At 41.4% G+C, this 40,620-nt stretch carries 34 protein-coding genes (1 of these 34 only partly in view); 23 read left to right on the plus strand and 11 right to left on the minus strand.

The window, feature by feature from the left end; genetic code table 11:
* Positions 1 to 354, plus strand: partial view of a M17 family metallopeptidase gene (locus PAARA_RS16965; RefSeq protein WP_062570183.1) — the 3' portion only. It extends 1,170 nt beyond the left edge of the window; 354 of the gene's 1,524 nt are visible here — the last part of the coding sequence; the start codon falls outside the window, past its left edge; it ends in the stop codon at positions 352 to 354.
* Positions 355 to 400: 46 nt separating this feature from the next.
* Here the strand turns inward: PAARA_RS16965 and PAARA_RS16970 are convergent, their stop codons facing one another.
* Positions 401 to 2,038: a methyl-accepting chemotaxis protein gene (locus tag PAARA_RS16970; protein WP_062570184.1), complete on the minus strand. Its 1,638-nt coding sequence runs from the start codon at positions 2,036 to 2,038 to the stop codon at positions 401 to 403.
* Between the two features lie 149 nt (positions 2,039 to 2,187).
* Complete coding sequence (locus PAARA_RS16975) at positions 2,188 to 4,413, minus strand: S9 family peptidase (RefSeq protein WP_062570185.1); 2,226 nt, start codon at positions 4,411 to 4,413, stop codon at positions 2,188 to 2,190.
* A 111-nt stretch (positions 4,414 to 4,524) separates the two neighbouring features.
* Here PAARA_RS16975 and PAARA_RS16980 point away from each other — a divergent pair, with 111 nt between their 5' ends.
* Positions 4,525 to 4,929 (plus strand): HIT domain-containing protein, encoded by a 405-nt coding sequence (locus PAARA_RS16980; RefSeq protein ID WP_062570186.1) that lies wholly within the window; start codon positions 4,525 to 4,527, stop codon positions 4,927 to 4,929.
* Between the two features lie 55 nt (positions 4,930 to 4,984).
* The gene (locus PAARA_RS16985) at positions 4,985 to 5,734 is read left to right on the plus strand and encodes a substrate-binding periplasmic protein (RefSeq protein ID WP_157066227.1); all 750 of its coding nucleotides are present in this window, start codon (positions 4,985 to 4,987) and stop codon (positions 5,732 to 5,734) included.
* A 62-nt stretch (positions 5,735 to 5,796) separates the two neighbouring features.
* Here PAARA_RS16985 and PAARA_RS16990 read toward each other — a convergent pair whose 3' ends face one another.
* A complete protein-coding gene (locus PAARA_RS16990; protein ID WP_062570188.1) occupies positions 5,797 to 7,500 on the minus strand; it encodes a dipeptidyl-peptidase 3 family protein in 1,704 nt (567 codons plus the stop codon).
* Between the two features lie 268 nt (positions 7,501 to 7,768).
* On the opposite strand from PAARA_RS16990, the gene PAARA_RS16995 reads away from it, so the two are divergent.
* Entirely contained in the window at positions 7,769 to 8,611 is an 843-nt protein-coding gene (locus PAARA_RS16995; RefSeq protein WP_062570189.1) for an HDOD domain-containing protein, read from the plus strand.
* Positions 8,612 to 8,697: 86 nt separating this feature from the next.
* Here the strand turns inward: PAARA_RS16995 and rdgC are convergent, their stop codons facing one another.
* Positions 8,698 to 9,606: a recombination-associated protein RdgC gene (rdgC, locus tag PAARA_RS17000; RefSeq protein ID WP_062570190.1), complete on the minus strand. Its 909-nt coding sequence runs from the start codon at positions 9,604 to 9,606 to the stop codon at positions 8,698 to 8,700.
* Positions 9,607 to 9,696: 90 nt separating this feature from the next.
* Complete coding sequence (locus PAARA_RS17005) at positions 9,697 to 11,460, minus strand: sensor histidine kinase (RefSeq protein ID WP_062570191.1); 1,764 nt, start codon at positions 11,458 to 11,460, stop codon at positions 9,697 to 9,699.
* A 237-nt stretch (positions 11,461 to 11,697) separates the two neighbouring features.
* Between PAARA_RS17005 and PAARA_RS17010 the strand changes: the two genes are divergently transcribed.
* From PAARA_RS17010 to thrC, 4 genes are all read left to right on the plus strand, one after another.
* A complete protein-coding gene (locus PAARA_RS17010; RefSeq protein WP_062570192.1) occupies positions 11,698 to 12,072 on the plus strand; it encodes a response regulator in 375 nt (124 codons plus the stop codon).
* A 228-nt stretch (positions 12,073 to 12,300) separates the two neighbouring features.
* The gene (gene thrA, locus PAARA_RS17015; RefSeq protein WP_062570193.1) at positions 12,301 to 14,718 is read left to right on the plus strand and encodes a bifunctional aspartate kinase/homoserine dehydrogenase I; all 2,418 of its coding nucleotides are present in this window, start codon (positions 12,301 to 12,303) and stop codon (positions 14,716 to 14,718) included.
* Between the two features lie 9 nt (positions 14,719 to 14,727).
* Complete coding sequence (thrB, locus tag PAARA_RS17020) at positions 14,728 to 15,654, plus strand: homoserine kinase (protein ID WP_062570194.1); 927 nt, start codon at positions 14,728 to 14,730, stop codon at positions 15,652 to 15,654.
* Positions 15,655 to 15,672: 18 nt separating this feature from the next.
* Positions 15,673 to 16,956: a threonine synthase gene (gene thrC, locus PAARA_RS17025; RefSeq protein WP_062570195.1), complete on the plus strand. Its 1,284-nt coding sequence runs from the start codon at positions 15,673 to 15,675 to the stop codon at positions 16,954 to 16,956.
* Between the two features lie 48 nt (positions 16,957 to 17,004).
* On the opposite strand, the gene PAARA_RS17030 is transcribed toward thrC, so the two are convergent.
* Positions 17,005 to 17,373, minus strand: coding sequence for a hypothetical protein (locus tag PAARA_RS17030; RefSeq protein WP_062570196.1), 369 nt, complete (start codon positions 17,371 to 17,373; stop codon positions 17,005 to 17,007).
* 293 nt (positions 17,374 to 17,666) lie between these two features.
* On the opposite strand from PAARA_RS17030, the gene glyA reads away from it, so the two are divergent.
* The 10 genes from glyA to PAARA_RS17080 all read left to right on the plus strand — a co-directional run bounded on the left by glyA (position 17,667) and on the right by PAARA_RS17080 (position 28,041).
* Positions 17,667 to 18,923, plus strand: coding sequence for a serine hydroxymethyltransferase (glyA, locus tag PAARA_RS17035; protein ID WP_062570197.1), 1,257 nt, complete (start codon positions 17,667 to 17,669; stop codon positions 18,921 to 18,923).
* 108 nt (positions 18,924 to 19,031) lie between these two features.
* Positions 19,032 to 19,481: a transcriptional regulator NrdR gene (gene nrdR, locus PAARA_RS17040; RefSeq protein WP_054552576.1), complete on the plus strand. Its 450-nt coding sequence runs from the start codon at positions 19,032 to 19,034 to the stop codon at positions 19,479 to 19,481.
* 2 nt (positions 19,482 to 19,483) lie between these two features.
* The gene (gene ribD, locus PAARA_RS17045; RefSeq protein ID WP_062570198.1) at positions 19,484 to 20,623 is read left to right on the plus strand and encodes a bifunctional diaminohydroxyphosphoribosylaminopyrimidine deaminase/5-amino-6-(5-phosphoribosylamino)uracil reductase RibD; all 1,140 of its coding nucleotides are present in this window, start codon (positions 19,484 to 19,486) and stop codon (positions 20,621 to 20,623) included.
* Positions 20,624 to 20,627: 4 nt separating this feature from the next.
* Positions 20,628 to 21,281, plus strand: coding sequence for a riboflavin synthase (locus tag PAARA_RS17050; RefSeq protein WP_062570199.1), 654 nt, complete (start codon positions 20,628 to 20,630; stop codon positions 21,279 to 21,281).
* Between the two features lie 41 nt (positions 21,282 to 21,322).
* Positions 21,323 to 22,438 carry a bifunctional 3,4-dihydroxy-2-butanone-4-phosphate synthase/GTP cyclohydrolase II gene (gene ribBA / locus PAARA_RS17055; RefSeq protein WP_062570200.1) on the plus strand — a complete coding sequence of 372 codons (1,116 nt, stop codon included), beginning with the start codon at positions 21,323 to 21,325 and terminating at the stop codon, positions 22,436 to 22,438.
* A 91-nt stretch (positions 22,439 to 22,529) separates the two neighbouring features.
* The gene (ribH, locus tag PAARA_RS17060; RefSeq protein WP_036966328.1) at positions 22,530 to 22,994 is read left to right on the plus strand and encodes a 6,7-dimethyl-8-ribityllumazine synthase; all 465 of its coding nucleotides are present in this window, start codon (positions 22,530 to 22,532) and stop codon (positions 22,992 to 22,994) included.
* Positions 22,995 to 23,009: 15 nt separating this feature from the next.
* Positions 23,010 to 23,420 carry a transcription antitermination factor NusB gene (nusB, locus tag PAARA_RS17065; RefSeq protein ID WP_054552571.1) on the plus strand — a complete coding sequence of 137 codons (411 nt, stop codon included), beginning with the start codon at positions 23,010 to 23,012 and terminating at the stop codon, positions 23,418 to 23,420.
* A 44-nt stretch (positions 23,421 to 23,464) separates the two neighbouring features.
* Positions 23,465 to 24,439 carry a thiamine-phosphate kinase gene (gene thiL / locus PAARA_RS17070; protein ID WP_062570201.1) on the plus strand — a complete coding sequence of 325 codons (975 nt, stop codon included), beginning with the start codon at positions 23,465 to 23,467 and terminating at the stop codon, positions 24,437 to 24,439.
* Positions 24,436 to 24,921: a phosphatidylglycerophosphatase A family protein gene (locus PAARA_RS17075; protein ID WP_062570202.1), complete on the plus strand. Its 486-nt coding sequence runs from the start codon at positions 24,436 to 24,438 to the stop codon at positions 24,919 to 24,921. The genes thiL and PAARA_RS17075 overlap by 4 nt, the downstream gene beginning before the upstream one ends.
* Before the next feature lie 33 nt (positions 24,922 to 24,954).
* Positions 24,955 to 28,041 carry a ligand-binding sensor domain-containing diguanylate cyclase gene (locus PAARA_RS17080; RefSeq protein WP_062570203.1) on the plus strand — a complete coding sequence of 1,029 codons (3,087 nt, stop codon included), beginning with the start codon at positions 24,955 to 24,957 and terminating at the stop codon, positions 28,039 to 28,041.
* A gap of 79 nt (positions 28,042 to 28,120) precedes the next feature.
* Here PAARA_RS17080 and PAARA_RS17085 read toward each other — a convergent pair whose 3' ends face one another.
* The 4 genes from PAARA_RS17085 to xseB all read right to left on the minus strand — a co-directional run bounded on the left by PAARA_RS17085 (position 28,121) and on the right by xseB (position 33,546).
* Complete coding sequence (locus tag PAARA_RS17085) at positions 28,121 to 30,244, minus strand: NHL repeat-containing protein (RefSeq protein ID WP_245219984.1); 2,124 nt, start codon at positions 30,242 to 30,244, stop codon at positions 28,121 to 28,123.
* Between the two features lie 216 nt (positions 30,245 to 30,460).
* Positions 30,461 to 32,323, minus strand: a complete 1,863-nt coding sequence (gene dxs / locus PAARA_RS17090; RefSeq protein WP_062570204.1) for a 1-deoxy-D-xylulose-5-phosphate synthase — start codon at positions 32,321 to 32,323, stop codon at positions 30,461 to 30,463.
* Between the two features lie 87 nt (positions 32,324 to 32,410).
* A complete protein-coding gene (ispA, locus tag PAARA_RS17095; protein ID WP_062570205.1) occupies positions 32,411 to 33,298 on the minus strand; it encodes a (2E,6E)-farnesyl diphosphate synthase in 888 nt (295 codons plus the stop codon).
* 5 nt (positions 33,299 to 33,303) lie between these two features.
* A complete protein-coding gene (xseB, locus tag PAARA_RS17100; protein WP_062570206.1) occupies positions 33,304 to 33,546 on the minus strand; it encodes an exodeoxyribonuclease VII small subunit in 243 nt (80 codons plus the stop codon).
* Positions 33,547 to 33,818: 272 nt separating this feature from the next.
* Here xseB and pomA point away from each other — a divergent pair, with 272 nt between their 5' ends.
* The 4 genes from pomA to PAARA_RS17120 all read left to right on the plus strand — a co-directional run bounded on the left by pomA (position 33,819) and on the right by PAARA_RS17120 (position 38,098).
* Positions 33,819 to 34,586, plus strand: a complete 768-nt coding sequence (pomA, locus tag PAARA_RS17105) for a flagellar motor protein PomA (RefSeq protein ID WP_062570207.1) — start codon at positions 33,819 to 33,821, stop codon at positions 34,584 to 34,586.
* Positions 34,587 to 34,588: 2 nt separating this feature from the next.
* The gene (locus PAARA_RS17110; protein ID WP_062570208.1) at positions 34,589 to 35,512 is read left to right on the plus strand and encodes a flagellar motor protein MotB; all 924 of its coding nucleotides are present in this window, start codon (positions 34,589 to 34,591) and stop codon (positions 35,510 to 35,512) included.
* Positions 35,513 to 35,644: 132 nt separating this feature from the next.
* Entirely contained in the window at positions 35,645 to 36,136 is a 492-nt protein-coding gene (locus PAARA_RS17115; protein WP_062570209.1) for a hypothetical protein, read from the plus strand.
* Positions 36,137 to 36,187: 51 nt separating this feature from the next.
* Positions 36,188 to 38,098, plus strand: coding sequence for a DNA topoisomerase III (locus tag PAARA_RS17120; RefSeq protein WP_062570210.1), 1,911 nt, complete (start codon positions 36,188 to 36,190; stop codon positions 38,096 to 38,098).
* A 1-nt stretch (position 38,099) separates the two neighbouring features.
* Here the strand turns inward: PAARA_RS17120 and PAARA_RS17125 are convergent, their stop codons facing one another.
* Positions 38,100 to 39,413: a M20 metallopeptidase family protein gene (locus PAARA_RS17125; protein ID WP_062570211.1), complete on the minus strand. Its 1,314-nt coding sequence runs from the start codon at positions 39,411 to 39,413 to the stop codon at positions 38,100 to 38,102.
* Between the two features lie 83 nt (positions 39,414 to 39,496).
* On the opposite strand from PAARA_RS17125, the gene PAARA_RS17130 reads away from it, so the two are divergent.
* A complete protein-coding gene (locus PAARA_RS17130; RefSeq protein ID WP_062570212.1) occupies positions 39,497 to 40,354 on the plus strand; it encodes a tetratricopeptide repeat protein in 858 nt (285 codons plus the stop codon).
* Positions 40,355 to 40,620 lie beyond the last annotated feature (266 nt).

Consider the following 40,620-nt stretch of genomic DNA (forward strand, 5'->3'; position numbering starts at 1 on the left):
CGTCAGGCTAATATTTCACGTAAACTTGCTGATTTAGGCGACTTATGGGCCGATGCTGCAGAGGTTTCTCGTAGCCGCCGTGAAGATTATGACTTTATTAAGCCGCGCACGTTAGCTGATGATGTATTATCAAGTAATAATGCAGCTTCTGCAGTGACTGCACGTGGTCACCAATTTCCAATGGCGTTCTTGGCGATTGTTGGTGGCTTAGATAAGCATGGCACTGAATCAGCGCAACCATTACCGTATGTGCACATGGATATTGCGGGCAGTGGTGTAGAAGGCGGTGACTGGCAACACGGCAAGCCAACCGCTGCAACAGTTAGCAGCTTATTTGCACGTTATTGTTTGTAAGTTATTAGATTAAGAAAAAACCCGCATCATGCGGGTTTTTTTGTCGTTAGTCGAGCTTGAAGCGGTTTACAACATCATTTAATGCTTGGGAGCTTTGCTTTAAGTTTTCACTGTCACTTGATAATCCTTGAGTATTTGATAAGGATTGCTCGGTGGACTGTGAAAGTTCATTGATTCGTAAATTTACCTCATCTGCTGCGCTTGTTTGTTGCTCTGTGGCGCGTGCTATCTGGCTATTCATGTCTTTAATTACACTCACTAAGCGCTCAATTTCTGTCAACGATGCGTTCGCTTCACTCGCTTGTAGTACGGTATCGCTTGAAAGCTGTTGACTTGCTGATACTGCATCAACAGCGGCTTGAGCACCGATTTGTAATTTACTGATCATAGCTTGAATTTCATCAGTGCTCTTGCCGGTGCGGCTAGCAAGGGTGCGCACTTCATCAGCGACAACCGCAAAGCCGCGGCCTTGTTCACCAGCTCGAGCTGCTTCTATAGCTGCGTTCAACGCCAGTAGATTAGTTTGCTCGGCGATACTGCGTATCACATCAAGTACAGAGCCTATATTGTTACTTTCGGCTGCAAGGTCTGCGGTCGCTTGACTGACTTGCTCAATATTATGCGACAGTGTTTCTATAGCTGTGATGGTTTTATTTAACACTTGCTTGCCATTTTCAGCGTTATGGGATGCTTCATTGGCTGCATGTTCAGCTTGTTCGGCATTTTGACTGACATCGTGGATTTGGTGTGTCATTTGCTCCATTGCTGTAGCCACTTGAGTTGAACTGTCATTTTGAAGTTCTATAAATGACAGGTTGGTTTTACTGGCATCATCGACATTGTGAGCGAATTGGTTCACCTGTTGTGCATTATGTGCAACATGCTTGAGCGATTCACGCATTTTAGCGGTGTAAAGATTGAAGTAGCGCGATAACCGTGACACTTCATCATTGCCATTTTCATCAAGTTGCTGAGTTAAGTCGCCTTCTCCTTGGGAAATATCTTTCATCATGTTAGCGGCAAGCTGCGTTGGTCGTAAAATGCTATTTGCAATGAGATAACTGAGCGCAGTTAACAGGGCGATAATGATCACGGCAGTGATAATGACGTGGTTTCGCAGTGAAGCAAATGCCTCTTCAATGGTATCGATATAGACACCTGAGCCAACAATCCACTGCCACTTAGCAAAGCCTTTAACATAGGCAATTTTATCGACGGGCTGATCTTTCCCAGGCTTTGGCCACTTGTAAGGGATAAATCCTTCACCTTGCTTTTTGACAATATTGACCATATCGACAAATAACAGTACGCCATCAGGATCTTTACTGCCCGCAAGTGATTTACCATTTAGTTCTGGTTTAAATGGATGCATCACCATGACGGGTTGGTAGTCATTTATCCAAAAATAATTGTTATTGTCGTACCGTAGTGCAGAAATAGTTTGTAAGGCAGCTTGTTTTGCTTGCTCTTCGCTGAGCTTTCCTTCTTTAAAAAGTGCATAGTTATGTTCAATAATACTATGAGCTGATTCAACTAAGTTTTGGGTTTTGATGTATTGTTCTTGTTCTAAAGATTCATATTGTTGCGTTAAGCTTGATATGCTTAAAAAGATAAGACCAATCACTACTACGCTCACCAACATGGCAAGACGTTGTAAAATAGTAAAGCGGCGTAAATAATTCATGTATATTCCTTCGTCATGCTCATAGGAGCAATGTATTAAGCGTAGCTAAAATAGGTCGAAAATCTAGTTAACTAGTAGAATATATTGAGACAAAAAAAAGGCTGATTTTACAATCAGCCTTTAGTCTAAGTTATCGAAATTAAACTAGATTACTCAACGTTAAAGTGTCGGTTGAAGAAACTTGTGATAGTTTGGTGTAAGTGCGTTTGTACGCTCTTGCCACGTAAACTGTGTTTTGAGCCAGGGTAAGTCATCATTTCGAACTGCTTTTCTTGATCTTGCAGTTGTTTGAACAACTTAGTGGCGTGAGTGAATAACACGTTGTCATCGGCCATACCGTGGTAAATCATCAACGGGCCTTTTAAGCCTTCAGCATAGGGGAATACGGCACTTGCTTCGTAGCCTTTTGCGTTGCTAGCAGGGTGACCGACATAACGCTCAGTGTAGTGCGTATCGTACAGTGCCCAATCAGTTACTGGCGCACCAGAAACACCGGCTTTGAAGTAGTCGCCCGCTTTAAACATCGTCATAAGCGCCATGTAACCACCGTAGCTGTGGCCATAAATACCAATACGCTCAGGGTCAACGTAATCAAGAGTACGTAAGAACTCGACACCTTTGATTTGGTCTGCAACTTCAGCAACACCTAAGTGCTTATAAATCACGTCTTCAAACTTTTTACCACGGTTGTATGAACCACGGTTGTCAAGTTGGAAAATAACATAGCCTTGTTGCGCCATATACTGGAAGTACAAGTTTTTGCTGCGCCAGCTATTAGTGACACGTTGCGCGTGAGGACCCCCATATACATTTACAATGACAGGGTGTTTTTTACCATCTTGATAATTTGTTGGCTTGAACAAACGATAATGCATAGTCTGTCCATCTTCAGCCGTTAATGTACCGTATTCTGGGGTGATTAAATCAGCGAGATAAGGCGTTAATGGGTGTGACTTATCTAACTTGTTTTCTTCAAGCCAGGTGATGAAATCACCATTGATTTTACGTAACGCAGCAGAGCCTGGTTTGTTAACTGATGAGCTGTTATCGATAAAAGTTTTGTTATCTTTTGCAATGACCACATTGTGGTATGCACCAAGTTCAGTTACGCGCTTAATTTCGCCTTTTTTGAATAGCGGTACGCTGTAAAGGTGGCTTTCAAGTGCTGTGTCTTTACGGCCAGCAAAATAAACGATGCCTTTTTTCTCATCAATCCCTTTTAAGCTATCAACAACCCAATCACCTTGTGTGATTTGGCGGATCATTTCACCGTTTGTGCGATATAAATATAGGTGTTTAAAGCCATCACGTTCAGATGCCCATACAAAGTGCTTTTTATCATTTAAGAACTCAAGATCAAAGTGTAGGTTTATCCACGTTTTGCTTGTTTCTGTTAATGCGACTTTTTGTTTTTTACTATCGCTATTATAAAAACGCAGCTCTAAATTGTGTTGTGAACGGTCTTGCCACTGATATGACAAAGTTTTGTTGTCTTTTAACCACTTAGCTCGCGCGATGTAGATGTCTTTATCTTCACCTAAATCAATCCAGTCAGTTTTTTGATTGTTGATATTTACTACGCCAAGTTTTATTTCAACATTATCAGTGCCAGTGAACGGATAGCGTTGATTAAAAAGCTTTACTTCATCTGCGTAAATTTCGTTACGAATGGCTTCTTTTACAGGGCTTTCATCAACACGGGTATAGGCAATTTTTGCTTCATCACCTGACCACCAGTAGCCCGTCATTCGGCCCATTTCTTCTTGTGCAACAAATTCAGCCATGCCGTTTTTAATTACGCCACCGCCATCGTTACTTAATTGAATTTCTTTACCTGTTTTTAAATTAAGTGCGTAAAGATTTTGCTCACGGATAAAAGATACATAATGCCCTTTTGGTGAGAAACGTGCATCGGTTTCAAATGCGTCAGTGTCCGTTAACTTGCGGCTTTTAGCTGAGGCAAGTTCGTAGTAGTAAAGATCACCATTAAGTGGAAAAAGGAGTGCCTTTCCATCTTTTGACCATTTGTATTCTAAAATGCCTTTACCAAAAATACGCTGACGCTCACGACGTGCTTTTTCTTCATCAGATAAATTTTCTGGGCCTGAAAATAATGCTGCGGAGTCAACCAGTAGACGATTTTTGTTATCTTTTAGATTGTATTCCCATAAATCGTAGCGGTTATAGTCATCTGTTTTACCTTGTAGGTAAGTAACTCGACTTCCATCAGGTGAAAACTTTAACTGTACCGGCGCTTTACCTGCTAGGCTTGGATCATCAAAAATACGTTCTAGGGTGAGTTGTTCTGCGTTTACATTAAATACCGTTGCAACCATTGGCAGGGCAAGTGAGAGATGTTTAATTTTTTTTAGCACAAGGGTACCTTTGCTCGAATAAAAACTGCCACGATGTTAATGGTAAGCTTAGGCAACTGCAACTAAATGCTATAAAGTAGCAGGGGTACAACTTAGATTTAAGGATTTTTGATGGAAAATACCTACTCGCCGTTTTCGCTGGCCAAAGAACTACAACGCGACTGTATCGAACTTGCTGATTGGCCACTGTGTAAAGTATTGCTGATGAATGACAGCCAATATCCATGGTTTATTTTAGTGCCTAGAGAGGCGGGTGTTAAAGAGATCATTGACCTGTCTGAACAGCAACAAATTATGTTACTTCAAGAATCTGCTAAGTTAAGCAAGCTGCTTCAACAGGTATTTAGTCCTGATAAGCTGAATGTTGCTGCACTGGGTAACATGGTACCGCAATTACATATTCATCATATTGCGCGTTTTAAAAGCGATGCCGCATGGCCCGCACCTGTATGGGGAAAGTTACCTGCTATACCTTATAGCGATGAGCAAATTTCAGCACTTAAAGCGCATTTTTAATATTCGTGCTAGAGTAAAATTTATTTTTCAGAATGCCAAAAGGAGGGAGTAAGAAGTGAAGAGATTAATGCTTTCAGTACTTTTTATTTTTAGCTCCTTTTCGTGTTTTGCTAAAAGTTATTACTTTGTAGGGAGCCATTTCCCCGCAATTTTGGAGCCTAATCCCCAAGGAGATGCTACCGGACTGGGTGCTGATATTGTTCATGAAATATGTCGGCGTTTAGGGCATACCGTAATTATCGATGTGATGCCATTGAAGCGAGCGTTGAAAATGGTTGAGCAAGGGAAGGCTGATGCGATTATTGGACCCTACAAGTCGCTGCTTCGCGAGCAATATATTCTGTACAGTGAACTGCCTTTCTATGAGGATCCTATTGTATTTTATACTAAACCGAGTAACTCAGTTACCTGGCTTGGCAACTTCGCTAGTTTAAAAAAAGACGTAATAGGTGTAATTCGAGGTTGGGATTACGGTCAAGAGTTTAAGCGTTATGAATCGAGTTTGTCACTCTCTGAGGTGGCGAGTGTGCAAGCAAGCTTTTTACAGTTAATGTACGATAGAGTTGATCTGCTTCTGGCTCATCCACGTGCGGCAAAGCCTGTAATAGAAAGATTAGGGATTGCTGAGGACGTTATTATGCTTTCGCCCTTGCTAACTGTTAATCAAGGCTATTTTGGTTTTTCTAAACAACGAGAGTTAGGTCGTTTTATTGATGAGTTTAACCGAGAGTTTCATAACATGTTGATAAGTGGCGATATCGTAAAGTTAAACAACAAGTATGGACTCAGTTTTGTTGCTCATTAATAAGCTTCAAATAATAAAAAACGCTGCCACTGGCAGCGTTTTTAACTTCAAAAATAACTGGTTTAGTTTAAACCTAATACGTCTTTACCTTGCTTGAAGGTTACATCAACAGGGATGTTTGCTTGGCTTAGCTTTTCTAAATCTTTAGCAAGCTCAGCTTTAATCTCACCATGGGTTGCGATTAACTGATCAACTTTTTGGTAATCACCGTCACCTTGAATCGTTAAGATTAAGCGCGAAAGTTTTTCCATTGCTTGACTCATTTTCTCCATGTTAACGCGGTATAAGCCGTCCGCATTTTTAGAAAACGCACCTTCTTCAGCAAAGAAGTTAAAGCGGATCATATTTGCTTTACCATGGGCACTTGATGCACCAAAACGCACCGAGCGGAAGATACCAGCCATAAAGGTGATGTAATAATCTTCTAATGTACCGTCAGTGATTTCGCCTTTTTTAAGTAGTTGTTCAACCATGTAAAGCCCTAGGATATCTGCTTTACCTTCTTCAAGGGCACTGGCATGCTCTTGTAGTGATTGGCGAACAGTCCCTTTACCTGTAAGGGTGTTTTTAATGCCTAAACCATGGGCTACTTCGTGGAACATGGTGTTAGCAAAAAATGCATCAAAGGTGATGTGCTTACGTTGCTCAGGAACGATTAACTGCTCTGAAATTGGCACTAAGATTTTATCGAACTTAGCGCGCATTGCATTTTTCAGCTGTAAGCGACGTGTGCCTTTTTCTAATTGAACTTGCTCGTCATTTGGCAGGTTGATGGCAATTGTTTTACTGCCCGCATTTGAGTGGCCAGCATAGTACACAACATCATAAGCATTTAGGTCTGCATCTGAGCCGGGTACTTCTTGCTTATACTTGTCTGCAACAGGTAAGCCTTTTTGCAACTCAGGTAGGAAAGCAGCAAACTTAGCTAAGCGCTCGCTCCAAGCAAGGTCTTTAATAAGTACATAAGATTCATAGGCGGCGCGATAACCAAATAGCTGATCTTCGTAAGTTTCGATAGGACCAATAACAACATCAATTGGGTTATTTTTCATATCCATCCACGCAAAGTCAGATGGTTGGAAATCATCACTTACTAGCGCATCAGCACGCATACTTAAGTAGTTTGCAAATTCTTTGTCGTCAGCAAGTTTACTTGCTTCACGTAATAAGTTCGCTGCTTTTTCAAGCTCTTGTGCATATTCTACAGAGTATGCAACGCTATAAAGTTTGCCATTTTCATCACGCTTAATTACAGAATAAAGGCCTGTTTTGTCTTCAACATTTGCGCTATTTAATTCTTCTTTAGTGATATCGCTTGGATAAAAACCTGCGCCAAGTGGCTTTTCTTCGTAGCCAGATAAAAATACTTTATCGCCATTTAAACGATCCCAAGGGCCGTAGTTGATATCTGCAAATTTCTGAACTTTTTCATCATTTATTTTTGCTAAAAATGCGTCTTTGTTTTCACCAAATGCTTGATGCCAAAATAGTTGATCCATGATTTTTGATGCATCAATTAGCTTACCAACCATTTGTTTTTGATTGTCACTTAAGTGGCTTAAGTCTGATGTAAGTGTAAAGTCTGTATAAATATCTAAACGACTCTTGTCAGCATTGATAAGTTGAGGATTATTTTCTTCAGTAATTTGCTTTGTTTGTTGTGCTGTAGGCTTAGTTTGAGAAGTGGTTGCTTGCTCATTAGAGCATGCGCCAAGAAAAACAGCACCTGATAAGATAAGTGCTTGGCTAATTTTATTTAATGTCATTTTTTTGCCCGTTAGAAAGAGAGAATCATTACGTTTAAAACAGAACGTCTTCGCATTAAAGCAAATCTGACATATATATGGCAAGTTTACTGCGCTAGAAGCAATATTTATTTATCAGGTAGTGACTTAAAAATAAAAAAATATAATTTCTGTGTTTTTCTTAACTTTAGCGCTAACTTAGATAATACTAAAACTATAATTAATCTAAGAATGTCAGTCATTAGTTTGCGTTATTTGCAAGTGGCTAATTCAAGAGGATGGCACGTATATGTCAACAGAGAATGCTTTACTGACCATTTTGGTCGACAGAATAAATAATGACACGTTAGTGTTACCTACCTTACCGGAAGTTGCTGTCAAAGTGAGACAAGCGGCGGACGATCCGAATGTAAATTTAATGCAGATGGCGGATGTCATTGCACATGATCCAGCTTTATCGGCAAGAATGATTAAAGTGGCCAACAGTGCATTTATGGGACGCTCAGTGAAGGTCACAAATTTACATCAAGCGGTAACTCGTATTGGTTTAAGGCAAATTAAGAATATTGCTACGGCAATGGCCATGGAGCAGCTTTTTGTTTCACATAATGAGTTAATTAAGGGTTATATGGATAAAGCATGGCAAAAGACGCTTAAAGTTGCCTGCCATTCAATTACCTTAATGGATTTCTTTTTACATATGAATAAGCACACTTCATTGAACCGAGATACCATTACACTCGCTTCATTGGTTTATAACATTGGCGTGCTACCCATTCTTACTGAAGCTGAAAAACACCCCGAAGTATTTGCAAATCCTAGCTTTCTTGCCCATGCCATTCAAAAGCTAGGGGGGAAGGTTGGCGGTGCTATCATGCGAGCATGGGGTTTCACTGATGAATTTGTTGAAGTTGCTGAAAGCTGGGCAAATCCTAATTACCGCCCTGAGCATATTTGTTATGTGGATTTTATCCGTATAGGTGCGATTCTGGAGGGAATTTTACAAGTTTCAGATAAGTCGGCCGCGTTGCAAATGTATGTTGATAAAGGGGTCATTGAGTCTCTTGATATGTTCAATACTGATGAGTACCACAATATGCTCAATGAGGTTAAGGCCGTTTTTACTGACTAATACCATACAGGGTATAATCTTTATCTACGCAGTATGAAATAACAAAAAAGTGCGATGTTTATCGCACTTTTTTGTGTCACGCACTGTTATAAATCGTCAGCGTCACCAAGCCCTTGTGTTAGCTCTTCTAACATTTGTTTGATCTCTTCTGATGCGAGGATAAAGTCTGCATCGAGCTTGACTGCCATATCTTCTTTAGGAATGTCAGCGTTTTCTTCTTTTAATGTTTCTGAGTAGTTCATGCGTTTGATTGAACCATCATTTTGCAGCATAAACTTAACGCGCTCTTGCCAATCTAGCGCCAGCTTAGTTACACGCTTGCCATTTTCTAGATGCGATTTTACTTCATCACATGAAAGGTCATGACCTTTTAGTTTTACCTGAGCTCCGCTGTCATCAGCTTCTTCAAGCTCGGCATCATTGCCGATAGCAAACCCGTCAGGTGCACTGAACTTAGTGAGCCAATCTGTTAAAAATACATCAAGGTCATAATTCGCAAATGCAGGAACAACAGGCAGTGTGCCAAGTGATTTACGAAGTAGGGCTAGTAGCTCTTCTGCTTTATTAAAGCTTGCGCTGTTTACGATTACCCAGCCATTTTTTTGATCGATAAAGGCAAACTGTAGGCTCGATTTTTTAAATGCTTGAGGAAGTAGCGTATGTAGAATATTTTCTTTTAATTCGTCTTTTTCTTTTTTCTTAACAGGGCGATTTTCTTCGGCTTCAATTTGTTCTACTTTTTCAATTACAAGTTCGTTGATTACGGCCGCCGGTAGTACTTTTTCTTCACGCTTAGCGCACACTAAAATACTGTCTTGAGAAAAATGAGAAAGTGTTTGGCCATGTTTGCCAAATGCTTTTGTCCAACCAAACGTTGATAGCTCTTGGCCTGTACATGAACGAAATAGGTCTTGCTCTAGGGCTTTGTCGAAATCTTCTTGGTTATATGAGACGTCTTGTTTAAAGCGGTAACAGATAAGGTTACTAAACCACATAATTAGGCTAATCCTTTCAATAAATTTGCCCAATCATAACAATAAAAAAGTGATGCCGAAATGAATGATTTCGGCATCATGGCGTTTTGCTTACGAGTTGAACATTGAAAGCGGTTTCGGCATGTTTTTTGGAAAGCTTATGTGGTAGTGCAAGCCTTTACCAGGTTCACTATTGACTTCAATATCACCACTAAGCGTTTGTTTCACTAGATTAAAGGTGATATGTGTGCCTAAGCCGCTGCCGCCTTGGTCGCGTTTGGTGGTAAAAAATGGGTCAAAAAGTTTTTCTAACTGCTCTTTGGTAACGCCATTACCGTTATCTTTAAAGTCGATGATCACTTCATCTTCTTCGTCTTTAATAATGATATCAATAAGGCCATTTTCGATGCCCTCGAAGCCGTGGATCAGCGAGTTCATAATAAGGTTGGTGAAAATTTGACTAATAGCGCCAGCCGGTAAGTTAAGGGTTAAATCTTCAGGACAATCAAGGTTAATATGATGCGATGTTTTCTTTAACTTAGGGTGTAACGAGCGAATAACTTCCCCTAAATATTCTTTAAAGTTAATGGTTCGCACCGCTTCGCTAGCTTGGTCTACTGCAATTTGTTTAAAACTTGCAACCAACTCTGAAGCGCGGTCAAGGTTACTGGTGAGTAAGCTTGTACTTTGTTTCGCATCATTAATAAACTCTTCAAGTGCTTTTGGCGACAGGGTTTTGTCTTTGTAAGCGGCTTCTATTTGGTCCAACCGCTCCTGTAAAAATGAGGTTGCAGTTACACCAATACCAATCGGTGTGTTTACATCATGCGTAATACCCGCGACTAAGCCACCTAGTGCAGCCATTTTCTCTGAGCCGACAAGGCGCTCTTGTGCCATGTTTAGCTCATCAAGGTAACGTTGTAATTCTGTTTGCTTGGTAATTAATTCTTGTTCGGTTTGTTTACGTAAATCGATTTCTTCTGTAAGGGTTAGTTTTTGTTTTTCTAACTCATATTTTTGCTGTTGCAAGTCCATCATAGCTTGGCTGAGGTTGGATGTTTTACGTGCGACTTCTTGCTCTAATTGCAGATTTTGTTGGTCGAGTTTTTCGTTGCTTATGAGCAGTTCTTTTTGGGTATGTTCGAGCTCTTCTCTGTACAACACCACTTTATCTATTAAGCGATTGAATGACTCTTCCATCACTTTTAACTCGTTATGCTCACTCGTTTCGATTTCGATGTGACGACCTTCTAAGTCATTGAGCTCAAGGTCTTCAATTTGTTCGGTGAGTTGTGCAAGTGGCTCGGTAAGTTGTTTTCTAAAGGCTATTAAAAATAAAATGATCAAAAACGTGGTTTTGATCATCGCATTACCAATCAAGAAATAAATTGAAATCATAATACGGCTAAAGACAACTTCGCGGCTTGAAAATAGGGTGACATCACCGACTTGGGTTGCTCTGCCTGAAAACTCAAAAATAAGCGGGAAAGTATAACCAAATAAGCCCGAAGGGGTGTCCTCGATAATGGCTTCTTCTTGCACTAGTTGTTGACTGTATAATTCGTGTATATCTAGAGAGCGCCCAAGTTGGGATAATATTTCACCGCTATCATCACGAACAATAATACCTTCAATCATTGGAATGGCGAGTAATCCCTCGGCCGTGGTAATTGTTTGTTTGGTGTTTAACTCCCAAATGGCGCGGGTTAAGCTTCGGCTAAATGTTTTTTGTAAGGTGGTTAATTCGTCACGTATATAGTCTTTAGTATTAACGTATTCAGCAATGACCTGCCCACACGTAACTACAAACGTTAATAAAAAGTAGACCGAGAGTACGCTGGTTAATAATTTTTTTGACAGGCTTTTTTGTAGCATGGAATATCCATAGCTCCTTGGTGACAATTGTAATACATTCAGCTAGTTCTAAAGTTAGCTAATAAATGATTAAAAATAAATAAATATATCCTTTTTTGAAGAAACATTTATAAATTGTTACTAAATATTGAAAAAACTTAGCCTTACTGCACTTTAAAAAGTGTGTTATAAATTTACTTCATCTTTTACTTTAGCCTTTTTGAATGTTGTATTTGCTACAGCAAAGATTTTTATCTCATGAATAGTTCTAATTTCACAGTACTTGTCTGCGATGACTCAAACGTTGCTAGGAAACAAGTTGTTAGGTGCTTAGGTGATTGCATCAGTGCTGATATTCATCAAGCCAAGAATGGCAAAGAAGCACTTACTTTTTTACGAGAGCAGAGCTTTGATTTGCTGTGCTTGGATTTAACTATGCCAGAAGTCGATGGCGTAACTGTACTCGAAACCATCAAAGCTGAAAAAATAGAGTGTTTTGTATTAGTTATTTCGGCTGATATTCAAGTTGAAATGAAACAACGAGTTGCAAAACTAGGTGCTATCGACTTTATCGACAAGCCGATAGATATTGCCCGCTTAAAAGCGACCTTGCATAAATTTGGTATTCATTAGTGTTTCTTATAACCTAAATGCATAATTTATCTTCAAGTAAAGGGTTGACAGCCTAGCTAGTAATAGGGCAGTCTAAAGGCTATGAAAACATTTAATCACGCAACGACCATTATTATTACAACCATCATCCTTACGGGATAGTGGCATAGGTCGGTGCAACAAATATAAAGGCCTGTGTTCACTAGAACACAGGCCTTTTTTCGTTTATGGGATGAGGAAACATAAATAATGCGAGTATTAAAATTTGGCGGGTCGTCCTTGGCTGACTTCGCGTGTTTGCAACAGGTAGCTCAGTTAGTCAAAGAAGAATTACGTGATGAAATGTTGTTAGTGCTATCAGCACCAGGTGGTATGACAGATTCTCTGGTAGCGTTAGCAAGTGCAGCAGAACATGGGCAAGATTTTAGTGAGTTATGGCAAGCACTGGTTGAACGCTGTGAACAATTAAAAGCTGCTGTTGAAGCTGATTTTGGTCAGGTAGCAAATTGGCCAGACTTGAACGAGCTTAAGAATAAACTAGATGGTGTTGCACTTTTAAAATGCTGCCCAGACCAAGTACGTGCTTATGTAATCAGTTTTGGTGAGCGCGTTAGTGTTGCCTTGATGGAATGTATGCTTAAAGAGAGCAATGCTCGCTACCTCGAAGCAACGGCGTGTATAGCTTCTGTAGGTGGTTACATTGATGCTGAAGCTGACTTAGCAGCAAGTAAACTACGTTTTCAAGAAGCATTGAAAGCGGCGCCAAGTACTATTTATATCATGCCAGGTTTCACAGCATCTAATGAGCAAGGGGAGCTTACAACACTTGGCCGTAATGGTTCAGATTACTCAGCTGCGATTGCAGCAGCGTGTTTAGAAGCTGATGTGTGTCAAATCTGGACTGATGTAGACGGTGTGTACAATGCTGACCCGCGCTATATCAAAAAAGCCTCTAAGGTTGATTCGCTTTCATATAAAGAAGCGATGGAACTATCGTATTTTGGTGCGAAAGTGTTGCACCCAAAAACGATTTTACCTTGTGCTAAAGCAGGTGTGCCGTGCGAGATTAAAAATACTCATAACCCACGTGCAGAAGGTTCTGTGATCAGTAACGACAGTGTGTCGAGCGATCCTGTTAAAGCGCTATCAAGTTTACAAAACCTCGCTATGTTAACGGTGTCAGGCCCAGGTATGAAAGGCAAAGTGGGCATGGCGTCAAAAGTATTTAATGCACTGGCTCATGACAATGTTTCAATTGTGTTAATCACTCAATCTTCATGTGAATTTAGCATCAGTTTCTGTGTGCATGAGAGTGACCTATCACTTGCCCTTGAAGCATTACAAACAGCTTTCGAATTAGAATCACAAGCTGGTTTAATTGAGCCAGTACAAGTACAGCGTAATCTTGCTATTGTCACTTTAGTGGGTGACAACATGCGTGCTCATAAAGGTTTAGCTGCTAAGTTTTTTGCTTCATTGGCACAAGCGCAGGTTAACATTGTTGCTATTGCACAAGACTCAACAGAAAGCGCCATTTCAGCCGTTATCGATGGTGAGCTATGCAACGACGCAGTAAAAGTGTGCCATGAGAACTTCTTTACGCATATTCCTTCAATCGATGTGTTTCTACTTGGCTGTGGCTTAGTTGGTCAAGAGCTTATTCAGCAGTTAGAGCGCCAACAAGCATGGCTTGAAAAACGCAACATTAAGCTGAACCTATACGGTGTTGCTAACTCAAGACAGCTATATCTAGATAGCGAAGGCATTGCTTTTGATGGCTGGCAAGAAAAACTAGCGAGCTCAGAGCAAGCATTTGATTTAAATCTGGTTGAGCAATTTGTTAAACAAAATCACTTAATCAACCCTGTGATCGTAGATTGTAGCTCAGCCGATAAACTTGCTGCGCAATATGTTGATTTCTTAAATGCAGGCTTCCATGTCGTTGCGGCGAATAAAAAAGCCAATACTAGCTCGTATGCTTACTACCAAGATTTAGTGGCAGCAACACAAAAGAATAATCGTAAGTTTTTATATGAAACAAACGTAGGTGCAGGCCTACCGGTTCTTGATAATCTGAAATCGCTATTTGGTGCGGGTGATGAGCTTATTAAGTTCAGCGGTATCTTATCGGGTTCATTATCGTATATGTTTGGTGCGCTACAAGATGGTTTATCACTTAGCGAAGCAACGTTAAAAGCAAAAGAAAGTGGATTTACAGAGCCAGATCCGCGTGATGATTTATCAGGCACTGATGTTGCCCGAAAACTACTGATTATTGCTCGTGAATCAGGTCTTGAGTTAGAACTAAGCGATATTGAAGTAGAATCTGTTTTACCAAAAGGGTTTGCAGAAGATGATTCTGTAGCCGATTTTATGGCAAAACTACCATCACTTGATGCGCAGTTTAACGACCGCATTCAAAGTGCAGCAAGTGAAGGTAAAGTACTTCGTTATGTGGGCACTATTGAAAACGGTCAATGTAAAGTAGGCATTGAAGCCGTAGATAGTAGCCATGCTTTATACGATATCCGTGACGGTGAAAATGCACTGGCAATCTTAAGTCAATATTATCAACCACGCCCGTTTGTGATTCGTGGTTATGGCGCAGGTGCTGAAGTAACGGCCGCAGGCGTATTTGCTGATATCTTAAAAACGTTAACGCGCTAGGAGCAGGTTATGATCCGTGTATATGCACCCGCTTCAATCGGGAATTTTGCTGTTGGCTTTGATGCACTCGGTGCTGCGCTGGCGCCTATCGATGGCACCTTATTAGGTGATGTTGTAGAGGTGAGTGCCGCTGAGCAAGATACCTTTGTCTGCTCTGGCGACTATGCTCATAAATTGCCTGCTAATGCTGAAGAAAACTTGGCTTATCAGTGTTTAATTCACTTTAAAGAACACGTTGCGCCGGCTATGCCAGCGGTAAAACTGGAGCTTAAAAAGAACTTACCAATTGGCTCAGGTTTAGGTTCAAGTGCGTGTTCTGTGGTGGCTGCGTTTGCAGCCCTTGATAAGTTTGCCGAAACGAACTTATCACAAGAGCAACTTATCGAGTTGATGGCTGATTTTGAAGCCATTGTTAGTGGCGGCCGTCATTACGATAACATCACGCCATGTTATTTAGGTGGTTTGCAATTAACTGGTGAACTTATTCCGAACAAGTCAATTTCGTTACCAGTTGATAACCAATGGTATTACGTAGCGGCTTTTCCAGGTTTTTCACTGAATACCGCAAAAGCGCGATCAGTACTGCCAAAGCAATTATCAATGCACGATAGTGTTGAGTTTGCACAGCGACTTTCTGCATTTAGTAGCTTATTGCTAACTGGTCGCTTTGATGCAGCGCTATCCATTATGAGTGATGAAATAGCCGAGCCACATCGTGCTCCACTCATACAAGGCTTTGCAGAAGCTAAAAGTGCCTTACCAGAGCTTGGCGCAGAGATTGTCAGTATTTCGGGGGCGGGTCCAACATTATTTACCGTGTGTAAGAGCTTTGCAGCTGCACAAAAGTGTGCAGCGTGGCTGAATGATAATTACATCAATGAGCAGGGCTTTTGCCACATCTGTCAACTTGATCAGCTTGGCACACGACAGCTTTAAAGAATTTAAGGAATAAACATGCAATTACATAATTTAAAAGATGAAACACAACAGGTGTCGTTTGTTGAAGCGGTAAAAACGGGTTTAGGGCGTAACCAAGGGGTGTTCTTCCCAGAAAGCCTAACGCCAATTCAAGACATTGATGCGTTATTAGATTTGGACTTTGTTAGCCGTAGCAGCAAGATTTTATCGCACCTAATTGGTGATGAATTACCTGCCGATACCGTTGCTCAGATGGTGCAAAATGCGTTTAACTTTGATGTGAAGTTGGTAGAAGTTGAAAAAGACATTTATTGCTTAGAGCTATTTCATGGTCCAACGCTTGCGTTTAAAGACTTTGGTGGCCGTTTTATGGCTGAATGTCTTGCGCAATTTAACCAAGGCGAAAAAGTCACGATTTTAACGGCTACATCAGGCGACACTGGGGCTGCGGTTGCTCATGCATTTTATAATAAGCCTAATATTGATGTCGTGATCTTATACCCGAAAGGTAAAATATCACTGGCGCAGCAAAAGCTATTCACAACGTTAGGCAATAACATTCACTGTTACGCCGTTGATGGTAGCTTTGATGATTGCCAAAGCATGGTAAAGCAAGCGTTTTTAGACGATGAAGTTAAACAAAAGCTTGGTCTAAACTCAGCAAACTCAATCAATATCAGTCGTTTAGTTGCACAGGTATGCTATTACTTTGAAGCCATTGCCCAATTACCAAAAGAGCAGCGCAGTAAAGCGCATATCTCAGTACCAAGTGGTAACTTTGGTAATGTGTGCGCTGCAATGATTGGAGCAGTGCTTGGTATGCCGGTTGCTAAATTAAGTGCCACAACGAATCAAAACGACACGGTGCCACGTTTTTTACAAAACAAAGAGTGGGCACCGAATGACACACTTGAGTCTTTATCGAACGCAATGGATGTGAGTAAACCGAATAACTGGCCACGTGTTCAGTTTATGTTGGATAACAAATGGTTTAGCTATGATGATTTTTACTCAAGCTGTGTAGGTGAAGAAGAAACAAAAGAGGTGATGAAAAAAATTCATCAAACGGGTTACATTGCAGAGCCTCATACTGCAATTGCTTATCAAGGCTTGAAAGAAAATCTAGCAGACGGCAGCGCAGGCATCTTTTTAGCGACAGCACACCCAGCTAAATTTAAAGAAAGTGTTGAAGAAATTTTAGACATCGAATTGCCTATGCCGAAACCACTTGCTGATGCATTAGCAAAGCAATGTTTAGCTGAAGATATCAAGTTTGATTATCAATTGCTTCGCACTGAGCTACTAAGTAAACTCGCGTAATATCCATAAAAAAGAGCGGCTTAGCCGCTCTTTTTTATATTGCTTATTTTAATGAAGTAGTGAATGGCTATGACGGTTTAAAACTCGCATAATGAGAATTACCAAAGAGGCGATACACAGTAACACACTGATAATTGAGATTATTTCGTTTTGTGTCCACTGAATTAAAGTGAACGCTGAAATGAATAAAATAAATGGTTTAAATTCATAGTAATAGTGAGATTTCGTTTGTTTTATTCTTTGGCTTGAGTGATCAGTTCTTCTGGCCTCAGAGCGCATACGCCACACATTAGCGCCCATTAAAAACAGTATTATACCGATTAAAGTTGGCACACTATCTTTGGCTAACGTAATACAACTCACCCCGAGAAAGAAGTACACATAAGGGACAACTTCGTAAATTGGTTTGGCTAACATGTCTCGCTATCATCCTTGATACTAACTAATACTATAAGATTAGTTGGTGTAAGCGGAAATACAAGTGTCAGCGGCCGCTTTTTTAATTTAGTGACATTTTAAAAATATATGTAATATTTTAAATTTATAAATTTTTGTTATGTATCAATAAAAAAATATCATTATTAAAACACTGTGAAATAAATTCAATCCCTGTTTAAATATGTTCATCTTTACACGATAGGCAAAAGTGCGTTTTAAGCGTACAATATAGCCTTCAAAAAAACACCATACACGTTGCCTTAGGAGACCCCATGTTAGAACGTAGCATGAATATTTCGGATTTCGATCCAGAGTTATTTGCAGCCATCAATAAAGAGACGGCTCGTCAAGAAGAGCACATCGAACTGATCGCGTCTGAAAACTACTGTAGCCCACGCGTGCTTGAAGCACAGGGCTCTCAGCTAACGAACAAATATGCTGAAGGCTACCCAGGCAAACGTTACTATGGCGGTTGTGAGCACGTTGACGTTGTTGAGCAACTGGCTATTGACCGTGCAAACGAATTATTCGGTACTGACTACGCTAACGTTCAACCTCACGCAGGTTCACAAGCAAACGCAGCTGTTTTCCAAGCGCTTCTTCAGCCGCACGATACAGTACTAGGTATGAGCTTAGCTCATGGTGGCCACTTAACTCACGGCTCACACGTTAACTTTTCTGGTAAAACGTACAATGCAATTCAATACGGCCTAAATGAAGAGACAGGCGAAATTGATTATGCTCAAGTTGAAGCACTTGCATTAGAGCACAAGCCAAAAATGATCATCGCTGGTTTCTCTGCATACTCTGGCGTTGTTGATTGGGCTAAATTCCGTGAAATCGCTGACAAAGTAGGTGCATACTTATTCGTAGATATGGCTCACGTTGCTGGTCTTATCGCGGCAGGTGTATACCCAAGCCCAATCCCTCACGCACACGTTGTTACTACAACAACTCACAAAACATTAGCGGGTCCTCGTGGCGGTCTAATCGTTTCTGCATGTGGTGATGAAGAGATTTACAAAAAGCTAAACAGCGCTGTATTCCCTGGTGGTCAAGGTGGTCCTTTATGTCACATCATCGCTGCTAAAGCGGTTGCTTTCAAAGAAGCATTACAACCAGAGTTTAAAACGTACCAAGCACAAGTTGTTAAGAACGCTCAAGCTATGGTTGAAGTTCTTCAAGAGCGTGGCTACAAAGTTGTTTCTGGTAAAACAGACAACCACTTATTCCTTCTTGACCTAATTGATAAAGATATCACAGGTAAAGATGCTGACGCTGCACTAGGTAATGCAAACATCACAGTTAACAAAAACTCAGTACCAAACGACCCACGTTCACCGTTCGTAACGTCTGGTCTTCGTATTGGTTCTCCGGCTATTACTCGCCGTGGCTTCAAAGAAGCTGAGTCAAAAGAGCTTGCGGGCTGGATCTGTGACGTACTAGACAACATCAACGATGAGTCTGTACAAGCAGAAGTAAAAGAGAAAGTGAAAGCTATCTGTAAAAAATTACCAGTTTACGCTTAATTACTGGTTAAACCGTAATTAAGATAACAATAGCGTTGTTTTTTGCTATTATAAGGGCCGCTTACTAAGCGGCCTTTTTTTGTTTTTTATAAACGGAAGTTGAACCCTATGCATTGCCCTTTTTGCACCGCAAAAGATACCAAAGTAATTGATTCTCGACTTGTTGGCGGTGGTCACCAAGTGAGACGTCGACGTGAATGTAACGAATGCCATGAGCGCTTTACCACCTTTGAAGGCGCTGAGCTTGTGATGCCAAGAGTCATCAAGCAAGACGGTAGCCGCGAACCATTCAATGAAGACAAGTTACTCAATGGCTTGCATCGCGCTTTAGAGAAACGCCCTGTTAGCACTGAGCAGGTCGATGAAGTCGTTAACATCATTAAATCTCAACTTCGTGCCACGGGTGAACGTGAGATCTCTAGTCATTTAATTGGCGAGTGCATCATGGAGTCACTAAAGAAACTCGACAAAGTAGCCTATGTGCGCTTTGCATCGGTTTATCGTTCATTTGAAGATATTCGCGAGTTTGGTGAAGAAATCGCTCGTTTAGGTGATTAATCATGTCGTTTACAGAGCTTGATACAGCTTATATGGCGCGTGCCATTGAGCTTGCTAAACAAGGTCGTTTTACTACGACGCCAAACCCGAATGTTGGCTGTGTTTTGGTTAAAGATGGCGAAATAGTCGGTGAAGGGTTTCATCAATTAGCAGGGCAGGGCCATGCTGAAGTGAATGCCTTGGCTGTAGCTGGCGACAACGCGAAAGGCGCCACTGCCTATGTGACTTTAGAGCCTTGTAGTCATTATGGACGCACTCCACCTTGTGCCGAAGGTTTAAAAGCAGCGGGTGTTAGCAAGGTGATTGCCGCTATGGTCGACCCAAACCCTGCGGTGAGTGGTCGCGGCCTACAAATTTTAGCCGACGCCGGTATTAGCGTTGCATCTGGTTTACTTGAACAACAAGCACGCGATTTAAATAAAGGTTTTTTAAAGCGTATGGAATCAGGATTGCCATATGTGACTTGTAAAATGGCATGTAGTTTAGATGGTAAAACTGCGCTAAATAACGGCCAAAGTAAATGGATAACAGGCTCTAAAGCACGCCAAGACGTGCAAGCGTTTCGTGCCCAAAGTTGCGCGATACTCACTGGCGCAGATACGGTTTTGACCGATAATGCAAAACTGAATGTTCGCATTGAAGAGCTTCCATTTACCATGCCTACATCCTTGCCTTTACGCCAGCCGACCCGAGTCATTATTGATTCACAAAATAGGTTAACGCCTGAGCTTGCGTTATTCAGCATCGAGAGCCCAGTGATTATTTTTACCACGTCGCTTGATAATCAGCATCAATGGCCTCATTTTGTTAAGCACGAAGTGGTGCCAGCAGTTAACAATAAAGTTGATTTATCGGCCCTTTTAAAGCGTCTTACTGAGCTACAATTTAATCATATTTGGCTCGAAGCGGGGGCGACCCTTGCTGGGGTGTTCGCAGAGCAAGATTTAATTGACGAATACATTGTTTATATTGCTCCTAAGTTAATAGGTGATATGGGCAAAAGCTTACTAAACTTTGCAGAAGTCACCATGATGAGTGATATCACTGAACTGACCTTTACTGATACAGTGATGATTGGTGACGACATCCGCTTAACAGCGACAAAAGCAAAGCAAGCCACAGACATTGAAAATAAAGAGTAGCACTATGTTTACTGGAATAATTGAAGCAACAGGTAAAATTGTTGAACTAACACAAAAACAAGGTGATCTAGCTATTCGTATCCAAAGCAATAATTTGGATATGAAAGACGTCAAGCTCGGTGACAGTATTGCCACCAACGGTGTGTGTTTAACGGTTGTCGCTAAACATAGCGATGGTTTTAGTGCTGACTTATCAAACGAAACAATCAGCTTAACTGGATTTGCGCATTATAAAAAAGGTCAAACAGTTAACCTCGAAAAAGCCATGCAACCACTTTCTCGTTTAGGCGGGCACTTGGTATCAGGGCATGTTGATGGTATTGCGACGGTAGAAAGTATTAGCCCTAATGCTCGTGCAACAGAGTATTGGCTAAGTACCAACAGCGATTTAATGAAATACATTCCCTACAAAGGTTCGGTATGTATTGATGGTATTAGTTTAACGGTCAACGAAGTCGAGCAAAATCGCTTTAAGTTGACGATTGTTCCACATACCGCTGAGCAAACAACGATTGCAGAATTTCAGGTGGGTACTCAGGTGAACTTAGAAGTTGACCAGATTGCTCGCTATTTAGAGCGCCTAATAAAAGGGGCTGAACAACCTTCCCGTTCAGACATATCAATGAGCTTGCTAGCACAAGCTGGCTTTATTAAATAAGCACGGATAGGTCAAATTAATCATACTCTCATGGGCACATTATGAATTTACACAGCGCGCAAGAAATTATCGATGACATTAAAGCCGGTAAAATGGTTATTTTAATGGACGATGAAGACAGAGAAAATGAAGGCGATTTAATCATCGCAGCAGAACATATTAGTGCTGATGCCATCAACTTTATGGCAACACACGGCCGTGGTTTAATTTGTCTAACCATGACACAAGAGCGTTGTCAGCAGTTAGAATTACCACTTATGGTCAAAAACAACGGTGCTGCCTTTTCAACTAATTTCACTATGTCGATTGAAGCGGCTAAAGGCGTAACAACGGGTATTTCTGCGGCCGACCGCGCACGCACAGTGCAAGCGGCTATTGCTAAAGGTGCCGTGCCGAGCGATATTGTACAACCAGGGCATATTTTTCCAATTATGGCGCAGCCAGGTGGCGTGTTAACACGTGCCGGTCATACTGAAGCGGGTTGTGATTTAGCGCGTTTAGCGGGTCTTGAGCCTTCATCAGTGATTGTTGAAATTTTAAATGCAGATGGCACCATGGCACGTCGCCCAGATCTTGAAGTATTTGCGAAAGAGCATGACTTAAAAATTGGCACCATTGCGGATTTAATCGAGTACAGAAACCTAAACGAAACCACCATTGAGCGCGTTGCTAAATGTAAACTGCCAACCGAGCATGGTGACTTTGATTTAGTGACCTACAAAGACACTATTGATGGTCAGCTTCATTATGTTTTACAAAAAGGTGACGTATCAAAAGATGAGCCAACGTTAGTACGTGTTCACTTACAAAGTACGTTTAATGATATTTTGCTCTCAGATCGCAATGCAGACCGTAGTTGGGGGTTATCTGATGCAATGGCTTATATTGCTAAACATGATGGTGTGTTAGTAATTTTAGGTAAACAAGAGTCAACCGAAGAGCTTGAAGCAACGGTAAAAGCATTTGCCGCTGAAGATGCGGGTGAAAATGTTAGTCATCGTAAATTCCAAGGTACATCGCGTACCGTGGGGGTCGGCTCTCAGATCCTAGCTGATTTAGGTATTGAAAAGATGCGTTTAATGAGCCGTCCGAAAAAGTACCATGCGTTATCTGGTTTCCACTTAGAGGTGGTTGATTACGTTGAGCCGCAGTCTTAATTAACTAGGCTACTTTTATATTTTTGTGGTATTATGCGCCGTAATTTTTGCGCAATCGCAACCGCTTAAACTTATTTTTTAGGGTTATTAAATGAAAATTATTGAAGGTAACAAATACGCACCAGGCAAAAAATTTGCCATTGTCATTTCTCGCTTTAATGACTTTATTGGTAGCAGCCTATTAGCAGGTGCTGTTGATGAGCTTAAGCGCACAGGTGGCGTATCTGACGACGACATTACCGTTGTTTACGTACCAGGTGCCGTTGAATTACCTTTAGCAGCGAAACGCGTTGCAGCAAAGAAAGAACACGATGCAATCATCGCTTTAGGCGTAGTGATCAGAGGTGGTACGCCACACTTTGATTTAGTCGCTGGCGAATCAAACAAAGGTCTTGCACAAGTATCTCTTGAGTATGATATCCCGGTTGCATTTGGCGTATTAACCACTGAAAGCATTGAGCAAGCAATTGAGCGCGCAGGTACCAAAATGGGTAATAAAGGCGGCGAAGCTGCTTTAGGTGCGCTTGAAATGGTTAATGTGTTAGACAAAATTTAAGTTTAAGGAATCTCTGTGAAACCAGCAGCAAGACGTAAAGCACGTATCTTAGCACTTCAAGCCGTATACTCTTGGCAGTTAAGCGGTAACCCAATTGCTGACATTGAACAGCAAATGTTAATTGAAAATGATGTGACTAAAATCGACGTCGAATATTTCAAAGACCTAGCACGCGGTGTTGTTGTTAACTGTAAGCAATTAGATGAAATCGTTGCACCACATTTAGCACGCCCAGCTGATGAGTTAGACATGGTCGAAAAAGCAATTTTACGTCTGTCTGGCTACGAGCTGAAATTCCGTGAAGACGTACCTTATAAAGTAGCAATCAATGAAGGCATTGAGCTTGCGAAGATGTTTGGTGCTGAAGATAGTCATAAATTTGTTAACGGTGTACTTGATAAAGCAGTGAAAGAGCTGCGCAAGTAATCAACCCCGTAAAGGAGAGCCGGCTTGGGCCGGCTTTTTTGTGTATGAAGGAATTTGAATTAATCAATCGTTACTTTAAAGGTCGCGGCATTATTCGTCGTGATGTAAACCTTGGAATTGGTGACGATTGTGCGTTAGTAACCGTGCCTGAAAACTGCCAACTGGCAGTAACAACAGATACCTTAGTCGCGGGTGTACACTTTTTTGATGATATATCACCGCGTGCCCTAGGACATCGTGCTTTAGCCGTTAATTTAAGTGACTTGGCTGCAATGGGCGCTGAACCTACGTGGGTTTCGGTTGGTTTAACATTGCCAGATGCTAATATAGAGTGGCTTGAACAGTTCACCGAAGGCATGCATGAGATTGCAGAGTACTTCAATGTGCAGATCATTGGCGGTGACACAACACAAGGGCCTTTAACGATTACCATTTGTGCTAAAGGCATCGTACCTCAAGGTAAAGCGTTGCGTCGTAGTGGTGCCAAAGTGGGCGATTGGATTTATGTAACTGGTCCACTGGGGGATGCTGGTGTAGCAATAGAAGCACGTAAGCAAGGCCTTGATATTGCCCCAGAACATTTAAGCTATTTAAATAATCGCTTCGATTACCCGACGCCTCGAGTGGCTGCAGGGCAAGTTTTACGCGGTGCAGCCTCATCAGCCATTGATATTTCTGATGGTTTACTGGCAGATTTAGGCCATATTTTAGCGCTATCGCAAGTTAGTGCTGTGATTAATGTTGATAAAGTGCCTGTGTCAGATGCCTTAAATTCTTCAATTCCACGTAAAGAGCAGTTTGATTACATTCTAAATTACGGTGACGACTACGAGTTGTTGTTTACTGTGCCTGAAAGTAATAAAAGCATGGTAGATATGAAACTACGCCAGTACGGTGTTGAAGCGAGTTGTGTTGGGCAAATTCAAAGTGGCGAAGGCGAGATTGAGCTATTACTTGATGGTGAAAAATTTAACTATCAAGGTAAGGGCTTTCAGCATTTTACGAAGGAGCCGGTTTGAGCAGTAACCGTTTATTCAATTTAAAACGCCCACACCAGTTTTTTGGTTTGGGTTTTGGTTTAGGTCTTGCGCCTAAAGCACCAGGTACCTTCGGTACATTTGCTGCCTTACCATTTATTTTTATAACTATGTACTTTCCATTGTGGTTACAGGTGGTGTTCGCCATCGTGATCAGTGTGTTTGGTATTTGGGCCTGTGGTAAAACAGCCGATGACTTAGGAGTACATGATCATCCAGCCATTGTTTGGGATGAAGTTGCTGGTTATTATATCACCATGATAGGTGCCGTATTAAGTTGGCAGTCATTATTGGTTGGTTTTTTATTGTTCCGCTTTTTTGATATTGCTAAACCAGGTCCTATCCGAATTTTAGATAGACGTTTACACGGTGGCTTGGGCATCATGGCTGATGATATTTTAGCAGGTATATTTTCATTAATTTGTGTTCAAGCCTTGTTTAAAGCAGGCTATTTACCTTTTTAAACGATGAGTTAGGTGTTACTTGGTGGCAAGTATATGATGCGATTTATAATTCTCTGTTTGTTGATGCTTTGCAGCACGTCTGCATTTGCGTCTATTACCGACTACGTCGTTAAACAGTGGAATATCCAAAATGGCTTGCCCTCACAATCTTTAAAAAGTATTGCTCAAGATGAGCAAGGCTATATGTGGCTAGGCACACAGTTTGGCCTAAGTCGCTTTGATGGAAATACCTTTACTAACTTCAATACACAAAATAGCGATTTTCTACCTAGTAATGGTATTAATAAGCTATTGGTAGATAGCACCGGGTTACTTTGGGTTGGTACCAAAAATGGTTTGGTAACACTTGATCCTAAAACTATGATGTCGCAAACCTTTAACGTAAAAGGGCCTGTTCGCGATATTCTTGAAGACTCAAAAGGCAGTATTTGGATTGCGGCCAATGGCCTTTATTTCGTAGCACGTAATCAGGTTACATTAAATCAAAATTCAGCCTTGGTCGTGCCTGTATCCAATGCCACACCAATTACGCAAATTGTCGGTTCAGTCAGCCAAATGGCGCTATCACCAGAAGGTATATGGTTGGTCAATGAGCGTCACCTGTTGCGTTTAACAAATACCTCATCTGACTTTGCAAAGCTACGTTTAGAACTTACCGCAAAAGTGTCATTGCCTGAGCGCCTAGCGCAGACCATTATTCATGATATGGCTTGGCTTGAGGGTAACTTATATTTAGCATCGGAGCTGGGTGCATACTTTCTTGATTTAGATGATGAGCTGCGTCCATTCCCACTCCCTAACGCGAGCAACTCAGCTGTTTATAAGTTTATGAGCGATTCAGATGGTGCGCTGTGGATTTCCACCTATGGTCGTTTATTATTTAGAGATAACTCAGGTGACTGGCAGTGGGTTGAGCCTAGTCAGTTAGATCAGAGCATCTGGTTTGCTGACATCTTTCGTGATAATCAAAATAATATTTGGCTGGCAAGCTTTAGTGAAGGTTTATGGCTTGCCCACGAAGGGCGAATAGAGCGCCATTCTGCTATTTCAAATATGACCGAAGCGGTGATGGCGATTAGCCAAGCGCCTGATGGTAAGTTATGGGTTGCTAACCGTAGTGGTGTTGGTTACTTCGATTACAATAAAAACTTTGTAAATCAAATACCCAGCAATCAATTTGGTCGCGCTGCGGTGCATGACTTACAATTTGATGGCGACCGCCTCTATATTGCCACTGGTCGAGGCGTTTTTTATTATGAAAACCAGCGTTTGTATACGGTACCTGGTAGAGCTCTTCGTGATAACCCCGTATTTGCAATTAGCAGTTCAAACAAAGGCGGTTTCTGGCTTGGCACGGGTCGGGGCATGTATCGGTTAAGTTATGGGGGGTTAACGCCATTTGCTTACAACGCCTTTTTGAGCAGTAAATTTATAACCTACGTACTGGATGAGCAAAATTTTGGCTTAATTGGCACGAGTAAAGGTGCTTACTACTTTACCGACCGCGGTATTGAGAAAATTGGCGATCAGACCAGTTTAGAGAGTGCGTATGTGACCAGTATTTTAAATATCGACGGTGTGGGTATTTTAATTGGCTCTTTGAATGATGGCTTATTTTATCGAAGCACACAAGGGCAGTGGCGTCAGTTAGATGCTACAGACGGTTTACCCTATGGCTCTATTTTCAGTCTTGTCTATGACAAACAGCTAAAGCGTATTTGGGTCAGTACCATGAAAGGCGTATACCGTATGCCGGTTGAGCAGTTTAGTACCGACATTGAGAGCTTGAAAGTTGAGCAGGTTATTTCGTCATTTGACCGCCAGCTTGATGGTAAGGCTAGCCAATGTTGTGCGGGTCTTGGTCATGATGCGGTGGCGGACACTGGTAATTCAATTTGGTATCCAAGTTTACAAGGGGTCGTTGAAATACCTAAAAGTGTTGAACTATTTGGTGTTAAAGCACTTAAGCCACGTATTGAAAACATTACCACACCACTTCGCCAAATGAGTACGGCTTCGCTTGGCGCTAAACCAGAATTACAAATTGATGAGCGAGATGTCACCATTAAGTACACCGCTATCGATTATTATGCTCCTTCAAGTATTGAGTTCCGTTACCGATTAAGTGGGTTAGATAGTCACTGGCGCTATGCAAACACACGTCGCGAAGCAATCTACACTAACTTACCACCGGGCTCTTTTTTATTTCATCTAGAAGCTAAACGCCGTGGTGAAGACTGGCAGAAAGCGCGCAGAACAGACTATGCGTTTGTTGTGCCGCAACGATTTGATGAAACTATTTATTTTAGATTGCTCATCACAAGCAGCTTTATTTTATTATTTTATCTGGTCTTTTGGGTGTTTAGAGCGCAAGAAAAACGCAAGCAGTTAGCCCTTGAAAGCTTAGTAACAGAACGCACCGTAGAGCTTCGTGAAGCGAACGATAAGCTTAACCAAGTGAACTCACAGCTTAAATTAGTTAGTCACTCAGATGAGCTGACGGGGCTTCGTAGTCGCCGCTTCTTATTTGATCAACTTCCTAAGGATATTGAGCACTTCCAGCGTAACTCGCAATCACTGCAAGCGCAGGGTAAATGCTTAGTATTGATGATTATTAACTTTGATAACTTTAGCCGTATCAATGACGCCTATGGACCGCTGGCTGGTGATAGTTGCTTACAGCAAATGGCTACACTGTTGAATAGTCGTACCCAAGGCTCTGATTATGTTGCACGTTGGAGTGGTGATGAGTTCTTACTTTTACTGCGTGATTTTAAACGTTCTGGTATAGATAGTTATGCAGCTGAACTGTGTGAGGCTATTGCGGGTAATGCATTTAGACTTCCAAATGGAGAGTCAACAACCATTACTGCTTCTCTTGGATGGTCTTTTTATCCGCTTCCTTTGCTAGGTGGGCAAGTTATTGGTTGGGAAACATCAGTGAACCTTGCAGATATCGCACTACATCAAGTTAAAAAGCGTGGTGGCGACGGGGTTGCTAATATAACGTTTGATGAGCAACTTGACGCATTTGAGTTTGAACAAACTCAAAATGTTGATCAGCAACTCAGTGCTCTTCAGGCTAATGGTCTAGCAGATATTAAAATCTGGATGCGCTAAATAAAAATGCCTTATCTAGGGCTAGATAAGGCATTGGAGGCCAACCAAGACGCTTGTTACCTAAACGCCTATTGATGGTTTAGTGGTTAAGCCAAGCAGGTAAAATAGCCACCGACTCAGGCGCTGTAAATGAATAGCTAACATCTGCAGCGATATCGCCTCCAGGGCTATTTAAAATATTGTCGAAACGCATTACTAGACCGTTTGATTTCTCAGCCACATAGAGATGGCTGCCTGTGTACATGATATCTACAGGGTTACCAAGCTGACTAGCGGGACCAGCGATGTTAACGCTAACATTGGTTAAACCACTTGCCATTGATGCATTATTTATCACGTAAATTTTACCGTCTGTTGCATCCGCAGCACTGCCTACATCAGAGATAATTAACGAGTCACTGGTTGGGTCGTAGTCTATGCCATGAATGTTGGTTGGCGCCGCAAATGCAGTACCACCCGATGCAGGAGTAATTAAGCGATCTTCACCTGAAATAGTTGTCATGCCAGCTAGCCATTTGCTTTTAACTTCATCGAATACTGCAACCGTGCCATTGGTCAGTGCAACAAACGCTTTATCTGTTACAGGGTCATAGTCAACATCCCAAGGGCGCGCACTAGCACTAGGAGTCAGTGTCATGAGTGGGCTTACATCACCTGTTGCGCAGCTTGAAAATATCAAAACCCCAGGTGTAGTTGGATTGAATTCTGCAACAAATAGCATGCCAGCATCAGATGCTACATCAAGCCCCTTCGGTGAAATAATACCGGTATTTGCGCCAGTAATTAATCTGTCTTGGGCCATTGAAAAGCTTTCGCCATCACGAGAAGTCGCCACTTTAGTTGAAATTGCAACGCCGCCAATTGACGTGCTTGCATTATCAAATGTGGCATAGCTAGTGCCTGATTTGTCGAATGCAACACTCTCAATGGTTTGGCTTGCATTATAAGTCGCAAGCTCAGCTGTTAAAGGAGCATTTAAACGACTAATTTGCCCCGTAGTAGGGCCTACGGCTCCTGGGTTACTGCTGACTGCAACACCAAGTAGCGGCATATTCACCATGATACTATCAGAACTATCTTGCATATCGTTATGCATGATGGTTTCTGTAATTGATTCTGGTTTTGTAGTCGCAGTGACTAAGTCTGGCGAAATATCACCGCTTGGGCCTGCAAATATGTTACTAAATACCAGAACTGCGTCATTTGATTTTTCAGCGACTCTTAAGTCACTCCCTGTGAGGCTTATATCAACTGGGTTACCTAGCATAGACATAGGCCCTGCAATATGACGATCTACCGTGACCATGCCACTGGCTTGTGATGCATCAGAAATAACAAAAATTGCACCATCTGTTGTATCTGATGCACTGCCTACATCAGAGAGTACTAAGGTGTTAGTTTGCATATCAAGCGCGATGCCATGAATGTTGACTGAAACTTTAGCACCGCTGTCATCGCTAGGTGTAATTGTTCGGGCTGGTGTCGCTACAAAGCCACCACTGACGTAATTATCATAAACTGCTACATCACCATTGGTTAGCGCAACGTATAAACGATCGTTGTCATCATCGTAGGTTAAGTCCCATGGTTTTGCAGCTGTGGTGGTTGTTGCAAGTGGGGCCACATCACCTGCGGCTTCTTTACCGAATACAGTGACTTGCATCGCATTAAAATCAGCAATCAGCACCAAGCCATGCTTATGAGATACATGAATACCTTTGGGATTGACAAGGGTTGTGTTAGTACCGCTTATCATACGATCGATACTGCTGTTATAGCTGCCATCGCCACGACTAAGCACCTGACATACGGTACTTAACGAGCCATTAGCAGAATCTGCTGCTTGCACTAAGTTACCTAAGCTATCGAATGCAACACCTTCGTTGGCACCACTATTAAACGTACTTAACTTAGCCGCATTTTGGTCAATCAAGTTGACTGTGCCTGCGTTATCAGCGCCATTGTTAGCTAGAATAAAGGTGGCTGCCGCAAAGCCTGGCGCCCCATTTTGCCCATCCATTCCATCCGAACCATCTTGTCCTGCAACACCTTGTTGACCTGCTGCACCGTCTTTACCATCATCGCCACTACAGCCTGCAATACCAATCGTAACAGCGAGCGCTAAGGCCGAAAATGTTAACTTCATAAGTTTAGACTGAGTGTCAATTTGTTCTACTGCTAGGTTGTTTTTAAACGCTTTCATTTGTTCATACCTTCTTTAATATTCCATCAAATGTGAACAGACATCTGTTTTGCTTAGCACAGCTTAAAAGCATTACTTGCTCACAGGTTAACCTCAGTGAATAAACGAAGAAGGGATAATGTTGGATGCAAAAAAATTAATTATTTTTCAATTTTTTTAGATGTGATTGTTCTATAAATAAAAAAGGAGCTCTATGCTCCTTTTTGTAAATTAATGTCAGGCTATGAATGCGTTGATATTGGTTACTATTCCTTGGGTATCTAATCCCATTTCTGCATGCATCTCTTGCTGAGTGCCATGCTTAATGAATTCATCAGGAATACCTAAGTTCAATATTTTTACACTTGCCTTAGCGGCTGCTAAATACTCATTAACTGCCGAGCCAGCACCACCAGCTATGGCGTTGTCTTCTAATGTCACAAGTACATCGTGCTCTGCGAGTAAGTCATCAATAGCTTGTGTATCAAGCGGCTTAATAAAACGCATATCAAGTAAGCTGGCGTTGAGTTCCTTTGCCGCCAGTTCAGCGTTTTCTAGTAATGTACCAAACGATAAAATCGCCACTTTACTGCCTTTGCGTATAGTGCGTGCACGGCCTATTTCAATTGCGCTCATTTGCGTTTCAACGTCACAATTGCCCGCACTACCACGTGGGTAGCGAACTGCTACTGGTTGATTACATTGGTAACCAGTGTAAAGCATTTGTCGGCACTCATTGGTGTCGCTTGGTGCCATGATGATCATGTTTGGTATGCAGCGCATAAAGCTTAAGTCGTAGGCACCTTGGTGAGTTTCACCGTCTGCGCCAACAATACCTGCACGGTCAATGGCAAATAAAACAGGAAGGTTTTGTAGTGCCACATCATGAATGAGCTGATCATATGCACGTTGTAAAAAGCTTGAGTAAATGGCAACAACTGGTTTTAAGCCTTCGCATGCTAAACCTGCCGCCAGTGTTACTGCATGTTGTTCCGCAATAGCAACGTCAAAGTATTGCTCGGGGTATTCTTTCGAAAAGCGTACCATGCCTGAGCCTTCACGCATTGCTGGGGTAATTGCCATCAGCTTGTCGTCTTGTGCTGCCATATCACAAAGCCAGTCACCAAACACATTAGAGAATGTAGCGGCTCCTGGTTTTGATTTGGGTAGTTTTGACATGCTTGGATCGAATTTTGGTACACCGTGGTAGCCAATAGGGTCCGCTTCAGCAGGTTTATAACCTTTCCCTTTTTGCGTTTTTATGTGCAGTAATTGTGGGCCTTTAAGATTACGCATATTGCGTAAGGTATCAACCAACATGTTTACATCGTGCCCATCAATCGGGCCGATATAATTTAAACCTAGCTCTTCAAAGAAAGTGCCAGGGATGACCATACCTTTTAAGTGCTCTTCCATGCGACTTGCCAGCTCTTTTACTGGAGGCAAACCTGATAGCAGCTTTTTGCTGCCTTCACGGATGTTGGTATAAAAGCTACCTGATAAGATTCGTGCAAAATGGTTGTTTAGTGCACCCACGTTTTCAGAAATCGACATTTCATTATCATTTAAGATAATTAATACGTTAGGGTTTACATCACCCATGTGGTTCATCGCTTCGAATGCCATACCTGCAGTAATCGCACCATCACCAATAACAGCCACTGTTTTTCGATCTTTACCTTCTTTTTCAGCGGCAATGGCCATTCCTAGTGCGGCTGAAATTGATGTACTTGAGTGACCTACACTAAATGTGTCGTACTGGCTTTCTTCGCGAAATGGGAAAGGGTGTAAACCGTCTTTTTGGCGAATAGTATGCATTTGGTCACGGCGACCCGTTAAAATTTTATGTGGGTAGGCTTGATGGCCTACATCCCAAACGAGTCGATCAGAGGGCGTGTTATAGACATAATGCAGAGCGACAGTTAATTCAACTGTGCCTAACCCTGAGGCTAAATGACCACTACTTTGCGAGACTGAGTTAAGCAGGTACTCGCGTAACTCTTTACTAAACGCAGGTAATTTATCTTGCGCTAAATCACGCAGCTGTGCTGGCTCGTCAACCAAACTTAATAATGGATACTTGCTACTATCAAGTGTCATGATTTTATATACATCCTTCGCTAACCAGAGTGCATTATAGCTTATTGTGACTCTGATTTTTTAGTTATTTTGTCGTTGTTTTACGCATCAATATTTGCGTTCAACAATATAGTTGGCAAGCCTTGCCAGTTCACTCGTATCGAAATTAATCGCCTCTAAAGCTTGATGTGCCTGTGCGAGTAAATCTTGCGCTTTTTGCTTTGCGCCATCCAGTCCTAAAAGAGCGGGGTAGGTTGCTTTATTCGCTGCAATATCTGACCCTTGTGGTTTGCCAAGTGTTTCTGTATCTGCTTCGACATCTAGGATATCGTCTTGTACCTGAAAAGCCAGACCTATCGCTTGTCCAAACAAATTAAGCTGTTTTAATGTGTACTCGTCACATTGATTGGCACACAATGCACCTAGGGTTATTGCACAATTAAGCAGTGCCCCTGTCTTTAGTTGATGAATACGCTCTAATTGTTCGACACTGATTTCATTATTCGTCGCACTAATGTCAAGCGCTTGACCACCTACCATACCTTCAATACCTGAGGCTTTGCTTAATGAGGCGATCATTTTTATTTGCTGCGCTGGCGGTACAGAAAAAGGATGATTGGCAATTAAGTCAAAGGCAAGTGTTTGTAGTGCATCACCTGCAAGAATAGCGTTTGCTTCACCATACACTATATGGCAAGTAGGGCGGCCACGTCGCAGATCGTCATCATCCATTGCTGGTAAGTCATCATGAACTAGTGAATAGCTATGGATACACTCAATGGCTGCTGCAAGAATATCGAGGTCTTTTTTCTGTGCCCCCATCATCCTACCTGTTGCATAAACAAGGTATGGACGTAATCGTTTGCCGCCATTTAACACGCCATAATGAGTGGCTTCTTTTATTGTTTGTTCGGTATCTAAAGGCTGATCAAAATAGTGATTAAGTGTTGCTTCAACATCATTGCGCGCATCTTGCAGTTGGTCTATTAATTGCACTGAAATTAGTCCAAATTTGAATCGAAATTGCTCAGTGGAGCTTGGCTATCGTTACCCATAAGTATGGCAACTTTTTGTTCTGCTTGTTGTAGTTTACCTGATGAGGCATTAGCTAATGCAATACCACGTTCAAACTGCTTAAGAGATTGCTCTAATGACAAGTCACCCTGTTCCATTTGTACAACAATATTAGATAATTCATCCAAGGCTTCTTCAAAGCTCAAGTTTTCTGGTTTCTTCGCTGCCATAGTGGCCTCACTAGCTGATAGAAAGTGAGGCCAATTTTAGGGGGAATGCTAAACTAGGTCAAAGAATGATGTGTTTTTTTACGCATAAAGCAACGCCAATATGTTATTTTTACGCTTTTAGACACAAGATAAACTTGTAGCTTGAGAAACTTACATTAAAATAAAATTAATTCATTTAATGATTTAAGTATTTCAATTGCTTGCCGATAAGCAGTTAATAATAAAAATTTGATGCCTTAGGGTATCGTGCAATTGTTCCTCTGGAGGGGTATGTGGATTTAGCAACCATAATAGGTATTCTTGGTGCCATAGGCTTAATTGCTATGTCGATGGTGTTAAGTAGTGATGGCCAAGTTGCAATGTTTTATAACACCCCTTCGGTGGTCATTGTATTTGGCGGCTCTATTTTCATTGTGTTGTCAAACTTTACTATGGGTCAGTTTTTGGGCATAGGTAAAGTTGCCGCGAAAGCTTTCATGTTCAAGATAGAATCTCCAGAAGAGCTAATAGAGAAAGCTGTAGAGTTAGCAGACTCAGCCCGTAAAGGTGGTTTTTTAGCACTCGAAGAAGCTGAAATTCCTAATGGCTTTATGCGCAAGGGCGTTGATATGCTCGTCGATGGTCATGACGCCGATGTGGTTCGTGCTACCTTGCAAAAAGATATCGCACTTACTGCCACTCGTCACGAGCATGGCGCGGGACTATTTAAATCGTTAGCCGACATAGCTCCTGCAATGGGTATGATAGGCACGCTAATTGGTCTTGTTGCCATGTTATCAAATATGGACGATCCTAAAGCTATCGGTCCTGCGATGGCCGTTGCACTATTAACGACATTATATGGCGCGTTCTTAGCGAATGTGGTTGCTATTCCAATTCAGGTAAAACTAGAGCTACGCAAAGACGAAGAGGCTCTTAACCAACGCTTAATTCTCGACGCGGTACTGGGTATTCAAGATGGTCAAAACCCGAAAGTAATAGAAGGTATCTTGAAAAACTACTTAGCAGAGTCTAAACGAAAAGTGGATACTGAGGAGTAAGCATGTCTGATCAAGAGTGCAAATGTCCACCTCCGGGTTTACCAGCTTGGATGGGAACCTTCGCAGATTTAATGTCACTGTTAATGTGCTTCTTTGTACTCTTGCTTGCCTTTTCTGAAATGGATGTCCTTAAATTTAAGCAAATTGCCGGCTCAATGAAGTTTGCTTTTGGTGTACAAAACAAAATTGAAGTAAAAGACATCCCAAAAGGAACTTCAGTAATAGCCATGGAGTTTACGCCGGGTAAACCCGAGCCTACGCCTATCGAAACAATTCAACAACAAACGGTTGAAATGACCCAGCAGATGTTGGAATTCCAAGCCGGTGATGAAAGCTCAGCAGGTGGACGTCAAGAGCAGCGTGGTAATAAGCGTGGCGGTGAGTCTCAAAGTACAGCGCAAGAACAAGCGATGGATCAATCTATTTCCGCTGCGAATCAAGAACAAACCAACGAGCTTGTGAAGAAAATTGCGCAACAACTTGAACAACAGATTATTGATGGGGCGATTGAACTAGAGTCTTTAGGCCAGCAAATTATTATTCGTATTCGGGAAAATGGCTCATTTCCTTCAGGGAGTGCGTTCTTACAGCCTAAATTTAAACCAATTATTCGAGATATTGCAACCTTGCTAAAAGACGTGCCTGGCGAAATAACGGTATCTGGTCACACTGATGATTTTCAGGTTTCCAATGAGTTATATACCAATAATTGGGATTTATCTTCAAAGCGTGCAGTTGCAGTTGCAAGTGAAATGGAAAAAGCCCCAGGTTTCGATAAATCGAGAATGGTCGTAGTGGGCCATGCTGAAACGAGGCCACTTGTTCCCAATGTTACCGATGAAGATAGAAGGCGTAACCGTCGCGTCGAAATCTCAATTATGCAAGGCAAGGCGCAAGAGTCGGATCCTATTGATGTAAGACCCTAAATCAGTTACAGTTACAATTAGTTAAAGAATGTAATGGGTATAAGAATGAAAAAGCTCGATAAATATTGCTACCTGCCAGGTAACGGTGATGGTAACGATGGTAAAACAGAAAACTGATTAAGGTCGTTACTCGTGCCTGATTGGTTCAACTCTTTTATTGTTATATTAAGTAATAGCTGGGTGTTCATTCTGAGCCCAGCTATTTTTGTTTTTTATATCAGAAATGATTGGCTCGCCTTCAGGTTTTCTGTAATAACCGCTAGTTTTTTTCTATATGGCACTCTTATCCATTCAAGCCTGAGTGAGTTTGATGACATCTTTGTTTGGCGTTACGTTGTATGGGCATTTAATGACATAGCATGGATGGCCATCATTGCTTATCTTGGTATAAAAGATAAGGTTTATCTTTGGCAGAGCGTACTAGGGCAGTTAGTTGTTGTAATGGCACCCATATTACAACTATTTCGCGTAATTGATATTCACTTATGGGATTTATCGTATAGCACATATATGTATAAAACCTTACTCCCTGTTATTAATATAGGCACCGTAGTTGTATGTTATTTGCCTATGATTTATTTATTTACCCGTCGCAATAGGCTCGCCGAGACCATTCCTAAGTAAAAAATGCTGTGTTAGACTACTGTTTATAAAAACAGTATTTAGTGTTGCGTTATGAAACTTTACATTGCCGAAAAGCCGTCCCTTGCACGAGCCATTGCTGATGCACTACCAAAACCACAAAAAAAGCAGGAAGGTTATATTGAGCTTGCTAATGGTGATTGTGTTTCTTGGTGTATTGGTCATTTGCTTGAACAAGCTGAGCCTGACGATTACGATGCAAGTTTTAAAAAGTGGCGATTTGAGCACTTACCTATCGTGCCTGAACAATGGCAGTTAAAACCTAAAGCAAAAACACGCAAACAACTCACCGTATTAAAAAAGCTGATTAAGCAAGCGAGTATAATCATCCATGCTGGTGACCCTGACCGTGAAGGCCAGTTATTGGTAGATGAAGTAATTGAACAGGTAAAACTAAGCCAAGCTAAAAAACAGCAAATCCAGCGGCTCTTAATAAGCGACTTAAACTTAAGTGCAGTTAAAAAAGCGCTGAATAATTTAAAGTCGAATCGCGATTTTATTCCTTTGAGCGTATCAGCCTTAGCTCGCTCACGTGCCGATTGGTTATTTGGCATGAATTTAACGCGAGCTTATACGCTTGCTGGGCAAAAAGCAGGGTTTGGTAATGTGTTGTCTGTAGGTCGTGTTCAAACACCTATTTTAGGGCTAGTTGTAAATCGCGATAATGAAATAGCTAACTTTGTAGCAAAACCTTTCTACGAAGTTTTGGCTCATCTCGAAACAGAGCAGCAGCAAACATTTTCTGCTAAGTGGCAACCAAGTAAAGCATGCGAGCCCTATCAAGATGAAGAAGGTAGAGTATTACATAGAGGACTTGCTGAAAATGTTGTGTCACGAATTACTAATCAACCAGCTAAGGTGGTTGAGCTTGAGCAAAAACAAAAAAAACAACAAGCGCCGTTACCTTATAACTTGTCGGCTTTACAAATTGATGCGGCAAAAGCGTTTTCTATGCCAGCACAAAAGGTGCTAGATACCTGTCAAAGCTTGTATGAGCGTCATAAGTTAATTACGTATCCTCGTTCAGATAATCGCTATTTACCAAAAGAGCATCATAAAGATGCAGCGAGTATTATTGCCGCTATCGCCAATAATGAAGGTCAAGCAAGTGAAGCTTGCAAGCAAGCTGATACCAGTAAGCGGAGTAAATGTTTTAATGACAACAAGGTTGCAGCTCACCACGCTATTGTTCCTACCGAAAAACAGCTACGCTCAGCATCATTAAATAGCGAAGAACAAAAAATCTATCGATTGATCTGTCGTCATTATTTAATTCAGTTTTATCCAGACTATGTGTTTAACGAAACCAAAGTAACGGTTGAAATTGCGGGTGGGCTTTTTAAAGCTGCTGCTAAGCAAGATATTAGCTTAGGCTTTAAAACATTAATGGGTAAAACAAAGTTAAAAGATGAGCAAACCTTACCTGCACTTGAAAAAGGTCAGCCGCTACATTGCAATCAAGGTGAAGTGGTAGACAAAATGACGACACCGCCAGCGCATTTTACTGATGCTACCTTATTGAGTGCTATGACAGGCATCAGCCGCTATGTGAAAGACCCAGAAATTAAAAAGATCCTTAAAGAAACTGATGGCTTAGGCACTGAGGCTACACGGGCTGGTATTCTTGAGCTTTTATTTAAACGCCGCTTTTTAGAGCGTCAAGGTAAAAACATTCTAGCTACCGCAACAGGCAAAGCTCTCATAAGTACATTACCAGAGCAGCTTGCTAGCCCTGACTTAACAGCTAAGTGGGAAGCATCGTTAGGGAATATAGCTGAGCAACATATGAGTTATCAGCAATTTTTAACGCCATTACTGACTGAGTTACATGCTTTAGTTGAGCAAGCTAAGCAGTGCGACAGCCAAGTCTTTGCCCAGTTACCAAAAACGCCGCAAAAGCGACGTTTTAAAAGAAAAGCTAAGCCCAGAACTAAGTCAGCCTAAACTACTGTTTGTTGAATAGGGCAACCGCGGCATTACTCATCGCTGTAATCCCAGTAGGGAGCGCCTTTTTGTAATCAGGTGCAAACTTACTTGAGTGTAAAGAAGGTAATGTTGCACCAGATTGCATCGCCGCATCATACTGACTAGGCTCAACACCCCCTAACCAAAATAAAGTAATTGGAATATTCTTATCTGTACGTCCGTATAAACCAAAGTCTTCGCCGGCCATGACTGCTTCTGTTTCAAGTACATTGTCTGCACCAATCGCATTAGCAATTGCTGAACGCACTAAGTTGGTTTGCTCAGGGTTATTATAAGTAGATGGAATAGATTCATCTTCATGCACATACACTTCGGGCGCTAAGCTTTCATCAAGTCCTGCACTTAATGCAATCCCTTTAGAGATACGTTTAATTGCTGCGATTTGTTGTAATCGCACTTCAGGGTTATAACTACGAAGCGTTAATTGCAGTTTAACTTCATCTGAAATGACATTGTGTTTAGAGCCACCGTGAATTGAGCCAACAGTGATCACTGATGGCTCTAATGGTGACAATTCTCGGCTAGTAATCGTTTGTAGTGCTAACACAATCCGCGAAGCAATCACAACAGGGTCAATGGTTGTGTGTGGGTAAGCACCGTGACCACCTTTTCCTTTTACAGTAATATCAACTGAGTCAACACTTGCCATTGTGTACTCATTTTTCATGCTGATTTTACCAGCTGGAACACTGGCACTGACATGTAAAGCAATTACGTGGTCAGGCGTAGGGTACTTGGTAAAAAGTCCTTCTTTAAGCATTGCTTTTGCACCACCGCCTACTTCTTCAGCGGGTTGTGCGACCATCATTAATGTACCTTGCCACTGATCTTTGTGTGTCATTAACTGTTGGGCTGTGCCAATAAACGAACTCATGTGAATATCATGACCACAGCCATGCATTACACCGACAGTTGAGCCTTCGTCGTTTGTAACCGTTACTTTTGAAGCGTACGGTTTACCAGTTTGTTCAACAATGGGTAAGCCATCTGTATCGGTACGGATCATCACAGTTGGTCCAGTACCATTTTTGTAAATACCAACTACGCCATAGCCACCTACATTATCAGTAACCTCAAAGCCAAGTTTAGTAAGTCGTTTTGCTAATTTCTTACCTGTTTGTTTTTCATGATAAGAAAGCTCTGGAGATTGATGTAAATCTAAGTAAAGCTTTTCAATCTCTGGCATGGTTTTCTGAAGATTTAAATCTAAGCTTGTTGCTTGTGTTATGGGAGTAAGAAATAATAACGCAGCAGATATAACTGATAATTTCATAATGACCTCGACTGAATGGGCTTGTAATTGTTATGTTTGTCACCATATAAAAACCTAAATACTTATATAGTGCAATTGATCAAATGAATAATATGGTAAATGTTACTCCACAGAATTTACAGCAAGTACTGGGTGAGACCTCAGCCGAAAAATTAGTTTTACTAACTTTCTACTCTGCGCAAAACCCAGAGTGTCATCAGCAAGCTGTTATTTTAGAAAAAATCGCACATGAATACGGTGAGCATTTATTAGTAGCGACATTAGACTGTGACGTTGAGCAAGCTCTTGCAGCGCAACTTGCACAGCAAATTGGTTTGCAAGCATTACCAACGCTTGTGATGTTAAAAGATTCTGCGCCTGTAGATATGTTACCGGGTGCTCAAACAGAACAGCAAATTCGTGATGCGCTAGCAAAGCATTTACCAGCCCAGCACGAGTTATTACTTGAACAAGCTAAGCAAGCGTTAATTAATCAAGATTTAAATAATGCGTTTAATTATGCAAAGCAGGCTTATGAGCTTGATCCGAGCCATACGCGTGTAAAATTAGTATTAGCTGATATTTGTATTCAAATTCATAAATTAGAAGATGCACAAGCATTACTAGATTCAGTGGCAGAGAATGAACGTGATGCGTATTTCACAAATATTCAAGCAAAGTGTGAACAAGCATTAGCTGCAACAGACTCTCCAGAAATAAAAGCACTGCAAGCTAAAGTTGAAAAATACCCAAATGATTTAGAGATAAAAGTAGAGTTAAGCAATGCGCTTAATAATGCGGGTCGCAAAGAAGAAGCGTTAGAGGTGTTATTTAATGTGCTTAAAAAAGATCTTAACTACGCAGATGCAAAACCAAGCTATCTAGAAATCATTGCCTCTTTACCTGATGGCGATGCATTGGCGTCTAAGTATCGCCGTAAACTATATAGTATCTTGTACTAATCCATCATTGATTGATAAAAGCGCCATTAAAAATAGTGGCGCTTTTTTATTTAAAAACTTGCGTATTACCTAATATCGATAATACTTAAGATCCTCTCGAGAAAAGTTGGCTGTATTTTGTACAGTAAACTGTGTTTTTTACTGCCTTTAGCTTGTTTTTTGCGCGAAAGGTGAGTTTTTAGTGTTTTTCTATAAAAAGTGCTTGCGTTAAAAATCCATCTCCCTATAATGCGCATCCACTGACACGGCGGGCAGCAACGAAAGAC

The sequence above is a fragment of the Pseudoalteromonas arabiensis genome, from assembly GCF_001550155.1.
Taxonomy (GTDB): Bacteria; Pseudomonadota; Gammaproteobacteria; order Enterobacterales; family Alteromonadaceae; genus Pseudoalteromonas; species Pseudoalteromonas arabiensis.

Excerpts from the sequence above, each read along its gene's own strand:
- PAARA_RS16970 (WP_062570184.1), bottom strand. The coding sequence starts at position 2,038 with ATGAATTATTTACGCCGCTTTACTATTTTACAACGTCTTGCCATGTTG.
- PAARA_RS16980 (WP_062570186.1), top strand. The coding sequence starts at position 4,525 with ATGGAAAATACCTACTCGCCGTTTTCGCTGGCCAAAGAACTACAACGC.
- PAARA_RS16990 (WP_062570188.1), bottom strand. The coding sequence starts at position 7,500 with ATGACATTAAATAAAATTAGCCAAGCACTTATCTTATCAGGTGCTGTT.
- PAARA_RS16995 (WP_062570189.1), top strand. The coding sequence starts at position 7,769 with ATGTCAACAGAGAATGCTTTACTGACCATTTTGGTCGACAGAATAAAT.
- rdgC (WP_062570190.1), bottom strand. The coding sequence starts at position 9,606 with ATGTGGTTTAGTAACCTTATCTGTTACCGCTTTAAACAAGACGTCTCA.
- PAARA_RS17005 (WP_062570191.1), bottom strand. The coding sequence starts at position 11,460 with ATGCTACAAAAAAGCCTGTCAAAAAAATTATTAACCAGCGTACTCTCG.
- PAARA_RS17010 (WP_062570192.1), top strand. The coding sequence starts at position 11,698 with ATGAATAGTTCTAATTTCACAGTACTTGTCTGCGATGACTCAAACGTT.
- thrA (WP_062570193.1), top strand. The coding sequence starts at position 12,301 with ATGCGAGTATTAAAATTTGGCGGGTCGTCCTTGGCTGACTTCGCGTGT.
- thrB (WP_062570194.1), top strand. The coding sequence starts at position 14,728 with ATGATCCGTGTATATGCACCCGCTTCAATCGGGAATTTTGCTGTTGGC.
- thrC (WP_062570195.1), top strand. The coding sequence starts at position 15,673 with ATGCAATTACATAATTTAAAAGATGAAACACAACAGGTGTCGTTTGTT.
- PAARA_RS17030 (WP_062570196.1), bottom strand. The coding sequence starts at position 17,373 with ATGTTAGCCAAACCAATTTACGAAGTTGTCCCTTATGTGTACTTCTTT.
- glyA (WP_062570197.1), top strand. The coding sequence starts at position 17,667 with ATGTTAGAACGTAGCATGAATATTTCGGATTTCGATCCAGAGTTATTT.
- nrdR (WP_054552576.1), top strand. The coding sequence starts at position 19,032 with ATGCATTGCCCTTTTTGCACCGCAAAAGATACCAAAGTAATTGATTCT.
- ribD (WP_062570198.1), top strand. The coding sequence starts at position 19,484 with ATGTCGTTTACAGAGCTTGATACAGCTTATATGGCGCGTGCCATTGAG.
- PAARA_RS17050 (WP_062570199.1), top strand. The coding sequence starts at position 20,628 with ATGTTTACTGGAATAATTGAAGCAACAGGTAAAATTGTTGAACTAACA.
- ribBA (WP_062570200.1), top strand. The coding sequence starts at position 21,323 with ATGAATTTACACAGCGCGCAAGAAATTATCGATGACATTAAAGCCGGT.
- ribH (WP_036966328.1), top strand. The coding sequence starts at position 22,530 with ATGAAAATTATTGAAGGTAACAAATACGCACCAGGCAAAAAATTTGCC.
- thiL (WP_062570201.1), top strand. The coding sequence starts at position 23,465 with ATGAAGGAATTTGAATTAATCAATCGTTACTTTAAAGGTCGCGGCATT.
- PAARA_RS17080 (WP_062570203.1), top strand. The coding sequence starts at position 24,955 with ATGATGCGATTTATAATTCTCTGTTTGTTGATGCTTTGCAGCACGTCT.
- PAARA_RS17085 (WP_245219984.1), bottom strand. The coding sequence starts at position 30,244 with ATGAAAGCGTTTAAAAACAACCTAGCAGTAGAACAAATTGACACTCAG.
- dxs (WP_062570204.1), bottom strand. The coding sequence starts at position 32,323 with ATGACACTTGATAGTAGCAAGTATCCATTATTAAGTTTGGTTGACGAG.
- xseB (WP_062570206.1), bottom strand. The coding sequence starts at position 33,546 with ATGGCAGCGAAGAAACCAGAAAACTTGAGCTTTGAAGAAGCCTTGGAT.
- PAARA_RS17110 (WP_062570208.1), top strand. The coding sequence starts at position 34,589 with ATGTCTGATCAAGAGTGCAAATGTCCACCTCCGGGTTTACCAGCTTGG.
- PAARA_RS17120 (WP_062570210.1), top strand. The coding sequence starts at position 36,188 with ATGAAACTTTACATTGCCGAAAAGCCGTCCCTTGCACGAGCCATTGCT.
- PAARA_RS17125 (WP_062570211.1), bottom strand. The coding sequence starts at position 39,413 with ATGAAATTATCAGTTATATCTGCTGCGTTATTATTTCTTACTCCCATA.
- PAARA_RS17130 (WP_062570212.1), top strand. The coding sequence starts at position 39,497 with ATGAATAATATGGTAAATGTTACTCCACAGAATTTACAGCAAGTACTG.